This is a genomic window from Arthrobacter terrae (assembly GCF_015708085.1).
GTDB lineage: Bacteria > Actinomycetota > Actinomycetes > Actinomycetales > Micrococcaceae > Arthrobacter_M > Arthrobacter_M terrae.
This window is the reverse complement of record NZ_JADNYM010000007.1, coordinates 113,205-170,875: the sequence shown is the minus strand read 5'-3', so window position 1 is coordinate 170,875 and position 57,671 is coordinate 113,205. Positions and strand designations below refer to the sequence as shown.

The following is a 57,671-nucleotide window of genomic DNA, read 5'->3' as shown; positions in this document are numbered from 1 at the left end:
CGCAATCCAACGACCGATGGGCCAGCGCTGCGAGGAAAGCGCAGGGCATAGCCGACAACGGTATGGGCAACGCCCTGAGAACGTACTTCGTGCTCTACCTTCCCATTGGTGTCGTGGTCCTGATCACTGTCGGGACCTTGGGCGGGATTCTGGCCTTCGGAAGCGGGGCGGACCAGTGGCCGTCCAATCTGTGGTTTGGTTGTTTCTTTGCAGCGCTCGGCGTCATGGTCGGTGGGCTGGTCTACAACGCGAAGAAAGTCGCTCCGGCGGCTGAGCTGGGCAGAATTGACCTGCTGATGTCGCTGGAGAACGTGGAGCGAAAGCGGATCCGCCGTCAAATTTATGGTCGGGCATCCATAGAACCCGAGCACCTTGCCGTCACCCGGGGCGCCGCGGTGCAGCTGCGGAAAGGGCTTGCCACGCAGCTCCTCTTGGTACCGTTTTTCCCGCTCGCCTTCATTCCCCAGGCCGTGCCAGGTCACAGTCCCTTCTGGTGGTTCATGGCAATTGCTGTAGTTGCCCAAGCGGTCGCCGTCGTATTTCTGGTGCGCGAATTCCAGCAAACCGGACGGTTTCTGGCACACACCGCCGGGTACACTGCCGGACACACGGCGGGTTGACGCAACAATCCGACGAAAACGGTCCGCTATTCGGGAATGGTTGGCGCACTGTCGGATGGCAGTCATAGACTCAGCGTATGAGCGTGGAGACTAATTCAAAGACCCTTCCGGCCGGGCAGGCCGACGGAAAACCAGACATTAAGCCACGGAGCCGGGTGGTCACGGACGGCATTGCTGCCGCCCCGTCGCGCGGAATGCTCCGGGCCGTGGGCATGGGCGACGACGATTTTGCTAAGCCGCAGATTGGGGTTGCCAGCTCGTGGAATGAAATCACCCCCTGCAACCTGTCATTGAACAGGCTGGCCCAGGGCGCCAAGGAAGGCGTGTTCACCGCCGGCGGATTCCCGATGCAGTTCGGCACCATCTCCGTCTCCGATGGGATCTCCATGGGCCACGAAGGGATGCACTTTTCGCTGGTTTCCCGCGAGGTCATTGCGGACTCGGTGGAAACCGTCATGATGGCCGAGCGGATTGACGGCTCTGTGCTGTTGGCCGGCTGTGACAAGTCCCTGCCTGGCATGCTGATGGCTGCTGCACGGCTGGACCTTGCCGCCGTCTTCCTTTATGCCGGCTCCATTATGCCGGGCTTTGTGAAGCTGGAGGATGGCCAGGAAAAGGAAGTCACCCTGATTGACGCCTTCGAGGCGGTTGGGGCGTGCGAGGCCGGCAGGATGAGCGAGGAAGATCTGGGCCGGATCGAACGCGCCATTTGTCCCGGCGAAGGGGCCTGCGGTGGCATGTACACCGCGAACACGATGGCCTGCATCGGTGAGGCCCTCGGAATGTCCCTGCCGGGCTCAGCCGCCCCGCCATCGGCGGACCGCCGTAGGGATGTTTTTGCGCACAAGTCCGGTGAAGCGGTGGTCAACCTGCTTCGTTTGGGTATCACCGCCCGGGACATCATGACCAAGAAGGCCTTCGAAAACGCCATCGCAGTCACCATGGCGTTTGGTGGATCCACCAACGCGGTGCTGCATCTGCTGGCCATTGCCCGCGAGGCCGAGGTGGACTTGACCTTGGATGACTTTAACCGGATCGGGGACAAAATCCCGCATCTGGGGGACCTGAAGCCGTTCGGGCGCTACGTCATGTTCGATGTGGATAAGATCGGCGGCGTGCCGGTCATCATGAAGGCCCTGCTGGATGCCGGTCTGCTGCACGGCGACTGCCTCACGGTTACCGGCAAGACTCTCGCGGAGAACCTCGCGGAGATCAATCCGCCGGACGTGGACGGGAAGATCCTGCGGGCGTTGGATAACCCGATCCACAAGACCGGCGGTATCACCATTCTGCACGGCTCGATGGCTCCGGAGGGCGCCGTCGTCAAGAGCGCCGGGTTCGATGCCGATGTCTTTAAAGGGCCCGCCCGGGTGTTCGAGCGCGAGCAGGGTGCTTTGGAGGCGCTCAAGTCCGGCTCGATCAAGGCCGGCGACGTCGTCGTCATCCGTTACGAGGGCCCCAAGGGCGGCCCTGGCATGCGGGAAATGCTGGCCATCACCGGGGCCATTAAGGGTGCCGGGCTGGGCAAAGACGTTTTGCTGCTCACGGACGGGCGCTTTTCCGGCGGCACTACCGGTCTGTGCATCGGGCACGTAGCGCCGGAAGCGGTCGACGGCGGACCCATCGCCTTTGTGCGCGACGGCGACACTATCCGCGTGGATATTGCCGCCCGGACGTTCGACCTGTTGGTTGATGACGCGGAACTGGCGTCCCGCAAAATCGGCTGGGAGCCGATCCCGGGTAAGTTCACCAAGGGTGTGCTCGCTAAGTACGCCAAGCTGGTGCATTCGGCCAGCACCGGCGCCTACTGCGGCTAACGGATAGCTCTCCACGCGGCCGCGCCGCGGGTACGGCGCCGACCAACGGCGCCCGACCAGCGCCGGCCGCGGCCGCGTGGAGATCCGTCCAAAAGATGGATATAACGTCCATATACTGAGATGGGACAGTATCCGTTTGACACCGCACAGTGGACAACGGAACACTACTTATATGCAGTTCATATCCGCAGTCGTCCTTATTTAGCGCGTGACTGGTTAGCTTTACAAAAGCTACAGTCCAGCTGATTTCAGCTCGGATAACCACCATGCGCAAACCCCTCGCAGAGCCTGACCGGCTGAGGGGTTTTTCTGTTTCCACCACCAGCGGCAAACTCATACCGACGCCAGCAAAAATCGTCACCCCGCATTCCACTAAGGAAGAGTCCGATGAGTAAAGGATCGCCCGTCAGCCCGTCTCTGATGGCCACCAAAGCGCACCATCACGGCAGCGCCTCAGCGTCCAACGGTGCCGCCGGGTCCAAAGCTGCGGCCACCACCGCTGTGTACGGCCCGAACAACACAGTCGGACCCACGCAGATGACCGGCTCGGAGGCCATTGTCCGCTCGCTTGAGGAGCTGGGCGTGAAGGATATCTTCGGTCTTCCCGGCGGCGCTATTCTGCCAACCTATGATCCGCTTATGGCCTCCGGGATGAACCATGTGCTGGTTCGACATGAGCAGGGTGCCGGGCACGCGGCGCAGGGTTATGCCATGGTGACCGGCCAGGTCGGTGTGTGCATCGCCACCTCCGGCCCCGGTGCCACGAACCTGGTCACGGCCATCATGGACGCACATATGGATTCGGTTCCGATCGTTGCCATTACGGGTCAGGTTTCCAGTGGCGTCATCGGTACGGATGCCTTCCAGGAGGCGGACATCGTGGGCATTACAATGCCGATCACCAAGCATTCCTATCTGGTAACGGATGCCCAGGAGATTCCGCGCGTACTGGCGGAGGCATTCCATCTCGCCTCCACCGGCCGGCCCGGACCGGTGCTGGTCGATGTTGCCAAGGATGCCCAACAGGCGAAGATGACGTTTTCCTGGCCCCCGGTCATCGAACTGCCCGGCTACCGGCCGGTGGTCCGCGGGCACGCCAAGCAACTGCGTGAAGCCGCCCGGCTGATCGCCGCGTCCAAGAAGCCGGTGCTCTACGTCGGCGGCGGCGTCATCAAGGGCCACGCCTCCGTGGAACTGCTCGAGCTCGCTGAGTTGACAGGTATTCCGGTTGTCACCACGCTGATGGCCCGTGGTGCATTCCCTGACTCGCACCCGCTGCATGTAGGAATGCCGGGCATGCACGGTGCCGTGTCGGCGGTGACGGCGCTCCAGCAGGCGGATCTGCTGATCACCCTCGGTGCCCGCTTTGACGACCGTGTCACCGGTGTGCTGAGCACCTTTGCTCCGCTGGCGAAAGTTATTCACGCGGATGTGGATCCGGCGGAGATTTCCAAAAACCGGGTGGCGGATGTGCCCATTGTGGGTTCCGTGAAAGAAATCATCCCGGATCTCACTGCGGCACTAAAAGCGGAATTTGCCGATAAAGGGGCTCCGGATCTCACCGACTGGTGGGCCTTCCTGGGCAATCTTCGCGACACATATCCGCTGGGATGGACCGAACCGGAGGACGGGCTGACCTCCCCGCAGCGGGTCATTGAGCGGATCGGAGCTCTGACAGGTCCCGAAGGGGTCTATGTTGCCGGAGTGGGGCAGCACCAGATGTGGGCCTCTCAGTTCGTGAAGTACGAGCGCCCGCATTCCTGGCTGAACTCCGGTGGTGCCGGGACCATGGGCTACGCCGTTCCGGCGGCAATGGGCGCCAAGGTCGGAAACCCGGATCGGGTGGTCTGGGCGATCGACGGCGACGGCTGCTTCCAGATGACGAATCAGGAACTGGCCACCTGCGCGATCAATAAGATCCCCATCAAGGTCGCGGTCATCAACAATTCGTCCCTTGGCATGGTCCGGCAGTGGCAGACACTTTTCTATGAGGGCCGGTATTCCCATACGGACCTGAACACCGGCCACAACACGGTGCGGATCCCGGACTTCGTCAAGCTCGCCGATGCCTACGGCTGCGTCGGGCTGCGCTGCGAACGGACCGAGGACATCGATGCCACCATTGAGGCCGCGCTGGCCATCAACGACCGGCCCGTCGTCATCGACTTTGTTGTCAGCCCCAATTCCATGGTCTGGCCCATGGTTCCGTCCGGTGTCAGTAACAGCCAGATCCAGGTTGCCCGAAACCTGACTCCGGTGTGGGAAGAAGAGGACTAAAAATGACGACGCGACATACACTTTCCGTTTTGGTGGAAGACAAACCCGGCGTACTGACCCGGGTGGCGAGCCTCTTCGCCCGGCGCGCTTTCAACATAAATTCTTTGGCAGTCGGGCCCACCGAGGTATCCGGGATATCCCGGATGACCGTAGTGGTCGACGCCGAAGGTGACCTGATCGAACAGGTCACCAAGCAGCTGAACAAGTTGATCAACGTGATCAAGATCGTTGAGTTGCTGCCGGACAATTCCGTGCAGCGGGACCATATTCTGGTCAAGGTGCGCGCGGACGCCGCCACGAGGCTGCAGGTCACCCAAGCCGCAGACCTCTTCCGGGCCTCGGTTGTGGACGTTTCCACCGATTCGCTGACCATCGAAGCCACCGGCACCGCTGACAAACTTGCAGCCTTGCTGAACGTGCTGGAACCCTTTGGGGTCCGGGAAATTGTGCAGTCCGGGACACTGGCCGTGGGACGGGGATCCCGTTCCATGAGCGACCGCGCGCTGCGCACTGCATAGCAGGCGTGGAAGAAACCGCTTTTTGACGTATTTGCAGGTTCTTAGATTTGCACCGAATAAACTACTGAGGGAGTAACAAGTGACCGACATGTTTTACGACGACGATGCAGACCTGTCCATCATCCAGGGCCGCACCGTTGCCGTTATCGGCTATGGCAGCCAGGGCCACGCACACGCACTGAGCCTGCGCGATTCCGGCGTCGACGTCCGCATCGGTCTCAAGGACGGTTCAAAATCCCGGGCCAAGGCCGAGGCGGAGGGCCTGCGTGTCCTCAGCGTTGCCGATGCGGTTGCCGAAGCTGACCTGATTATGATCCTGACCCCGGACCAGGTCCAGCGCAGCGTCTACGCGGAGGACATTGCCCCGAACCTGCAGGCCGGCGATGCCCTGTTCTTTGCGCACGGCTTCAACATTCGTTACGGCTACATCAAACCGCCGGCCGATGTTGACGTAGCCTTGGTCGCGCCAAAGGGACCCGGACACGTGGTCCGCCGTGAATTCGAGGCCGGCCGCGGCGTGCCGGACCTGATCGCCGTCGAACAGAACGCTTCCGGCAAGGCCAAGGAATTGGCGCTTTCCTATGCGAAGGCGATCGGCGGAACCCGCGCCGGCGTCATTGAAACCACCTTCACCGAGGAAACCGAAACGGACCTCTTTGGCGAGCAGGCCGTGCTGTGCGGAGGTGCCTCACAGCTGATTCAGTATGGTTTCGAGACGCTGACAGAAGCCGGTTACCAGCCGCAGATTGCGTACTTCGAGGTCCTGCACGAGCTCAAGCTGATCGTTGACCTGATGGTTGAGGGCGGCATTGCCAAGCAGCGCTGGAGCGTTTCCGACACAGCGGAGTACGGCGACTACGTCTCCGGTCCCCGGGTCATTGACGAGCACGTGAAGGAGAACATGAAGGCTGTCCTTAAAGATATCCAGGACGGTACCTTCGCCAAGCGCTTCATCGATGACCAGGATGCCGGCGCACCGGAGTTCAAGGCGCTGCGCAAGAAGGGCGAAGATCACCCGATCGAGTCCACGGGCCGCGAACTGCGCAAGCTGTTCTCCTGGATCAAGAACGAGGACGACTACAAGGAAGGTTCAGTCGCCCGCTAGTCCTCACGCCCACCGGCGGGGCAGACATCGGCACCCGCGAGGGGCCGTCGTCGTCGGCCCCTAACATTCGGCAAGGAAGCCGGACTCCTTCACTTGATGGAGTCCGGCTTCTTTGTCTGCAGCACCGTCCTGCCGCCAATTCCACCCGAATACCACGAGAGCTAAAGAGGTTACCGGTGACAGCCACCAAGCCAGTTGTACTCCTTGCAGAGGAACTTTCGCCTGCCACTATCGACGCCCTGGGACCGGATTTTGAAATCCGTCACTGCGACGGAGCCGATCGATCCCAGCTCCTTGCCGCCATCGCGGATGTGGACGCCGTTTTGGTCCGTTCCGCCACGCAAATGGACGCCGAGGCGATCGGAGCGGCTCGGAGCCTGAAGGTCATCGCCCGGGCGGGAGTGGGTCTGGACAACGTGGATATCAAGGCCGCGACCCAGGCCGGCGTTATGGTCGTCAATGCGCCGACGTCGAACATTGTTTCAGCCGCGGAGCTGACCGTCGGGCACATTCTCAGTCTTGCCCGGCACATCCCGGCGGCCAGTGTGGCGCTGAAGAATGGCGAGTGGAAGCGCTCCAAATATACCGGCACCGAACTCTACGAGAAGAAGCTGGGCATCATTGGCCTGGGGAGGATAGGTGCCCTGATTACTGCCCGGGCGCAGGGTTTCGACATGGAGGTCCTGGCCTACGATCCCTATGTCACGTCCGCACGTGCCGCTCAGCTGGGGGTTCAGCTCGTCAGCCTGGACGAGCTGCTGGCGCAGAGCGACTTCATCACCATCCACATGCCAAAGACCCCCGAAACGGTAGGCATGATTGGTGCGGACGCGTTTGCCCGGATGAAGAAGACTGCCTATGTCATCAACGTGGCCCGTGGCGGCCTGGTGGACGAGGCCGCCCTGTATACCGCGCTGACCACCGGCGAAATCGCCGGGGCCGGGATTGACGTGTTCGTCAAGGAACCGGCGACGGATCTGCCGTTCCTGGCCCTGGACAATGTGGTCGTGACCCCGCATCTGGGTGCTTCGACCGACGAGGCGCAGGAAAAGGCCGGAGTTTCGGTGGCGAAGTCCGTGCGCCTTGCCCTGGCCGGCGAATTGGTCCCGGACGCGGTCAATGTTGCAGGCGGAGTCATTGCCACGCAGGTGCGCCCCGGGATTCCGCTGATGGAAAAGCTCGGACGCATTTTTACTGCGCTCACGCACGATTCGGTGACACAGATCGATATCGAAGTGGCCGGAGAGATTGCCGTCCATGATGTGAAGGCGCTGGAACTGGCGGCATTGAAGGGTGTCTTCAAGGATGTGGTTTCAGAGCAGGTGTCCTACGTCAACGCTCCCATTCTCGCCGAACAGCGGGGCATTAATACCCGCCTGATCAAGACCACGGAATCCCGGGACTACCGCAACGTGCTGACGATCCGCGGAGCCCTATCCGACGGCTCGCAGGTCTCCGTTTCCGGAACCCTGACCGGGCCCAAGCAGGTGGAGAAGCTAGTGGGCGTAAACGGCTATGACATCGAGATTCCCGTCAGTGACCATCTCGTTGTCATTTCCTACGCGGACCGGCCCGGCGTCATCGGCAGCCTGGGCGGGCTGCTGGGGGAGAACGGCATCAACATTGCGGGCATGCAGGTTGCCCGCAATACGGAGGGCGGCCAGGCGCTGTCTCTGCTCACCGTGGACAGTTCCGTCCCGCAGGACGTGTTGGATGCCATCAAGGCCGCAATTGGCGCCACGATGGCGCGCGAAGTGGACCTCGAGGACTGACCTGCCGCGATTGCCAGTGAATTGGACGGATGCCGGGGAAATTTCCCCGGCATCCGTCCAATTCATACTCCACGCAACTTCGGTGAGCGCGTGAGAGTCGTAGACGCCGCGGACCGCATGGACGTCTACCGTCTGCTCCGCTAACCGCTGATATTAGTCGGGGCCGCTGAGCACGAGGATTTCGTCGTCCCTTCCCCGGTTGGTCAAGACCCACAGCAGCGGAGGGGAAGCGGGCTCTGCAGAAGCGGCGGTGCCGGATGCAGCGGTGCCAGGTCCCGTGGGGCCGGGTCCAGCGGAGCCGGCCAGAGCGACGGCCACGACATCGCGGAGCCGGCCGTATTCACCGCGGAAAAACTCCTCCGGCGTCCCCGGATCCGTTCCATTCAACGGCACCTGCCAGATCCGTTGGCCGCGCAGCGCACTGAGATAGGCAACGTCGCCGACAATTGCCAGACCACTCGGGGAAGCATCGGCCGTCGACGGCCACACCACTTTGGCGTCAATAAAGCCCGCACGTCCCGGTGCCCCGGTGACCAGCGGCCACCCGTAATTCCCCCCGGGCTGGATCAGGTTCAGCTCGTCATTGACATCGGGGCCGAACTCGCTGATCCATAGCCGGCCCGCCGAATCCCAGGCAATGCCCTGCACATTCCGGTGCCCGTAGCTGTAGACCGGGCTGTTGCCGAACGGGTTCCCCGGCGCGGGCTTGCCCTCCGCGGTGATCCGCAGCACCTTGCCATTGAGCGAGCCCCGGTCCTGCGCGCGGTCCTGCTGCAGGGCATCGCCGGTTCCCACGTAAAGGAAACCATCCGGGCCAAACTTGATCCGGCCGCCGTCGTGGTTGCTCGCCTTGGCAATGCCTGTGAGCAGCACCTCCTGCGGGCCCAGCTGGCCGTTCTGATATGTCATCCGAACCACCCGATTGTCCGTCGCGGAGGTGTAGTAGGCGTACAGGAAGTGGTCGGTGGCGAAACTGCCGGACACGGCCAGCCCCAACAGGCCGCCCTCTCCGCCGGGCACCACATTGTCCACTTTCCCCACCGCTGATTTTTCCGCCCCGGGTGATGCGCTGATCCGCTGCACCATAGCGGTGGCCCGTTCGGAGACCAGTGCGGTCCCGTCCGGCAGTATCGCGATGGACCAGGGGAGCTGCAGACCCTTGCCGAGTTCGTCGCTCACTCTCAGCTGCGCCGTCGTCGGATCCGGAGCCGGGGGAGACGCGACGCAGGCCGAAAGCAGCCCGGCGCACGCGGCGAGGACGCACGCCGCACGCCCTATTCGAGTCCGCCCGCCGCCCCGCCAGGATCCCATCGTCATTTGCTCCACCCCGTCGCCGCCGGAATTGCTATAACGGTCTCATATACGGGCCAAAGGAGCCATCGTTACAGGGAAGGGAGGGGAAGGGGAGGGGAAGGGGAGGGGGAAGGGGAATCCGCGTCAAAGCTGCGCAGCGCAAGGAGCTATGGCTGCGCAGGGATGAACATGCGCAGCGGCCCGGCCAAAGTCTGCGCAGGTTTATCCGCCGCTCCCCGCCCGCCGCCGCTCCGTGCCCGGGCCCGGTTTCGACAAGCCGAACCACCGGCGGGTAACTTCATAGTGTGAGTTCACCTGCGCAGGCCAAGACCCCCTTTTACATCACCACCGCCATTTCCTACCCCAATGGCGTGCCGCACATCGGCCACGCCTACGAGGTAATCGCCACGGACGCGATGGCGCGCTTCAAGCGGTTGGACGGCTACGACGTTTTCTTCATGACCGGTACGGATGAGCACGGGCTGAAAATGCAGCAGACCGCGCACAAGCTTGGACTCACCGCCAAGCAGCTGGCTGATGAGAACTCCTCCGCCTTCCAGCAGATGAGCCGGGATCTGGGGATTTCGCATAACCGCTTCATCCGCACCACGGACGCGGATCATTACGCGGCCGCCACCGCGATTTGGCAGCGGATGGAAGCCAATGGCGACATCTACCTCTCGCAGTACGCCGGCTGGTACTCGGTCCGCGATGAGCGTTACTTTGTGGAGGACGAGACGGAGGTTCACGAGGACGGCCTCCGTTATGCGACGGAAACCGGCACGGAAGTGACCTGGACGGAGGAGGAGAGCTACTTCTTCAAACTGGCCTCCTATCAGGACCGGCTGCTGAAGCACTACGCTGACCATCCGCATTTCGGCGCCCCGCACAACCGTTTCAATGAGGTCGTCAGCTTCGTCAGGGGCGGCTTGGAAGATCTGTCCATCAGCCGCACGTCCTTTGACTGGGGCGTCCCGGTGCCGGGAAATCCGGATCACGTGATGTACGTCTGGGTGGATGCGCTCACCAATTACCTCACCGGCGTCGGCTTCCCGGACACGGAATCGGAGAGCTATCTGAAGTACTGGCCCGCGGACGTGCACGTGATCGGCAAGGACATCTCCCGCTTCCACGCCGTCTACTGGCCCGCGTTCCTGATGTCCGCCCAGCTGGAGCTGCCCAAGCGCGTCATGATCCACGGGTTCCTGCACAACAATGGCGTCAAAATGTCCAAGTCGCTCGGTAATGTGGTGGCCCCGGCGGATTGGGTGGCGCAGTACGGCCTGGACCAGGTGCGTTTCTTCCTGCTCCGTGAGGTCCCGTTCGGCGCCGACGGTTCCTACAGCCACGATTCGGTGGTCGGCCGGATGAACTCGGATCTGGCCAATAATCTGGGCAACCTGGCGCAGCGGTCGCTGTCCATGGTCGCCAAGAACTGCGCGGCGCAGGTCCCCGTGCCACAGGCTTTCACAGCAGCGGACCAGGACATTCTGGCGCAGGCCGGCGTGCTGCTGGACCTGTGCCGCGAGGCCTACGAAGTGCAGGACTTCCACCGCGCGCTGGAGGAAATCTGGACCGTGCTGGGAGACACCAACGCCTACTTCGCCGAGCAGCAGCCGTGGGTCCTGCGCAAAACGGACATTGAGCGCATGAACACGGTGCTTTATGTGACGCTGGAGGTGCTGCGCATCGTGTCGATTCTGGTCCAGCCCGTGATGCCGGACTCCGCGGCGAAGCTGCTGGCGGCGTTGGGGCAGGCAACGGCGCACGACGACGGCGGCGGGCACCCGTTTGCCGCGATCGGAACGCCGCTGGTCGCCGGCACGCCGCTACCAGCCCCGACGCCGATATTCCCGAAGTACGAAGATCCCGCTGACGCCTGACCCGCCGCACCGGCGGGTCGCGGGGCGGGTCGCGCGGCCACCGGCTCGGGTGGCCGAGGACCCGCTGTGCCGGCACAGCGGGCTTACTCCATGGCTATTCCATGGCGAGGCCTTCGACGGGGGAGAGCCGGGCTGCTCTGCGGGCCGGCAGGACGGATGCTGCCAGCCCGGCGGCCGCGGCGGCGGCAATCACCAGCAGCACCTGGCCCCAGGGAATCGTGGCGGTGACCGCGGCGAAGGATCCGAGCGCCGACTGCGCGCCCAGCCATCCATAGAGCACTCCCAACACGGAGCCAAGCAGGGCCGCGACCCCGGCGATCAGCACCGCTTCCACGGCCAACATGCCGCGAAGCTGTCCCCGGGTCAGGCCCAGAGCCCGCAGCAGGGAATTTTCCCGGGTGCGTTCCAGCACGGAGAGCGAAAGCGTGTTGGCAACCCCGATCAGGGCAATCACCACGGCGACGCCGAGCAGCCCCGTGACGATCAGCAGCATCAGGTCGATCACCTGGTTGAAAGTCGCCTTTTCCAGTGCCCCGCCTTCAACTTGGAAGTCCTGCACGCCCAAGGTCTGTGCCAGGCTGGTGCGCAGGTCCAGCAGCTGCTGCTGGCTGAGGTTACTGTCCACCTTCAGCCAGACCAGGGCGGATCCGCTCGCGCTGGCATCCGTCCCGCCCACGGCGCCCGTCCCTGAACCCGAACCGGCTCCGGAGACGATGCCCGAATCCGGCACCGGCACCGTCGAGGTGCTGACCAACGCCGGGACGTCCCTTGACGTTGCCGTCCGCACCGGAAGCTGTTGCACATTCTTCCCCTCTGGCCCGGACGTTACCGCGGCAACGGAGAGTTTGGTCCCCTTGGGCAGCAGGACCTCGCCGGGCCCAACACGGTTGTCAGCTGTCCGCAGCACGGCCGCGGCATCAGCGTCGGAGATCCCGTAGACCGGCTGGTTGCCATCGCCGGCGCTAGACCCCGCGCCAGCGCCGTTGCCGGCAACGGCGCCGGACCCCGCTCCGGTTCCCGCACCGGCCCCGAGACTGACAGTGCCGACCACGGGCAGGAGCGCGGCGGCCTGTACGCCGGGAAGTTTGCTGGCGGCGGCCACCTGGGCCGCGCTGATGGCCGATGGGCCGCCGGCGCCAAGCGCCGGGCCGGAGACCGAAATGTCCACCGGGTATCTGAAATTGAGCGAACCATCGAATGCCGTTCTGGCGGTGGCCGCTCCCGTCATCATCATGGACACCAGCGTGACGCCGATCAGCAGCGCCGACGCGGTCGCCGTCGTCCTTCCCGGATTGCGCACGGCGTTGACGGCCGCGAGCCTGCCCGGAACGCCGAGCGGGGATGCCGCCTTGCCAAAGCCGGCGACCACGGCCGGGATGAAGAGGCCGGCGCACAGCATGATGCCAATGAAGGATGCGGCGCCACCGGGCAGGGCTATCAGCAGCTCGGAATTTGCGGAGCCGTAAACCAGCGCCGCGGCCCCGGCAAGGACCAACAGCACCCCAACAGCCATCCGGACCACCCCGCGCCGATTCCGGACGGAGGTAACATCCTGCGGGCGCAGGGCCGCCAGCGGAGCAACGGCGGTGGCCGCGCGGGCCGGCAGCAGCGCTGCGGCAACGGTCAGCGCGGTCCCGACCAGCAGGCCTGCGATGATGGCGGCCGGGGTGACCGCCAGCGTGGCGAATGCGTAGTCCGGGTTGCCGCGCAGCACGCCGATCAGCGCGGCCATCAGACCCACCGCAGCCACTACACCAAGCGCCGAGGACACGATGCCCACAACGAGCGCCTCCAGCAGCACGGAACGCCGGATCTGGCTGCGTCCGGCGCCGATGCACCGCAGCAAAGCCAGCTCCCGGGTCCGCTGGGCAATCAGCACCGAGAAGGTATTGGCCACGACCAGCGCGGAGACCACAAGTGCGATGCCGGTAAACGCCAGCAAAATGATGGTCAGCTGATCGCTGCCGCCGGTGAAATCAGCCACCGCGGCAGTGGTCTGCCCATCCGACGTTAAGACTCTGGCACCCGGGACGCCCGCAGCGGCCAGTGCCTGCTGGACGGTATCGATCGCGTGCCCATTGGCCGGGCCGGTGAGTTTGAGCTGGATATTCTGAATCGACTGTGCCGGCTGCTGGTCGGACGCCTGCTGTTCGGTCGTCTGCTGGTCGGACGACGGCGGCACGGCGGGTGCGAGGGCCGCCAGAGTTGACGCGTCGGCGACCAATTGGGTCTGACCGGACATTAGCGGGTCATGGCTGGGTTCGGTGATCCCGACGACGGTCGCCATCAGGACAGCGGATCCGCCAGTCACGCCGCCGGTGCTCCCAGCGGAGACGGTGTTCCCCGCGGATCCGGCGTCCCCTACGGATCCGGCATCCGCTGCGGAGCCGATTCCGCTCAGCGTGACGGTACTGCCGGGTTTAAGCCCCTGCCGAGCGGCGGTGGCCGAATCCACGGCGACCTCACCCGTGGCCCTCGGCAGCGTCCCGGAACTGAGGACTGCGGATTCCAGCGCGGGATCGGCGCTGGTGTTCTGCAGGACACCCGCCACGGTGGTCTTGCCGGTTGTGATCGTCACCGGATCCACCGTCCCGGCGTAACTGGCCTTGACAATATCGAGTTTCGCGACGGCATCAACGGCCCGCTTGTCCAGCGCGCTGCCGGCTGGAGCTGTGATCACCAGATCTGCTTTCGCGAAGGCCTGGCCGATGCTGGCCTTCAGACTGGCCTGGCTCGAGGAACCGACCATCAGTGTTGCGGACAGGAAGGCGACGGCGAGTATGACGGCGAGCGCTATGGCAGCGAAGCGGCGTGAGTGGATTTTCAGCTGGGCGAGGGCAACGAGGAGCATCGCAGCTATGCCCCCAGCTTCGACAGCGCGGCGAGGACCGTCTGGACTGTGGGGTCGAGCAGCTCGCCGACCAGTTCGCCGTCGCTCATCAGGACCACCCGGTCCGCGTATGCGGCGGCAACCGGATCGTGCGTCACCATAATGATGCTCTGGCCCATTTCGCGGGAGCTGCGCCGCAGCATGCCCAGTACCTCGGCGCCGGCGTGCGAATCCAGGTTTCCGGTTGGTTCGTCGGCGAAGATCACGTCTGGACTGGTCAGCAGCGCCCGGGCGACGGCGACGCGCTGCTGCTGTCCGCCGGAAAGCTCATGCGGCCGGTGCTTGAGCCGGTCAGTCAGGCCGAGCGCGTTCGTGACGTAGGCGAATCTTTCACGGTCCGGTTTGCCGCCGGCCAGGGAAACCGGCAGGGTGATGTTCTGTTCGGCCGTGAGTGTGGGGACCAGGTTGAATGCCTGGAAGACAAAGCCGATCCGCTCCCGGCGCAGCTTGGTCAGCTCCTTGTCGCGCAGCACCGTGATGTCCGTTCCGCCGATGCGGATGGTGCCGCCATTGACGCTGTCCAAGCCGGCCAGGCAGTGCATCAGGGTGGATTTTCCGGAACCCGATGGCCCCATAATGGCGGTGAATTTGCCGGCCTCGAATGCGACGTCGATGCCCTTCAGCGCGGTGACTTTGGTGTCGCCGCGGCCGTAGGTTTTGCTCAGGTTCAGGGCCGCGACGGCGGAGGTGTGCGTACTGGGATGGTGCGTGGCGGTGGTCATGATTCCACCGTATTTGCGCGGCTGCGTCCGGCGGATCGGCCCCAGGACGGATTTGGCGCGGCCTATGTGGGCCGAATGTCCTACCGCGGTAGGAGCTGCGTTCAGCCGACGGAGACGATGCCTGTCTCATACGCGATCAAAACCAGTTGCACCCTGTCCCTGGCACCGAGTTTGCTCAGCACATGCCCCACATGCGTTTTGACGGTGGCCTCGGAGACGAACAGATTGAGGGCGATTTCCGGGTTGGACAGGCCCTCGGCAATGAGTCCGAAAACCTCACGTTCACGGGCGGTGAGATTTTCGACGTCGGCATGGTGCCGGTCCGTGGTGGGACCGGGCGCGCTCAGCAAAGGCGCCACGTGGTCTAGCAGCCGCTTGGTGGTGGACGGGGCAATAACGGCGTCCCCGCGGTAGACGGTGCGAATGGCCGCGAGCAGCTCCTCCGGCCGGGTGTCCTTGAGCAGGAAACCGCTCGCTCCGGCCTGGATCGCGGCCAGTGCGTACTCGTCCAGGTCAAAGGTGGTCAGGACGACGATTTTCAGCTCCGAAAGCGGCGATCCCGCAGCGGCATTGCGGGAGCGTTCCATCAGTTTCCGGGTGGTCTCGATCCCGTCCATCGCCGGCATCCGGACGTCCATCAGGACAACATCGGCGGCAGTGCCGGACAGCGCGGAAAGCGCTTCAATTCCGTTGCCGGCCTGGATCACTACCTGAAGATCCGGCTGGCTGTTAATCAGCATGGTGAACCCGGAGCGGACCAGCTGCTGGTCATCCACCAGGGCCACCCGGATAGGTGAAGAGCCGCCGTCCGGCAGTAGTGAAGTCACGGTTATGCCTCCGTATAGGGGATGAATGCGCTGATCCGGAATCCGCCGCCGGGCTCAGGCTTTGCGGACAGTGTTCCATCGTAAAGCCTGACGCGCTCGCGCATGCCGCGGATGCCGTTGCCGATGCCGGATTCACTGCCCTGGCCGCTGCCGTACCCGAGGCCCTGGCCGCTGCCGGAACCGGAGCCCGAAACGGACGCGTCGGACGCAGCTCCCCGTCCGTCGTCGAGCACGTCAATCTGCAGCCCCCGGCCAAGCCACTGCAGGCTGGCGGTGGCGCTGGACAGCGGGCCGGCGTGTTTGAGGACATTGGTCAGGCCCTCCTGGACAATGCGGTACGCGGTCAGTTCCGCGCCGGCCGGCAGGGCGCGTCTGGCGTTGCCGCTCTGCTCAAAAGCAAGCACCAGGCCCGCTGCACGGAACCCGAGCAGGAGTTCATCGAGGTCGCTCAGAGTCGGAAGCGGACGGGTGGAGGCACCCTCATCCCCGCGCAGCACACCCAGCAGCCGGCGCATTTCCTGCAGCGATGTCCGTCCCGTCTCGGCAATGGTTTCCAAGGTCTGCGCCGCAACGGCCGGATCCGCAGCGGCGGCGTACCTGCCGCCGTCGGCCTGCGTGATGATCACCGAGAGCGAATGCGCCACGATGTCGTGCATTTCGCGCGCAATGTGCGACCGCTCATCGGACGCGGCCAGGGCCCGTTCCTGCTGCTGCTCCACCTCCAGGCGCCGGGCGCGGCCTTCCAGCGCCTCCTCACGAAGCCTGCGGGTCCGGGTTAGATCCCCCAAGGTCCAGCTGAAGAGAACCAGCAGCCACACCACCACCAGCAGGAACGCCGTGCTGGAAATTGTGGAAACGGTCCTGGCGGCCGGATCAACGTAATAGCGGGTGATGAACATGACGGCACCGACCAGCGCCAGAATCAGAGCGCCGATGCTGGCCCACCGCGGACCATAGGCCGCCACGGCGTAGAGAACAAGGACGACCGCAATATCCGCCGGTACCTGAGGCAGCGACAGGGCCCACTGAACAAGGGCGACGGCGGCAATCACCGCCGTCGCGGCTACCGGCCGGCTGCGGCGCCAAACCAGCGGGACAATCAGCCCCGTGGCGATGATGAGGGATGCCGCCGCATCGGAACCGAACAGCATGGTGGCGCCCAACAGCAACCACAGCACCGCCGTGAGGGTGACGTCCACGGCAAACCGATGGCCGCGGAACCAGGTGTAAATACGGTGCATAACCATCAGTGACGACTCTAGATGATGACGCCGGGCGGAACATCAGGCCAAGGGTGGACATTCGGCTGGTAGGCAGTCAGGTACCGGAGACGGAAAGGGTATTCTGCGGCGAGTCCGGAATGTGAGATGGTTTGCCCATCATATGAGTCCGCTGACTACGCTGGCACTCATGAGCACACCGATGAACATTGCTGTCATTCCCGGCGACGGGATAGGTCCCGAAGTTGTCGCCGAAGCCGTCAAGGTCCTGGAAAAGGCCGTCTCCGCCGAGGACATTGAACTCCAGTTGACCGAGTACAAGCTCGGCGCGGAACACTGGCTGGAGAGCGGGGAGACATTGCCCGATGCGACGCTGCAGGCATTGCGCGGCCACGACGCCATACTTTTTGGCGCGGTCGGCGCCGCTCCGGGGGACACCAGGATTCCCTCCGGGCTGATTGAACGCGAAATGCTGCTCAAGCTCCGTTTCAGCCTGGATCACTACGTCAATTTGCGTCCGTCCAGGCTGTACCAGGGCGTTGCATCGCCGTTGGCAAACCCCGGCCCCATCGACTTTGTGGTGGTCCGTGAAGGTACCGAGGGCCCGTACGTGGGCAACGGCGGCGCACTGCGGGTAGGAACGGCACAGGAAGTCGCCACCGAGGTCTCCGTGAATACTGCCTACGGCGTGGAGCGCGTGGTACGCGACGGGTTCCGCCGGGCCAGTGCCCGGCCGCGGAAAAAGCTCACCTATGTCCACAAACATAATGTTCTGGTATATGCCGGACACCTGTGGAAGCGGACCGTGGAGGCTGTCGCTGCCGAATTCCCCGACGTCGCCGTCGACTACCTCCATGTGGATGCGGCGATGATCTTCCTGGTCACTGACCCGGCCCGCTTCGACGTGATTGTCACGGATAACCTCTTTGGAGACATCATCACCGACCTGGCCGCTGCCGTCACCGGGGGCATTGGCCTCGCGGCGTCCGGCAATATCAACATGGACCGCACAGCACCTTCCATGTTCGAGCCGGTTCACGGCTCCGCGCCGGACATTGCCGGCCAGCAAAAGGCCGATCCGACTGCAGCCATCCTCTCCGCGGCACTTTTACTGGAGCACCTCGGATACGATGCCGCTGCCCGGCGGGTGGAGCACGCTGTCATCGCGGACATATCCCAGCGCAGCCCCGACGCCGCCCGCAGCACTGCGGCCATTGGTGACGCGATCTGCGCTGCCGTGTAAGGCAGCCTTGGCTGCCGCTTAATGCAGCCCCAAGGCCCGGTGGAAGCCAAATCCGGGCGCTCGCGGGAGTAGGCTGATTAGTGCAAACCGGGTGCACATTGGAGTGCACAACTACGTGGAGGAACCATGACCCAGACAGTAAGTGAACTGGAGTTTACGCAGAACCTTTCGGAACACCGAAAGACTGCCCAAGAGCGCGCCGCCATCCTGGCCAACCCGGGGTTCGGAGACTACTTCACGGACCACACAGCCATTGTCGATTACCGCACCGACACGGAAGGGAACGGGACGTGGAGCAACGCCCGGATTGAGCCCTACGGACCGATCTCCCTGGACCCGGCCGCCGCCGTACTTCACTACGGTCAGGAGATCTTTGAGGGCCTGAAGGCATACAAACATGCCGACGGCTCAGTCTGGACGTTCCGCCCCGAGGCCAACGCCGCCCGGCTGAACCGCTCCGCTGAACGGCTCGCCTTGCCGCAATTGCCGGAGCAGGTTTTCCTTGATGCCATCCGTGGCATCGTCGCAGCGGACCGGGAATGGATCCCCAGCCGTGATGGCGAGAGCCTGTACCTGCGGCCCTTCATGATCGCCACCGAGGCATTCCTGGGCGTGCGTCCCGCCCGTGAAGTGTCCTTCCGCGTAATTGCCTCGCCCGCCGGCAACTACTTCGGCGGCGAGCTCAAGCCGGTTTCCATCTGGATCTCCCACAACTACGCCCGTGCCGGCCGTGGCGGAACTGGTGCCGCCAAGTGCGGGGGTAACTACGCGGCTTCGCTGGCAGCACAGATGGAGGCCGAGGCCCACGGCTGCAAGCAGGTCCTGTTCCTGGACCCGTTCAATGACGATGCCGTTGAGGAACTCGGCGGCATGAACGTCTTCTTCGTATTCAAGGACGGGCGTCTGGTGACCCCGGCGTTAACCGGGACAATCCTGGAAGGCGTTACCCGGATGTCGGTCATTGCGTTGGCCAAAGACCGTGGGCTGGACGTCCAGGAACGGAAGATCACGCTGACCGAATGGCGCGACGGAATCGCATCGGGCGAGATCACCGAAGTTTTTGCCTGTGGTACGGCAGCCGTCATCACTCCCATCGGCCTGCTCAAGGACGAGACGGAAAGCATCGGTTCCGCCGATGCAAAGGCCGGTGACGTAGCCATGGGCATCCGGGAACAGCTGCTCGGCATCCAGACCGGTGTCCTCGAGGATACGCACGGCTGGTTGACCCGCCTGGCCTGACGCCTCCGGCGACACCTGCAGTAAGGCTTCTCGGACACGTCCCCCTATTCCGTACGACGGCGGGTGCCGCACCTTTGCCGGTGCCGCAGCCGCCGTTGTCGGTTCTCCTCCCGGACGGCGCCACTGGCGCCACCGGCGCTCCAAGCACCTCAGGCGCTCCTTCACGACCACCTTGCTCCTTCATGGCTGTCAGGTTTTCCTCCACAGCGGTTCGCGTCCACGTTCAATGCACAACCAGGCGAACACGGGTTGCTCCGAGACCTTGCCTGCAGTGCAATCAGTGCATGCAGTGGTTGTAGTGCAGGCAAAATGTGGGAGGAACTATGCCAACGTTTACGGTCAGATACCTGGAGCCGGAGGTTCTTGGGCAACTTCGTATTCTCGCAGCGCGGAACGGCAGGTCGATGCAGGCCGAACTCAAGATCATGATCCTGCGCCATTTGGATTCTCCGGGGGCGCAGGCGGACGATCCTGCACGTATTCCGATTGCGCTGCTCAAGGCCCCGAAATGGTACGACGAGCTGTTTGAAGTCTGGGGACTGGCATTCGCCCTTCGTCAGGCCGAACTTCCCCGCTGGACCTCGACTCTGCACGGCAGCCTTCCGGATGTCGATCGCAACGGACGGGCTTTCGATCGGATCGGACGGACGAACAATGATGCTCCTGGACGCTGATGTTCTGCTGGAGCTGATTTCCGGCAGCAGCTACGAGCGCCAAGCCGAATGGTTCAAGCTGCACCCGGAGCGTCCGCATACCACTGCGCTCGCCGTGGCGGAGATTCTTGCCGCGATCGGGTCTATGACGGCGCTGGAGCGGATGTCTTCGGGCAATGCTGTTGCGAAATTCCTGGCCACGGTGATGGACAGGAGAGTGGTGCCCTTTGATCTGGATTGCGCCGAACATCTGGCACGGCTGGCCCAGCTTTCCAGGTCTGACGGCAGCAACTATCCGTTGGCGTACCTGCTGACCGCTGCGATGGCTCTGCGCTTCGGTGCAGAGCTGGTGACTGCGCGGCCGGAAGAATATGCCGGCCTTGGTGTACCCACTGTGACGCCGTGAATGAAAATCCGGAAGTCATAAGGATTAGAGTATGAGCCATGCGTATTGCTCGGTTTGTCGTAGATTCTGATCCTCTATACGGCGTTGTTGAGGGGGAGCCCGGTAGCGAGGAAGTCACTGTCATCAAGGGGGACCCGTTCTTCAATGGCGTTGAACGGACTTCGGTCCGGCACCAGCTGATCGATGTGCGGTTGCTGGCGCCGATTATTCCGCGCAGCAAGATCATCGGCATCGGCCGCAACTTTGTGGAGCACGCCCACGAACTGGGTAATGAAGTGCCGAAGCAGCCGCTGATGTTCCTGAAGCCGAACACCTCGGTAGTCGGTCCAAATGACCCGATTGTGCTGCCCGAGTTTTCGGACGAGGTCTCCTATGAGGCCGAATTGTGTGTCGTTATCGGACGGATCTGCAAGGACGTCCCGACGGAACGTGTGGACGAGGTGATCTTCGGCTACACCTGCGGCAACGACCTCACCGCGAGGGACGTGCAGAAGGAAGACCAGCAGTGGGCCCGGGCCAAGGGCTTTGATACGTCGGCACCGCTGGGACCGTGGATCCAGACGGAGCTCGATACCGAGGATTTGTCCATCAAGGGCTGGCTGAACGGCGAGCTGCGCCAGGACGGTACCACTGCCCACATGGTCTGGGGCGTGCGGGACCTGGTTGCTACCGTATCCCGCGCCTTCACGCTGCTGCCCGGAGACGTGATTATGACCGGCACACCGTCCGGCGTCGGTCTGGTCAAGGATGGGGACAGGTACGACATCGAAATTGAGGGAATTGGTCGGCTGTCCAACCCGATTGTCCGCCGCTGATCAAGTCAGCTGGCGGTACGCGGTAAAGTTGAAAACACTATGACTACTGCCGCCAATTTCCCCCTTGTCACCGCCGAAACCCCCGTCCGTGTGCGGTTTTGTCCATCTCCCACCGGCACCCCGCATGTGGGTCTGATCAGGACTGCCCTGTTCAACTGGGCCTATGCACGGCACACCGGCGGGAAGCTGATTTTCCGGATCGAGGACACCGACGCCGCACGGGACAGCGAGGAGAGCTATCACCAGCTCCTGGAAGCCCTCAAATGGCTAGGCCTTGACTGGGATGAGGGCGTCGAGGTGGGGGGTCCGCACTCTCCCTACCGGCAGTCGCAGCGCAGCGACATCTACCAGGCGGCAATCGAGAAGCTAATGGCCGGCGGCTTCGTCTACGACTCCTATTCGTCTCCGGATGAGGTTGAGGCACGCCATCGGGCAGCGGGACGTGACCCCAAACTCGGGTATGACAATTACGACCGCGACCTGACTGTTGAGCAGATCGCAGCCTTCAAGGCCGAGGGCCGGCTGCCGGCGCTGCGGCTGCGGATGCCGGACGAGGATCTGACCTTCACGGACCTGGTCCGCGGCGAGATCACTTTTAAGGCCGGATCCATCCCGGACTACGTGCTGGTCCGGCCCAACGGAGCTCCGCTGTACACCCTCGTGAACCCGGTGGATGACGCTTTGATGGGCGTCACCCACGTGCTCCGGGGGGAGGACCTGCTCAGTTCAACGCCGCGCCAGCTCGCGCTCTACCGTGCGCTGATCGCCGTCGGCATTGCCGAGTACATGCCGCTCTTTGGCCACCTGCCCTATGTGATGGGGGCCGGGAACAAGAAGCTCTCCAAGCGGGATCCGGAGAGCAATCTCTTCCTGCACCGGGAACGCGGCTTCATCCCCGAGGGCCTGCTGAATTACCTCTCCTTGCTGGGCTGGTCGCTCTCCGCCGACGAGGACATCTTCAGCGTCCAGCAGCTGATTGAGCACTTTGACATCCACGATGTGTTGGGCAACCCGGCTCGCTTCGACGTCAAGAAGGCCGAGGCCATCAACGGTACGCACGTGCGCCTGCTCGGCGCCGAGGATTTCCGGAACCGCCTGGTGCCGTACCTGCAGACGGCCGGTCTCCTTGGGGAGAAGCTGACAGACCGTGAGGAGCAGATCCTCACCGAAGCTGCGCCGCTGGTGCAGGAACGGATCACGCTGCTGGGCGAGGCTCCGGAGATGCTCGGCTTCCTGCTCAAGGCGGACGACGGCGTTGATGTCGCTGATGATGCACGCAAGGGCCTGCCGGAGAACCTCGCTGAGGTCCTGACCGCAGCGACGGCTGCTCTGGAGCCGGTGCAGGACTGGACTGCGGAGAACATTCAGGCGGCGCTGCGGCAGGCGCTGGTCGAGGAGCTGGGGCTCAAGCCCCGGCTGGCCTTCGGCCCGGTGCGCACAGCCGTCTCGGGGCGGCGGATTTCACCACCGCTCTTCGAATCCATGGTGATCCTGGGCAAGGAATCTTCAATGGCAAGGCTGCAGGCGTTCCGCGGCTAGCTTTATCGGGGGACCCATACCGACCTGCGGCGGCCCGCAAAGCCTTGATGCCGTAGGTCGGTGCGGGGCCCTCGTTTTGTTCTCTCCGGCAGAATCGGGTACAGTTTATTTCCGGCGCTTGAGCCGCTTGACCGGTTGTGAGAACAGACGGAGCAGGCAAAAAGTGCCATTGGGATATGGTGTAATTGGCAACACAACGGTTTCTGGTACCGTTATTCTAGGTTCGAGTCCTGGTATCCCAGCGCTCGGAAATCCGATGTATCGCAGTCTATCTGCAGGGATTTTCGGCAGTAGTAATCGAATGTATTAGGGCCCCATCGTATAGCGGCCTAGTACGCTGCCCTCTCACGGCGGTAACGCGGGTTCGAATCCCGCTGGGGTCACAACAGGAAGCTCTCATCCGGCATATTGCCTGGATGGGGGCTTTTTTCGTGCGCAAACCCCATAGCGTGGTCACGTTTCAAAGCCGGGCCAGGGCGTCCCGGACTTTCACCAGCGTGCGGAGGTTTCTCGTCGTCGTACTGGATTTGTATCTGGACTTCGCTGACAGTTTGCTGAACGGGCTCTCCAGCGTCCCGCCCACGGGTGCCAGCCAGGCGGTTGCCTCCGGTCCAAGGCGGCACTGTTCCACGCTCGGAAGCTGTTCAGCGAGGCCGTAGAGCTCGGTCAGGATTTCGGAATCCGAGCCGAGAGTGATGTAGCAGTGGTCCTTGGCGGAGTCCGCAGGGTACGGGCAGGCCGCGATGAGTGCCGCGATCCGGGACACAGTGAGCACAACTACCCAGGCATCATAGCCGAAGGTGTCCCGTAGGCATGTCTCGACGGCGGACTTGAGCTCGGCGGGTCCCATGGCGGTTTGACAGATGATATTTCCGCTGGCCAGCAGGGTAGCGACGCTGTACAGGGGGAGTTGCGTGAGCGCGCGCTTGAGGTCGGTCATCTTGATATTGATGCCGCCGACGTTCACCCCGCGCAGGAAGATGGCGTAGTGGCCGTCGGGAGACGGGTCGGGGCCGGGACTGGTGGTCATCGGATCAGAATAGCGCCCGACGGCAACGTCCGCAGTTGAGTTCGACGGCGGCAGGTTGCGTTGCCGGACGAGGAGCGGCGGGGGCGGTTTGCGCTGCCGGTTAGTCGGTGGTCTTGCGCAGCGCGTCGGTCAGCGTGCGGGCCGCACTACAGACGATCTCCGCGTGCAACCGGCCCGGTTGACGTGTGAGGCGTTCGATCGGTCCGGAAATCGAGACGGCGGCAATGACGCGCCCGGAGGGCCCGCGCACGGGAGCCGAGACGGAGGCCACGCCCATTTCCCGCTCGCCCAGGCTCTGCCCCCAGCCGCGCCGGCGGACTCCGGCCAGGACGGTGGGTGTGAAGCGGGCGTTCTGCAGACCGTCCAACAGTCGCTCGTTGTCCTCCCAGGCGAGCAGTACCTGAGCGGCGGAACCGGCCTTCATGCTGAGCTGAGTACCCACCGGGATGGTGTCGCGCAGGCCGATGGGCCGTTCGGCGGACGCCACGCAGACGCGCGAGTCACTCTGTCGGCGGAAAATCTGCGCACTTTCGCCCGTGACGTCGCGCAGTTGAAGCAGCACAGGCCCGGCTGCAGCGATCAACCTGTCCTCGCCGGCGGCGGAGGCCAGTTCCACCAGGCGGCTGCCAAGGACGAATCGGCCCTGAATGTCGCGGCTAACCAATCGATGATGAACCAGTGCCAGAGCGAGCCGGTGGACGGTGGGCCGGGCGAGCCCGGTGGCGGCGACAAGCTGAGCCAGGGTGGTCGGTCCGGCCTCTAAAGCGTTGAGGACCTGGGCCGCTTTATCTATGACGCCAACACCGCTAGAATTGTCCATGTATTGATATTGCCGTCTCAGCATATGAGATGCAAATCGATTGGCTGGCGTGGTGCGTTGCGTTGCTGGTTCAGTTGCTGAATACGACGCACACGGCCACGGAATGTTGATGTGGCCATTCTTTACGGGGATAGCCGGCATCCGGACGCAGCCTAACGGCGATGCACGCCAGATGCCATTGATGAAGGGAACTGGCCGTGACCGAAGCACGGATTGCCGGACGCCGCTCAGCCGGGGCGAAGACGCTGGCAGAAAAGGTCTGGGAGGACCACATTGTCCGCAAGGGCGAGGGTACGGGCGACGCTGCCCAGCCGGATCTGCTCTACATCGATCTTCATCTAATCCACGAGGTCACCTCCCCGCAGGCCTTCGAGGGGCTGCGCCTGGCCGGCCGCCCGCTGCGACGCCCGGATCTGACCATTGCGACGGAGGATCACAACACCCCGACGCTGGCGATCGACAAGCCGATTGCGGACCTGACCAGCCGGACGCAGATCGAAAAGCTGCGCGAAAACTGCCGTGAATTCGGTGTCCGGCTGCACTCCCTCGGGGATGCCAACCAGGGCATTGTGCACATCATCGGCCCGCAGCTCGGGCTCACGCAGCCGGGCATGACGGTGGTCTGTGGTGACTCGCACACCTCCACGCACGGGGCGTTTGGCGCCCTCGCGATGGGCATCGGCACTTCCGAGGTAGAGCATGTGATGGCCACCCAGACGCTGCCGCTGAAGCCGTTCAAAACCATGTCCATCAACGTCGAAGGCACGCTGCGCCCGGGCGTGAGCTCCAAGGACATCATTTTGGCCGTAATCGCCAAAATCGGCACCGGCGGCGGTCAGGGATACGTGCTGGAATACCGTGGCTCGGCCATCCGGGCGCTTTCCATGGAAGCCCGGATGACCATCTGCAATATGTCCATCGAAGCGGGCGCGCGCGCCGGCATGGTAGCCCCGGACGAGACGACGTTTGAGTTCCTCAAGGGCCGCCCGCACGCGCCGCAGGACGCGGACTGGGATGCCGCCGTCGACTATTGGAAAACGCTGGGGACGGACGACGGTGCCACTTTCGACGCCGCTGTTGACCTCGACGCCGACACGTTGGAGCCATTCGTCACGTGGGGGACCAACCCGGGACAGGGCGTTTCGCTCAGCGGCAGTGTGCCGTCGCCGGAGGACTTTGGTGACGAGAACGCAAAGGCTGCGGCGGAGCGGGCGCTGGCGTACATGGATCTGGCCGCCGGCACGCCGATGAAGGACATCCGGGTCGACACCGTCTTCCTGGGCTCCTGCACCAACTCCCGCGTCGAGGACCTGCGTGCCGCGGCGGACATCATCCGCGGACGCACCAAAGACCCGAAGATCCGCATGTTAGTGGTGCCCGGCTCCGCCCGCGTCCGGTTGGATGCCGAGGCCGAGGGGCTGGACAAGGTGTTCATGGACTTCGGGGCGGAATGGCGCTTTGCCGGCTGCTCGATGTGCCTGGGCATGAACCCGGACCAGTTGGCACCGGGAGAGCGCTGCGCCTCCACCTCGAACCGCAACTTCGAGGGCCGGCAGGGCAAGGGCGGGCGGACCCACTTGGTGTCCCCGGTTGTTGCCGCGGCCACCGCGGTGCGCGGAACGCTCAGTTCGCCGTCGGACTTGCCCCCGCGCAGCGAGCCGGACACCGGCAGCCCGCTGGCCGATCCCGCCTTGCTCGGTCAGCCCGCCGAATCCCCGTACGCCGAGTCCACGGTCAGCTAGGAGACAGTCATGGAGAAATTCACCACGCACACCGGAATCGGCGTCCCGCTGCGGCAGAGCAACGTCGACACGGACCAGATCATTCCCGCCGTGTACCTCAAGCGCATCACGCGCACCGGCTTCGAGGATGCGCTGTTTTCCAGCTGGCGCAAGAATCCGGAGTTTATTCTCAACCAGAAGCCCTTTGACGCCGGCTCCGTGCTGGTCGCCGGCGCTGACTTCGGCACCGGGTCCTCGCGGGAGCACGCCGTGTGGGCGCTGAAGGACTACGGGTTCAAGGCCGTACTCTCCTCCCGGTTTGCGGACATCTTCCGCGGGAACTCGGGCAAGCAGGGACTGCTGGCCGCCGAATTGGCCCAGGATGACATCGAGCTCATCTGGAAGGTGCTGGAGAACGCGCCGGGCACCGAAATCACCGTGGATCTGGACAGTAAAACGGTGCACTGCGGCTCCGTTGTGGCGCCGTTTTCCATCGATGACTACACCCGGTGGCGGCTCCTGGAAGGGCTGGATGACATCGGCCTGACCCTGCGCCACGAAGAGGACATCACCGCGTTCGAAGCCACCCGCCCGGCGTTCAAACCGACCACCCTCCCGGCGCGGACGTAGCCGCAGGATCGGGTACGCCCTGCTGGGACGTCATTCCCCGCTGAGATGCCGGTCAGATGGACGGATGCCATGGAAATTTCCACGGCATCCGTCCACTTGCATGGCCAAACACGGCGGTACGGAGTGAATGACGCCGCGGAACTGCACCATCCCGAGTTCATTGCGGCCGCAGCCCGGCGCCCAGCAGCCGTTGACGCAATAGGTCGGGGTTGCTGACCTCGGGCCACATCCAGCGGATTACCCGCAGCCCCGTAGCCCTGATCCGGTCCTCGCGGATCTTTTCCTTCCACAGCGCCTCCGCCGGTAAATCGCCAGCGAGGTATTCGCCACGCGAGTACTTGACCCAACCATCAAATTCGCCGACTAATCCGAGCTCATTCCAGTAAAAGTCCGTGTAACCGATCCGGCCCTGCCCATCCCGAACCTCGTGTTGTAGCTCCGGTGCAAGGAACCCGAACTGCTTCATGTAAGCGCGGCTTAGCGATTCGCCTGGTGAGCCTGAGAGCCCGTCAGCGAATGACAGCACCCGTTCAACCCGCCTGATGTGGTTTGCATGCGGTAGGAGCTTCATGGAGATTTCCATTTGGCTCTTCTGGATCGGGCCGGATCTCCTTTCTCCCACTAACAGCCGCGGGGACAGGATCCTATCCATTGCCGCAACGGCCTCTGGAAAGGGCAGAACCACCGCGAGATCACGTGCCGTCTGTAGCTTGGACGTCACGATCAGCCCGTCTACCCGCGCCGTGCAGACTTTCGCCAGATCTGCCCGGTGCCGGTGAACGCCCGCCCCTGAATGCCCTCCGCCCGACCGGCCCTCATAGGTGTCCACAGTTGCCGGAATGGTTATGACGGGGATTCCCCACATTTGCGCGGCTGCACGATGGCAGAAAATCGGAGCCGAACGCGCTGTGCGGTGAACGGCCTCGATCCGCATCCGATACTGTTCCCAGGGCTTGAGGTTATGCCAGACCGTGGTCGGCCGGAACAACCCTTGCCGGACCCGCGTGAGCTCGCCGGACTTGGCGCGGCGGGACAGCCTGCGCGAGAAATATTCGTCGTCCGGGTCGTCCGCCGAGGTGATCCAGAGTGGTGGTGTGAAGTTCCTCATTCTGAGCAGACTGCCGGTTTGCAGCTGACTAAGCCATCGGTCTGTACTGATTGTGAACAGCGAGACCCCGCTATGCCCGTGTGGTGGACAAGTGACGTGGGAATTTCACGGGCGTTCGTCCATCTTCACGGCAGAACAGGATCGACGGCGGTGGCACAGCGGGGAATATAGTGCTCCGGCGCGGCGACACGGGAGTATTTCAGTCTGCTTAGCGGAGAAACTATGCTTAGTCGAGGCCCTCGCCGTATCCGCGGGCCAGCAAAGTGTGAGGAAACTGGTTATTGATGAGTAGCGTTCTGACGGTTCGTGGCGGTGTGCCCCTGACAGGGCGGGTAAAGGTTCGGGGAGCCAAAAATCTGGTCCCGAAGGCCATGGTCGCAGCCCTACTGGGTAATGAGCCCTCGGTTCTGCGCAACGTTCCGGAGATCAAGGACGTGGAGGTGGTCACCTCCCTGCTGCAGATCCACGGCGTGACCGTCCTCAAGGATCCGGTCACCGGAGACCTCACGCTGGATCCGCAAAACGCCAAAACGGCACCCAGCACGGCCATCGACGCCCACGCGGGGGACTCGCGTATCCCGATTCTGTTTTGCGGCCCGCTCATCCATGCGATCGGCGAAGCCTTCATCCCGGATCTGGGCGGCTGCAAAATCGGCGACCGTCCCATCGACTACCACCTGAACGTGCTCCGGCAGTTTGGCGCCGTCGTCGAAAAGCGTCCGGGTGGCATCCATATTTCTGCGCCGAAGGGCCTGCATGGAACCAAGATTTCCCTGCCCTACCCCAGTGTCGGCGCCACCGAGCAGGTGCTGCTCGCCGCTACCCGCGCGGACGGCATCACGGAGCTGACCGGCGCTGCCACCGAGCCGGAAATCGTGGATTTGATCTCCGTCCTGCAGAAAATGGGCGCCATCATCAGCGTCCAGACGGACCGCACCATCCGCATTGAAGGCGTCAAGGAACTCCGTGGCTACTCGCACCGGGCCCTGCCGGACCGTAACGAGGCCGCGTCCTGGGCTTCGGCGGCGCTGGTCACCCGAGGTGACATCTACGTGGCAGGCGCGTCGCAGCGGGACATGATGACCTTCCTGAACACGTACCGGAAGATGGGCGGCGGGATGGACATCAATGACGACGGCATCCGGTTCTACCATCAGGGCGGGAAATTAAACCCGCTGGTGTTGGAGACGGATGTGCATCCCGGTTTCATGACGGACTGGCAGCAGCCGCTGGTCGTGGCGTTGACGCAGGCGGAGGGCGTGTCCATTGTGCATGAAACCGTTTATGAGAACCGTTTCGGCTTCACCGAGGCGCTGGTGCGGATGGGCGCCAATATCCAGGTCCACCGAGAGTGCCTTGGCAGCGTTCCGTGCCGCTTTGGGCAGCGGAATTTCCTGCATTCGGCCGTCGTCTCCGGGTCCACCCAGCTCAAGGGCACGGACATTGATATTCCGGATCTGCGCGGCGGTTTCAGCCACCTGATCGCAGCCCTCGCCGCCACCGGAACGTCCCGAGTCACGGGCATCGACGTGATTAACCGCGGCTATGAGCGTTTCACCTCTAAGCTGGAGGGTCTGGGAGCCGATTTCGACGTCCAGAACAGCCGCAAATCCACACCGGCTGCACAGATCAGCCGCTAGGAGCACATCGTGGTGACCGTACCTAAGCGCCTGCCCAAACGCGCCCGGATCTGGATCGGGGTGGCTGCCTGGGCCCTGCGCCCGTTGGCGAACATCCTGATGCGCAAGCAGTGGCTGGGGCTGGAGAAGCTGCCCAAGGGCCAGGGCTTCATTATGTGCCCCACGCACTGCACCGAGATCGATCCGATCGTTGTCGGCCACATGCTGTACAACCAGGACATCATGCCGCACTTCATGGCCAAGGACGGGCTTTTCCGCACCCCGGTGGTGGGTACGGTGCTTCGCGGTGCCCGGCAGATACCGGTGCAGCGCGCGGGCACTACCGCCGGGAAGTCGCTGGAGCTGGCCCGCGAGGTGCTGGGCGAGGGCGGTGCCATCATCGTCTACCCGGAGGGAACCCTTACCAGAGATCCGGACCTGTGGCCGATGCGCGGGCACACCGGCGCGGCCAGGCTGGCGCTGATGACCGGCGCCCCGGTTGTTCCGGTGGCGCATTGGGGCGCGCAGGAGGCGTTTCCCCGCTATGCCAAGCGGGTGCACATCTTTCCCCGCAAAACCGTCCGCGTACTGGTCGGCGATCCGGTGGATCTGAGCCGCTTCAAGGACGCTCCGCTGGACCGGGCAACTCTGGACGCGGCCACCACGGTGATTTTGGATGACATGACGGCTCTGCTGGCCCAGCTTCGCGGCGAGCAGCCGCCGGCGGTGCGCTGGGATCCCAAGGTCCACGCGCAAACGTCGCACGGCCGCGACGTGGAGCGCCGGAATGGCGGCCCCGCTGCGGGCGGTGCGGGTAGTAAGTCCGCCGGTGGAGAGGCGTCCGACGGCGGAACTTCCGCGGGCACGCAGCCCACCGGAGACGCCTCGTGACCCTCCAGCCCGACACCGCGCACCGTCCCGCGCCCATGAAGATTGCTGTCTTGGGCGCCGGCAGCTGGGGGACAACCTTCGCCAAGGTCCTTGGCGACGCAGCCACCGGGACCGATCGCGCCATTATGGTCTGGGGCCGCCGCGCCGAAGTGGTGCAGGAAATCAACTCCAGCCACCGCAACAGCCGGTACCTTGCGGATGTTGCGCTGCCGGAAAGCATCACCGCGTCCACGGATGTCACCGAGGTGCTCCATGGCGCAGAACTGGTAGTCCTTGCCGTTCCGGCCCAGTCGCTTCGGGCACAGCTGCACACGTGGGCGCCGCACGTAGCGCCTGCCGCCGTGGTTGTTTCCCTGATGAAGGGGCTGGAAGTGGGCACGGACGCCCGGATGAGCCAGGTCATCGCGGAGGAACTCACACTGCCCGCGGAGCAGATCGGCGTTATCTCCGGGCCCAACCTAGCGCTGGAAATTGCACGGCAGGAGCCCACCGCGTCCGTGGTGGCCTGCGCGCATGCGCAGACCGCGGCGTGGATTGCCGCGGTCTGCACGCCGCCATACTTCCGCCCCTACACCAACACCGACGTAGTGGGCGTGGAGATCGGCGGCATCGTCAAAAACATCATTGCGCTGGCCGTGGGTATCTGCGACGGCAAGCGCATGGGGGATAATACCAAGGCCTCGGTGATCACCCGCGGACTGGCCGAAACCACGCGGCTGGCTTTGGCGCTCGGGGGCGAGGCGGAGACCATGGCCGGGCTCGCCGGGCTGGGCGACCTCGTGGCCACCTGTTCATCCCCGCTGAGCCGCAACCGCACAGCGGGCCGGCTGTTGGGCGAGGGGCTGACACTGGCACAGGTGGGTGAGCGCATGACACAGACTGCCGAGGGGATCAAATCCGGCCAGGCCGTGCATGATCTGGCGCGCCAGCTGGGCATTGAGATGCCCATTACCGAAGCAGTGGTTGCTGTGCTGGCTGGAAAGCTCTCCATTGACGAACTTGGCCCCCTGCTGATGAGCCGGGACCTGAAATCCGAAGGTGAAATCCAAGCGTGAGTACCCGCAGCAACCAAGCGTCCGCCTCCGGTTCCGAATCCGTCCGCCGGCCCCGGGTTGCAGTCCTCTTCGGCGGCCGTTCCAGCGAACACGCCGTCAGCTGCGTCACCGCAGCCGGCGTCCTGGGCGCCATTGACAACGAAAAATACGACGTCATTCCCATCGGCATCACCAAGACCGGGCAGTGGGTGCTCGCCTCGGGGGACCCGACCACCTGGTCACTGAGTTCGGGGCAGCTGCCGGAAGTTCCGCCGTCGGACGCCACCGTTTCGCTGACCGGAACCGGCGGCACACCACAGCTCATCGTGACCGCGCCCAACCAGGTCCCCCAGGAACTGGGCGAAGTGGACGTGGTCTTCCCAGTCCTGCACGGCCCATTCGGCGAAGACGGGACCGTCCAGGGACTGCTGGAACTCGCCGACACCCGCTACGTTGGCGCCGGTGTGCTGGCCTCTGCCGTCGGGATGGACAAGCACTTCATGAAGGTGGTTTTTGCCGCCGCCGGGCTGGACGTGGGGCCATACATTGCCGTCACGGACCGGCAGTGGACCAATGATCCGCAGACCGTGCGGGACAGCGTCGCTGCACTGGGCTTCCCCGTCTTCGTCAAACCGGCCCGCGCCGGCTCCTCAATGGGCATCTCCAAGGTGGACTGTCTGGCGGAACTGCCCGCGGCCATCGAAGAGGCCCGGCGGCACGATCTGAAGCTGGTGATCGAAGCCGGAATCTCGGGCCGCGAAATCGAGTGTGCCGTGCTGGAAGGCCGGGGGAGCAACGTACCGCGGACGTCCATGCCCGGAGAAATAGTGGTGGCCGACGCGAGCCACGCGTTCTATGACTTCACCGCCAAGTACGTCCAGGATAACGCCGCTGTTCTCAGCTGCCCCGCGGACCTCCCGGCCGAGGTCGTGACGAAGATCCGCGACCTCGCCGCCGTCGCCTTCGACGCCGTTTCAGCCGAAGGCCTTTCCCGGGTGGACTTCTTCTACACGGACGAAGGCGAAATCATCATCAATGAAATCAACACCATGCCCGGGTTCACGCCCAAATCCATGTACCCGCAAATGTGGGCCGCCACAGGGCTGGCCTACCCAGACCTGATCGACGAGCTGCTCCAGCTGGGGCTGAACCGGAAAACCGGGCTGCGGTAGCGCCTGCGCGCAGCGGCGCCGGCCGTTGAATCGAGCTTCGCCAACACCTACTTCGTCGGTACCGCGGTCTCATCGGCGGGGCCCAGGCACTTGCGCTGCGCAGGAATCTTCGCCGCCGCGCTGGAGAGCTGGGCCAGCACCGTGCTGGACGGGATCTTGTCCGGATCCAAGACCACTTCCGTGGCGGGCGTGCGCCCGTACGTGGTCAGCGTCCAAGCGGATGCTTCCTGCTTAATAATCCAGTCCACGCCATTGACGCCCACGCAACGGTCCGTCGTCGGGCCCGGGACACTAACGCCGCAGCGCAGAATTACCAGCGAGGGGTCCCCCCAAGCAGCGGTGGCCTGTGTCGTGGTCGGGCGAAGAGCGGCGTCGCCCAACACATCCGGCAGCGCAACCATCATTGGCGCGCAGGCCGGGTTCGCCGAGTCATGTGCAGCCGACACTTCCACAGCCGGTGTGCAGCCGGACAGCGCGACGACGGCGCCCGCGGCCATTACTGTCAGCGTCAGCAGCCTGGGGAGACGGAGGGGCGGAAAAAAAGAGGCGTGGCGGTGACCGGTACGGACGAGCGGGAGCATCCTTCAAGGCTACCGCCCGCCGGGCAGTCCAAAATGCGGGATTGAAAGGTCATGAGCGCTGTTCATGCTGTACCATGGAGAAGTTGTTGCGCTAAGTTACGAAACTCCGCGATTCACACCGCTAAAGTTTTTGAGTCCGTCGCGCAGTGCGTGTCTACCCGGTCGTCTCAGCCGGTCCACGCAGATTCATAACTTCCAAGTCGCAATTTTAATTCCTCAGGGGGGCCATTGGTTAGCAGATCCGGCAGCAGAACGGGCGGCACGCGAGCCGCCCTCTGCTTTGTCCTGGTTGCCTTACTGCTGGCTTTTTTCAGTTCCCCGGCAATGGCTGTCAGCGACGGCGACCCGGCTTCGACTACAGCGGTTGCGCTTTCAGACGATGTGATTCATACGCCGTTGACCCCTGCGCCGACCCCCAGCCCTGCGCCGACCCCTAGCCCTACGCCGACGACTCCTGCGCCGGATCCTAGCCCTGCTCCGGAGATTCCTGCGCCGGATCCTAGCCCTGCTCCGGAGATTCCTGCGCCGGATCCTAGCCCCGCGCCGGAGCCTCCTGCGCCGATAGTTTCTCCGGAGCAGCCCGTCGAGACGGTGCCCTACGTTGCACCCTATGTTGCTCCGGCCGTACCCTACGTTGCTCCGGCTGAGCCTGACGTCGCTCCCGCCGTACCGTACGTTGCTCCCGAGGATGTCCCCGCGGCAGAAGATACCCCTCAGGTAGACCCTGATACGGCGGCCGAGCCAACTGCGGAGGCGGCAGCGACGCAGGAGGCCACCGCCAGTCCCACCGCAAAAGCCAAGTCGAAGCCCTCCGCCACGAAGAAACCCGTCTCAGCAGCGGGTGGAAAATCCGGCGGCACACCCAAAATTGACGCCAGCCTGGCCGCAGACACCGGTAGCCCATTGCCGGTGCAGCTGCTGACCATCGCGATCCTGCTGGGTCTGGGCTTCTTCTACTTCAGGGTGTTGCGCAGCAACGGCCGCCGCGGTCCGCCCGCGTCCGCGAAGTAGGTCACAGTGGCCATCGCGAAGCAGTTCACACAGCAGTCAAGAAAACAGCAGTCATGCACCCAGCAATCAAGACCAGTCTGGTCAGGTACCGCGGGGTCTAGCACAAGGCAGGAGGAGCAAGAGCGGGAAACCGCCGATGTCTCCGGGAACCCTCCTTTGAAAGTTCTGCTGCTGGCTCATTCGTATTGGCCCGAGCACAGCCCCCCGCAGCGCCGTTGGAGCGCTTTTATCAGAAATTTCCGCGATGCCGGCTGGGACGTCGACGTTGTAACCCCGGTGGCCCATTTCCCGGTTGGCCGCCGCGAACTGCCCCGCAGCGAAGCGGGCGTACCTTTCCGCAGTCAGAGCGGCCGCTTCGGCGAACGCGTGATGCGCGTTCCTTTCATCCCCCACGGTAATTCCCAACTGGCCCGCTTGATTGATCAGTGCTTCTCGGCCGCCATGTCCATCCCCGCCAGCCTGCTGCGGAACCGCCCGGACGTCGTCGTCGCCACCGCCCCCAGCCTGCCCATCCTCGCCGCCGGGTTCATTGTTTCGCGCATCCGCAGGGTGCCACTGATCGTGGAAATGCGTGACGCGTGGCCGGATCTGGCCCGCGATGCGCGGATGGTCCAAGGCAGCGTGAAGTCCGTGGTGGAACATGCGGTGGAATTCATTCAGAACCGCGCGGAGCTGGTGGTCACGGTCACCGAAGGCTTCGCCGCGACCCTGCGCTCGCGCGGCGTACGGAACGTTGCCACCGTCAGTAATGGGTTGGATGTGGACAAAATTCCCGTCCTCCCGGCCCCGGACCTGGCTAAAGAAACTTTTACCGCCCTGTACCTGGGGAATCACGGCGCCAGCCAGCGGCTGGACGTGATAATCCGGGCTAGTGCCCTGGTGGGCCACTCCATGCATCTGACGCTGGTGGGCCATGGCACGCAGCGCAAAGAGCTGGTCAAGCTCGCCCGTGAACTCGATGCGCCGGTGACCTTTTTGCCTTCCCTGCACGGGCCCAAGGTGCTGGAGCAGTACGCTAAGGCGGACACCTGCGTGGTTTCACTGCGGGATGACTGGAAATCCTTCGAAACCACCGTCCCTTCCAAAACGTACGAGGTGCTCGCCATCGGGCGGCACGTCACGGCGGTGGTCTTGGGCGAAGCGGAGCGGATTGTCCGCGATTCGGGCGCTGGAGACGTAGTGAAGGCCAGCCCGGAAGCGATCGCCGCGCTGTGGCGCACATTGGCGGCGGACCGCGGCAACTTGATCCGCAGCGAAGGCAGCCGTCAATGGGTCAAGGAACACGCAGACTATACCCAGCTTTCCGGCCGCTACATGGAACTCATCTCCGAGCTGTCCGGCAGATCCGCAGACGCATTTTGAGCCAGCAGTTCCGCAATATTAGCCTTGCCGCACGCACTGTGGCAGAGCATCTCACGGATGACCCAATCCTGCTGTGCCTGCAGATTCTGCGCCGGCTCCCGGCCCGACTGGTACGGCGCCCCGCTCTGCTCATCTGTCGACTCGCCCGCACGAACTCCACCTCCGCGACGGTCCTGCTGGCCTGCATTGCTGCCGGGGATACCGCAGGGCTGCAGCGCCGCTTTGCCGCCGCAGTCGCCCGTGGTTTGTCCGGACAGCAGGCGCGCCGGGCCGCGGACGTGGCCCTCGTTGCCAATCTTCCGCAATGGGCAGACCAGTTACTGGCGAATGTCCTTCCGGGCACGTCACGGCTTGCGGCTACTGAGGCGCGACGGCGTTGGTACGGCGGCGCAATGAGCCAAGCCGTCGCTGTGCTGGGGGGAGAGACGGGCGCGCTGGCGCGTCAGCATGCCCGCTTGGCCGCCGAGCTCGCCGTCTTCTCCGGCGCCGCTGCGCCAAAGCTGAGGAGCCCGAAACGGAGTGCAGCGGGCGCTGCGGTTTCAAACGCTTCAGCGCCGATTCCGTCTGAAAAACGTGTCCTGCATCTACTCACTAACTCGCTCCCGCACACCAACAGTGGCTACGCCCAGCGCACGCACTCCATCCTCGTGGCGCAGCAGGCCGCTGGCTGGGGTGTCCGCGCCGTCACCCGGCTGGGCTACCCCGTCCAGGTCGGCAAGATCCTGGCTAAGGGGACCGACGTGGTGGACGGGGTGCCGTATCAGCGGATGCTTCCGGGTCGGCTGGCAGCCGGAATGGATTCGCGGCTGCAGCAGCAGACCGAGGAGCTATTGCGGGTCGCCCGAGGCTTCCGCCCCGATGTGCTGCACACCACCACGCATTTTGTGAACGGTCTGGTAGTCCGTGAGGTTGCTAAAGCGTTGGATATCCCCTGGGTTTACGAGGTCCGCGGCCAGCTGGCGGACACCTGGGCTGCCCGCCGCGGACCCGAAGCAAAGGACAGCGAACGCTACCGGCTTTTCCAGGAACGCGAAGCCGAGGTCATGCAGAGCGCGGACCTGGTTGTGACTCTAGGGGAGACGATGAAAGAAGCGATTGTTGCCGCCGGTGTCTCCGCGGACAAAATCATCCTCGCGCCGAATGCAGTCGGCGGCGACTTCCTCAAAGAACCCATGAATCCGCAGGCAGCACGACGGGCACTTGGCCTGCCGGTGGACGCGCAGTACATCGGAACCGTCAGCAGCCTGGTGGACTATGAAGGCCTGGACGATTTGGTCTCTGCGTTCGCTCTATTGGCGCCGGAGCACCCGGACCTGCGCCTGCTCATAGTCGGCGACGGCGCGGAGTTCGCGGCCCTGCAGACACAGGTCCGCGGCCTAGGCCTGACAGAGCGTGCCATATTTACCGGTAGAGTACCTAGAGATCAAACCGTGCTTTACCATCAGGCGCTAGATATTTTTGTTGTCCCACGCAAGGATCTGGACGTTACCCGAGCCGTTACTCCGCTGAAACCAGTGGAAGCACTCGCTAGCGCTCGCCCCGTGGTGGCAAGCAATTTGCCGGCGTTGCGGGAAATAGTGAACGATGGCGTCAACGGAACATTGGTGCCGTCCGAAACACCCGCGGCGCTGGCCGCTGCGATTCGCCGGCTGCTGGAGGATGAGGCCCTGCGGCGAGATTTCGGCGTTCGTGGCAGGACTGCCATGTTGCGGACCCGCACTTGGGCCGCCGACGCAGCCACTTATGGAAGGGCATATCAGCAGTTGAGGAAGGTCAGTTAGTGTCCACAAAACAAACAGCCCTGCCGGAACCGGCAGCTGTGGTTCACCTTTCCGTGGATATGGGCAAGCTGACTCGTGTTGGTGCGCGCCCAGGATTTTTGGACTACCTGGTACAGCTGTGGGATTTCCGGCAGTTCATCTTCTACGACGCTCGTGCCCGTGTGCAAAGCGGAACCCGACGTGACAAGCTCGGCAGCGCGTGGCTGTTGCTGAACCCGGTTTTCAATGGGCTTACTTACTACCTGATTTTTGGATTGCTGCTGCATACAAGCGGCGGTATCACGAACTTCATTGGTTACTTGGTTATTGGTATCTTCATGTTCCAGCTCAGCGCAGGCTCCATCACTAATGGTGCTCGATCCATCCAACAAAGCAAGTCAATCATTCAAGCCTTTAACTTTCCCAGGGCGGCGCTACCAATTGGTGTGAATCTGCGTGAGCTGATGGCCAACGTGCCACTGCTCATTGCCATGCTCCTAATCGTGCTCGTAGCACCGCCTGCGGAAACGATTTCATGGCTGTGGTTGTTGTTGATTCCTGTGGTGGTCCTGCAATTCGTCTTCAATCTTGGCATCGGTCTGATTTTGGCCCGGGTGATTGCCAAGGTCCATGACGTCACCCATTTGCTGCCATTAGCACTGCGGGCTGTTATGTATGGTTCTGCGGTGTTCTATTCCTATGAGAGGTTCATCGACCATCCGTTCATCCTCACCATGATGAGGATGAACCCGATATTCATCGTGATTGACATCGTCCGTGACTGCGTTCTATACGGTAGGGTCCCGCTGTGGCAGTCGTGGGCTGCTCTGTCGTTGTGGGCGCTGGGTGCCCTAGGCGTAGGGATTGTCTTCTTCTGGAAGGGAGAGGAATCCTATGTCCGTGGATGAGCAAGTGATGTACGCGGAAGGTTCCCCTTGCGTGGCCGTGGATCGAGTGGCCATGCGCTATCGCGTAGCCTCTACGGAACTGCCAGTTCAGACGAACACCCGCGGACATCTGTGGCTGTCGCGCAGGAGGTCACCTCGTTCTAACCTCGTCACGGTCAAAGCTCTCAATGAGCTGTCATTGGTAGTGGGTCGCGGCGAATCCCTAGGCGTGATCGGTCGCAATGGCTCCGGCAAGAGCACCTTGATGAAGCTGGTGAGTGGCCAGATCAGGCCTAGCAGCGGCGCGGTCTACGCCTCGAGCACCCCCATCATGCTCGGGGTCAATGCGGCTTTAGTGCCTGACCTTTCCGGAGACCAGAACGTGGTTTTGGGCTGTCTGGCAATGGGACTGAGTCGTGACGAGATCGACCATAGTTTTGACACCATCGTTGAACTGTCGGGACTAGAGAAATCCATTCACTTGCCGATGAAGTCGTATTCCTCGGGGATGTCCTCACGGCTGCGATTCGCCATTGCAGCAAGTGTGGATCCGGAGATTCTGCTGGTGGACGAGGCGCTAAATACGGGGGACGCACAGTTTGCGGATCGGAGCAAGCGTCGGATGGACGAACTGCGGGAGAAGGCCGGTTGCGTTCTGCTGGTGAGCCACAGCGTGGAGACAATCACAGAAATGTGCACTCGGGCCATCTGGCTGGACAAGGGCGACTTGATTATGGACGGTCCGCCCCAGAAGGTAACCAAGGCCTATAGGGACTTCACCCGACACCTCTCCAAGGGCAACAACGTTTCCGCCTCGAAGATCCTGGAGGAATCGCGGGCAAATCTTGTTGTCACCGAGGTCATGGAACGCGTTCCTGGACTCCGGAAGAGTGAGGCTAACGGACATGCATAAAGTCGCGGAGTTGCGGACTGCCCTGTGGCACCTGCGCAGTGGAGGCCTTGGTCAAGTCAAAATCTGGCGACGAAGACTGAGGGCGGAAGCAGGCTTTCGCACCCCGGATAACATTCGAGGGGCGGAAGCTTGCTGGTCAGGTCGCGGCAAGAAAAAGCGCCTGTCCTTCGCACCGGTCGCATTGCCCGTTCGAATCCCTAGGCGAAAAGACATAACTGCCGCTGTGATTTTGGACGACTTTTCGGACGTAGCTCTTAGATACGAGTGGCAGCAGGTTCGCCTCACCCTCGAGGATTGGCGCAGCCAATTATCGGCACAGTCAGTGGACCTGCTCTTCGTTGAATCCGCCTGGAGCGGAAATGGGGGGGCTTGGAAGTACCAGTTGACAGGGGCCTCGGGTCCAAAAACGCAGTTCTCAGAACTTGTATCTTGGTGCCGTGATAAGGGAATTCCCACAGTTTTTTGGAACAAAGAAGACCCTCCACACTACGGAGATTTCCTGCCTGCCGCTCGCATGTTTGACCACGTGTTTACCTCAGATGTTAACAGACTGGCCGACTATAAGCGGGATCTGGGACACGCCAACATCGGCGTTCTGCCCTTCGCTGCGCAGCCAACCGTTCATAACCCCATCAGGCCTCGGCACGGATGGCACTTCAGGGACGTAGCGTTCGCGGGGATGTACTTTGCTCACAAATACCCCGAACGTAGGGTACAGATGGACATGATCTTAGGGGGAGCCATGATGGCGAGCCCTCGGCTAGCGACGGGTTTGGAGATCTTTTCCCGGGAGCTCGGAGGAGATCCCAACTACCAGTTCCCGGCCCCCCTGAGCTCCGCAGTGGTGGGATCGCTGACCTACTTGCAGATGCTCACCGCCTATAAAGCCTACAAAGTTTTTCTAAACGTCAATTCTGTAGTTGAGTCGCCAAGCATGTGTGCGCGCAGAATCTTTGAGATAACGGCCTCGGGAACTCCCGTAATCACTACCCACAGCGCGGCCGTTTCAACTTTTTTTGCTGACGACGAGGTCATGGTCACGGAAACCGCCGAGCAAACGGGTCACCTCCTTCAGGCGTTGATTAAAAGCCCTGAGTTGAACGATCGCGTAGTGCATAAGGCGCAACGGAGAATTTGGGACGAGAATACTTATGCCCATCGTGCCGAAGCAGTCATTGCCATGGCGTTGCCCGGCCGTTCGCATCCGGTGAGAACACCAACGGTCAGCGCTCTGGTGAGTACCATACGCCCGCACCAGTTGGACTCAATTTTCGCTGCAATCGCTTCTCAGCGCAACGTCGAGGTCGAACTCGTACTACTCACTCACGGTTTTGTTCTGGAGCAGAGCGAGCTAGATCACCTCATGAAGCGGCATGACGTCGACTCAGTATGTCTTTTGAGTGCGGCGGCCTCTACGCCCTTGGGCGAATGCCTCAACTTGTGCGCACGAGCATCGTCTGGCGAAGTGCTTACTAAAATGGATGACGACGACTACTACGGTCCGAGCTACATCCGCGATCAGCTACATGCCTTGAAATTTTCCGATTCAACGATTGTCGGCAAGCAGGCGCACTATATGTATTTGGCTCGTCGCAATATCACGATTTTACGGTTTCCGCATAAAGAGCATCGCTTTACTCGAATGATAATGGGTCCGACGATCATGGGAAATAGGCAGGTATTTCTAGATGTTCCGTTTCGCTCTCTGGGAAGTGGTGAAGATAGCGCCTTCCTCGAAGATATCATCAGCGCCGCAGGTACTATCTATTCGGCTGACCGTTTCAACTATTTTCAAGAAAGAAGCGGATTGGATCACACATGGAAAATTTCGGATGATGAACTAGTCGCATCTGGGCAAGTAAGGTTCTTTGGTAGACCTGAGGAACACGTAACAATATGACAGGGTGTAAGGAAATGCGGAATATCTCGACGGTAGCCGTTGTGGGGCTCGGGTACATCGGGTTGCCGACAGCTGCAATTTTGGCTACAAATGGGCTCCAGGTAATCGGAGTTGACGTGAACCAACGCACAGTTGATGCTGTCAACGAGGGGAGGGTCCCTTTCGTCGAGCCGGATCTCGGCATACATGTTGCAGGCGCAGTTAGCAACGGAAGCCTGAAAGCGTCGACGGCGACACCGGCAGCCGACGCTTTCATCGTGGCAGTACCTACGCCGTTCAAGGAAGACCACACGGCAGACCTGAGCTACATCGAGGCAGCCGCGCGTGGGATTGCTCCTGTATTACAGGGAGGTGAGTTGATCATTCTCGAATCCACCTCCCCACCGCGTGCTACGCATCATTTGGCGGATTACCTGATTCATCTCCGCCCAGATTTAAGCCTGGATGGTTCAGGAGGTAAACCGGCGATTATGTTGGCGCACTGTCCGGAACGCGTACTTCCCGGCAAAGTCATGATCGAGTTGGTTACCAACGACAGGATTGTCGGCGGAATTACTCCAGAGGCTGCAGAAATGGCCCGAGACCTGTACGCCACCTTCTGCCAGGGCCAAATCCTTATCACAGACGCTGTCACAGCAGAGATGGCAAAGCTGGTGGAAAATTCCTATCGGGATGTCAACATTGCTTTCGCCAATGAACTGTCCGTGATCAGCGACAAGCTCAACATCGACGTCTGGGAGTTGATAAGGCTTGCAAACCATCATCCACGGGTCAATATATTGCAGCCCGGTCCCGGCGTGGGAGGGCATTGTATCGCGGTGGACCCGTGGTTCATTGTCGCCGCTGCTCCCGATGAAGCCCGGCTCATCCGGACCGCACGCGAAGTGAACGATGCCAAGCCGGGCTGGGTTTACAACAAGGTTATTAAGGAATTGGCGACGCTGCCCATAAATATCGAGCTGTCCGTGCTCGGGCTCGCGTTTAAGGCGAACATTGACGATCTGCGGGAATCCCCAGCCATCGAGATTGCAGCCCGGTTAGCTAATGGTCTCCCTGGACGAAGGATTAACATAGCAGAACCGCACGTTGACCAGTTACCCGCCCAGTTGGCGGAATATAGCAACGTGGCTTTGACAAGTATTGAAGACTCTGTCTGCCGCTCTGGAGTGGTGGTGGTGCTAGTGGACCATGATCAGGTTAAAGCATTGCCGGCGGAACTGCTTAGTGGCAAGTGCATAATTGATACTCGGGGAGCAGTCGACGCATGACTTCATATATTGCCCAGGAGCAAGGAACTGTCGGGTTCAGCCGTTCGGTGGAAGTCCTCGCAGACATGGAATTGGGCAAAACTATTATTGCCATCGTCGGTGCGTCCGTCTCGCGGGCCGAGCTACAGACCCTGGATTCAGATCTGATTCTCGTCCACAGCGCAGAAGAGTTCCTCGCGTCAGGATTTGTGGCTGCTGATGCCTGCCTTGTAGTTCCGTCTGGTCTGAATTTAGCTAGGAAGCTAGTCGCTGATGGTCTTATAAATTTCAATTGCCACCTCATCTGGGCTTTCGGCCTGCCAGTTATTCAATCACTAGATGTCCTACAGACCGTCGACCTGCCTGAGGGGAGTCTTGTCTGTGGGTTCGGTGGTCTAAGAGAGGCCGCACTTTTAGTCACTGCTCGGAACAATCATGGCACTGAGGGAAACCAGTTCCTTGACGAGGGGTATGACGCGGAAAGCTTCCGTGCAGGCATACGGGTAGGAGTGCACAGTGCGGCTCTCTCCGCTGTCCATGAGCAGGGCGCAGCCGAGTGCCCCTCCCACGGGGACCTTAGCTCCGCCAGCCGTCTTCTAAATGAGCTTAGATTAAGACACCTGAATTTGCTTCAAACGCTGGGACCAACTATGGATGCAGTCCCGCATTCATCTGAGTTGCCGGGCCCTCCAGAGGCAGTGCAACTAGAGAACGAACTTATTTTACTGAAGCGCCGCCACGACGCCCTTGAGCGAAAGTACAATTCGCTCGCTGGATCGAGACTCGGCCGGCTAACGCTGAAGCTGTGGGACCGTAAGCGCTTTGACGCGCCCGCCAGCAACGAGCTAAAGGAGCCAAAATCATGACGCACATCTCCAACGAGGTCAATCTTCCTGGGCGACTGCCGGTCAATCCGACGGAGGACATAGACTACGGTTCGCGAATGTTTACAAATTCGGCAGCGCGGGCCGCGGAGATTGCACTGCTTGTCCGTCATACCGCCCCGACGCAAACTAAGCCCGTAGACGTTGATCCGGACGGATTGCTCGCAGGTGTAACTGTAGTTATACCGAGCTTCCAGGGGGTCGACCGAATTGAGACCTGTCTTGGCTCGCTGATGGACCAGGAGTTGGACCCCAAGCGCTTCGAAATCATCTTGGTCATCAACGGCCCAGATGATGGGACTTTTGAGCTTGCTCAAGTACTAAAAGCTCGACATTTGGAACATTCACTTCGTGTTCTGTTTCAGGCTGAAGCCGGAGCCGGCGCAGCCCGCAACCTCGGTATCGCAGCTGCGCGCTACAGCTACCTCACATTCGTGGACGACGACGATTATGTCGGACCTCTTTTCCTCTCTGCGCTTTTAAACAGTGCCGGACCAAATTGTGTTGCAATTGCACCTATATACAACGTGGATGTGGAAGGGCTTGAAGATGCCGAAAATTCGTTGAACAAGCAGATCTTGGCCCGCGCGGGTAATCCGTTCAAGTTGACCGCTGCCAGTAGCCTAGTTGGCTTTAACGCCTGTAAGCTGTTCCCTACGGCTGCCATACTCCATACGCGATACTCGGAAGGGCTGCGTAGCGGGGAAGACATTTGTTTCATGGCATCCGTCGCGACTGCACACGCTTTCGATGCGGTGGTAAGCAGCAAAGATCGAACGGGTGCTTATTTTCGGACACTCCGTGATGATTCTATTTCCCGGCATCCGCTCGATTTCGATTTTGCAGTGCAGCAGCGTTTGGACGTGATTGCAGACTTGGAAAGCCTTCGACCTTGGGATGGCTCCAACAATGATGCGTTGTTAACCACATTAATCAGGTCACAGGCGGGTTTCATACAGCGGTATCTCAGCGATCACACAAATGAGCGCGAACGAATTATTGGGACGATCGACGCGAGTGGGATTCGAAACTTTCCTTGGCCAAAAATAAACGATAATCTTGCGCAAGATCTTGTGGTTAGTTATTGTTTTGCCCCGTATTCCGATACAAGCGCCACTGTTGCATCAAAAGCAATTGTTGAGCGAGGGAAAATAGTCGACGTAATTTATAACAATATGAATAAAGTACGCCGGGTTGACTCTAATATCGAGACCATTGCGGGTCGTTTCATAGATAAGTCCTTCGAGATCGATGCCCCCGCTTCCTTTGCTGGTTGGAAGCAAATTTCGGAGTTTGTTGCCAAAGGCATAAGCGTGGCCGATCGGCAGGACGCTCGGAACGGTGGCTACAAAAGTCTCTACAGCCGCGTTTTGTGGACCGGCTCACATTTTCTGGCTGCCTTATTCAAGCTGAGGCATCCGGCTGTGAAATGGACTGCTGAGTTCTCCGATCCTCTCAGCCATGATGCTAAAGGAGAACGTCGCAAGGGCGATCTCGTGCGAGATGAGATGTTTGAGGCATTTAACCGAGGCATAGTCTCGAAAGGCTATGCTTCGCTGGCGACCGACAACCTTTTCACCTGGTGTGAGCACATCACTTACGTACTGGCCGACGAAATCATCTTCACGAATGCAAACCAGTTGGAGTACATGCTGAGCAATATTTCTGACAAGAGGCTCCGCCGGTTGGTCGGGGAGAAAGCGATAGTGCGAGTACATCCCACGCCGCCTCCGCGCAGCTACCACGTTATGCAATCGGACTATCAACTTTCCAGCTCAGTAGTGAATGTTGGATATTTTGGAGCTTTCTATGACAATCGCGGTCTCATGGATGTGCTGACAGCCTTGGTCAATGCTCCTGTCCAAGTACGACAGGAGCTGCGGTTGCACGTCTTTACAAATAAGGCCAAAGATCTTTCCGAGACGGTTCAGCGGCTAGGCCTGACCGGAATTGTAAAAGCACAAGGTTACAGGCCCTATTTGGAGTTTCTGAATCTCTCTACGCGCTTTGATGTGCTGCTCGTCAATGATGTTGAGCGAACAGGGGAACTTCCTATTAATCCGTTCCTGCCGTCTAAATATTCGGACTATTTGGGGTCGGGGCGACCAATTTGGGGCCTCGTGGACGAAGGCAGTCCGCTCAGTTCCCGCCAGCTGGAGTATCGATCGATGGTGGGAGACTCAGTATCAGCACTCCGGACTATAAAATCCATCCATTCGGATTGGTACGTGGAACGGTCGAGTTTAGGACAACTCGGATGTGAGGCGGGCTGATGGCAGATATTCGGTTTGATCGTGTGGAGATTAAAGACTGGCGCAAACTTATTATCCGCGCAACTATTAATGAAAGGGGGGCGCGGGACACCTCTTATGATTTATGGTTTGAGTTCAGTGAACCCATCTTTGTATCAAATGAATCAATTGGCGTGGCGATGTCCACGCTATGTGGAAGAAGTTACGATAATATTTTTTTTGATTTACCAATGGACCCTGAGACTGTGCTTGAGATTGCGCACTTCACGAGCGCTAGTGTGTCGTCGTCGGAAGTACAGTGCAAAATTCCGGGAAAGCGGAGTGGGCATTTACTTAGCTTTAGTGGTGGCTTTGATTCATTAGCTGCCAAGGCTCTAATGCCGGTAGATACGAAATTGGTGTCAATGGATTTTGGTGGGCGATTTGCAAGAGAATCGAGATTTTTTAATACTTTTGACACGCTAACTGTGACGACAAATGTTGTGGATACTCCATTGCGTTACAATTCATGGTCGTTCATGGGGATTGGTGCCATACTCGCTTCTGACCACTTCCGTGCCGAATATCATACTTTTGGCAGCATCTTGGAAGCCGGAGCGGATAATCTGCGGCTTGCGCCAGAGGCAGCAAAAAATAATACGTTTGCTCCCTTCGCTGCTGCAGGTTATTTGAATGCACCATTTGTACTGGGGCTGACGGAAGTCGGTACGCTCGTCGTGCTTGCTCGTCATTACCCTCAAATATTGGGGGACTCCTTGGAGTCTCTCGCTACAGCTGGGGAAGAAAAGCGCTACCGGAAGCAAGTTCTAACAGAGTTGGTCAGTAACCGACTCGGACTGCAAATCGACTATCCCAAGGTGGCTAAGCGATCCACTCCGCACTTTTCTTTCGGCACGAACTTTGCGCTTGATTTTCTGTCTCTCTACGTAATTAAGCACGGTAGTCCAGAATTGGCTGCGGAGCTAGTTTCAGGCATTCCCTCTGAGGTGGTCGACCGTGCCAACGAACTGGAGATGTCTTTCTATGAAAATGCTAACCCTACCCTCTACCAGAATTTTCCGCGTTCCCAGTTCGGAGGACTGGCCGGTCGTCTCGCAGAGTCTGGTATTTCCTTCTACACTGAGAGGGACTGGTCTGATTTCGCCGCGGTTAGGGCGTTGTTGTCCAAATATCATCAGATCGTGCTAGCGTGAGCGTCAGATCCTGGAAAGGATTTTAAACTTAGGTCCAAGGTATTGCCTCTGTAGCGCTTCGCGTTTGGGAGTGGTTAGGAGGTCTAATGCGTATAGGCGTCGGCCTTCACTTGAGAGCGAGCATAACGATCCTCTATCTCATACTGGGAGGAATTTCGACTCTGCATCTGTTACTGGCGCCTGCCTGGTCCGCGGCCCCGGCAGCGTTGAGTCTCTGGTCCGATCTGCCTTCCTTGGCTTGGGTACGGGGTGACGGCAGCGCCATGAGGCGGCAGGTCTCTAGCGCTCCGCGGCCGACGGCAGCCGGATGGCGGCGTGTCTTAGGTTGTTATAGCGGATCACTCCGGTCAGCGGAGGGCTGGTGGTCGAAGTTGAACTCTTCGAGGTCCTTGTGGGCCGGGAACCGCACGGCTTTGATCCGTGTCGCCGCTCCGGAGGCTTCGCGTTCGGAGACTTCCCGGGAAAGGACCGCGGCCAGGTACTCCTCATGGGACCAGCCGGCGCCCCGGGTCTGGTCCCCGAGCCGGCGGAACCCGTCGCTGATCCGCGGTGCACGCAGGGCCCTGGCGTAGTACTCGATCTATGACGGGGCCCCGGTCATGATGCCCCTCCGGGACCAGGTTCGGCTGCTGGCCGAGGTCGATGCCGAAAATCTCGTCGTAGGCGGCCAGATCCCGCACCTGCACCGCTCCCTCGGGTTCGGGGTGACGGATCCGCTGGGTCCGGAAATCCCGGCGCATGAGCGCCGCGCCGGCCACATGGGCCGGATCGGTCAGGACCAGGTGCCGGGCCCATGCCCGGACATGGGTGGCGATGATGACGCCGTCATGGGTGACCCAGACGGTGTCCAAATCAGCGGTGACATCCACGATCCTCCCAATGAACGAAGGGTCCACGGAATAATCGTCGGAGAACACCCGCACGTAGTAATACCGCGGCAGCCGCACCGCGTTACGAAACACCGCGTCCGGGGTCACCGGCGGCAGTTCCCTCATCCTCTCCCGGACCAGGACGATCAGCTCATCAGGGCGGCCGTGGCGGGACCGCGAGTACCGGTGATTGGTCTTGGGCAGCCAATCCTCGAGCTGGCCGTTGAAATCAGCCGGCGAGCGAAAATCCCGGCCCGGCATGAATCGCTGCCGGAAGAACCTGTTCATCCGTTCGACCATGCCCTTGGACTCCGGATCCCGCGGCGGAAGAAGTTTGATCTCCACTCCCAGGGACCCGGCGAACGCGGCCACCGGTTCCGTGGGCCGGCGCCTGCCGATGCCGGACTCGTTGTCCCCGAGCAGCCTGGACGGAACGGCCTGCGCATCCTGAAGCAGAGTCCACATCCCACCCAGAAGGTCCGGCGTCGTCCGCGACGGCAGCATCCGTGCCTGGATGAAACCGGAGAACGCCGAGGGATTCCCCTGCACCGGGGGCATGCCGGTCTGGCCCGCACCGACGGGCAACGGCTCGTGCGGGAACCAGAGGTCGCACTGGACCTGGAACCGCGGCTCATGGACCAGACGGTCAGCTGGGTCAGGCGGCGCGTATTCAGGCCGGATCGCGGCGACCTTCGCCCGGAACAGCGACGCGGAACCGGACCAGCCCACCCGCTCCGCGAGCGTCGCGGCCGGCATCGTCGGCGTCTTCACCAACAACTCCCGCACCCTAGGGACAAACGCATCAAAACTCGACACTCCCGCCGACCGCTGATACTTTGGCGCCCGGTCCGACCCCAGCGCCCGGTCAACCGTTCCGCGGGAAACCCCCACGATCCTGCCGATCTCACGCTTCGAGTGCTTGCCCGTCGAAAACAGGTGGCGTATCTCCGCCCAATCACCCAAATTGATCACCTTCCATAATGGTCGGTGGCCCTACTTTAAGTTGGCGTTCCTGGCCCTATTTTCGGTTGGCGGCAACATACGAGCCACCGACGTTCATGGACACGAAATTGGATTTCACCACGAACCACGAACCACGAAGAGCCGGTTTCACCAGCAACCGCCAAGAGTCTGCCAGACGGCGGCGATGAAGGAAACTGACCGGCTGCAAGCGACCAGGACCAAATAGTGGGCAGAAATGCAAAATCATTTGGTCAACCAGGTAACAACGGCGAAGGTCAAGGCCGCGAATCGCCACGATCAAAAGCGTCAAGCGCACCGCCCGCGGGTTTCGCGACACGACCAACTACCATTCCGTAACCTGTTGAGAAGCGTGGCCCGGACGGTGGCGTGAATTCATCTCGGTGTACTGGTCTTCGCCACGGGACGGAAAGAGCTCCCAAAGGAAGTATGCTATGGCCGCTATCAATTCCCCCGACGCCCACCGGTCACGGTGTTCGCAATGCGTACATCCATCCTATGATCCCTTCTGTTCAGCTACCTTTGAGGATTCGACAATGCCCCCAGCGCGGCAATTATTTGGGCAAACTCAGAGAAATCCCTCGACTCATAAGGTCCTATTCCCATCGCGGAGAGCCGTTCGTATAGCCGTCCTTGCAAGCCCCTCGGAAGGTTGCCGTAGAAGTTGCTGTTCGCCTTAGCATAAAAAGTGAGACGTAGCTTCTCACTGAGTCTCAGTATCGCCTCAGGTATTGGATCTCTGTAGCTCATTTGGACGGCTTCGAGACCCACGAATTTGATTAGGTACACAGCTAAAAAGTCTAAGGATGTATTCGTACCCCATACAATGGGAATCTCTGGCGGACTTGCCGCATCGAGTTGCAATGCAGATTCCGTGCGGTATGCGGCTGCGCGAAGCAAAAGGCTCTTGCGGTAGGACTTCTCCTCCCCCGGATTAGCAACAGAACGGAATATCTTCGGTATCAGATGGGGGAACCGTTCCAGAGCGTATTGTGCAGTTGCCACTTCTGTTAATCCGAGAACAGGATTAAATACCGGCATGCCGGTTAGTTCAGACATAGTCGATGGCCCAGGCTGAACCTGCTCCGCAAAACGAAAGTACTTAGGTCTAGCCTCGGTCACCGTGCCGAAGCTTATGTTATCAGCTTTTAGGCTGTCTCGAAGTAGAAGGTTGCCTATCGCCATGAAGCTCCATGAAGCGCGGTTGAGACCAATTTCTACCAGATTGGTGCAGATTACGTTCGAGCCGAATATTTCAAACATGGGTCGTTCTCTGGCAAATCTTCCTCCAAAATCTAGAGACACAAGAGGGGTATCTGGCGGTAAGATATCACGAGCGGTGAGAGAATCGAACCCCCCAGAGAAAGCGAGACTAAATTTATTGGTTAGGACGGTGGGTGATTTAGACTGGCTGGGTAATAGTTGAACTTTGGAGCCAGTCAGTCCTTCGCGATTACAGTGCATGTCTACTCGCTCGAGCACGTCTGAAGAAACGGGAAAGTCAAATTCAATGCTGGCACCGCGACCTATAAGTAATGCTGCAGCCGCGGCGACCGCATCATTTTTTGGAAACACGTTGGGGGGAAGGTCAAAGTATGGAGATTTGAACCCATTGGATGACTCAATTTTGAAGGTAAGACGTCCGTCTGAGCTCACGTCTAATGCCGAGACCTTGTATCGGCCCGGGATAGTATCTCTGTTCACGACACTTCTTTCGCTACGTCGGCGGGTCTCCAAATTTTTTGCGAGTCTGTGGACAACGAGTGCACATCGGCTTCGGTTTGGCTTGAAGTTTGCCATCCGAGGATGGGAGTTGCCTAAATTAAATATTCGACGAAATACGCGGTCTTAGGCCGTTTAGTCTCGGTATTTTTTAAGACATGAGATTTGACGCGTAATTATGTTGATTCAGAATCATGTCAAAAAGGCAGATCGACTGCCAATGGCTGAGCCGGCTTCATGGACGAAATTGGATTACCGGTTTGTCGTTGTTCGGTTGTTGTTGAAGTCCGGGAGTCGGGTGCCTACGTTGAGGAGTTGGGCGATGGCCGCGATGCAGCGGGCTGCGGCGTGGCCGTCGCCGTAGGGGTTCACGGCGTTGGCCATCGCCGAATAGGCTGTCGGGTCATTGAGCAAGGTGGTGACCTCCTGGACGATGACGGATTCATCCGTGCCGATCAGTTTTACGGTGCCGGCGGAGACCGCTTCGGGGCGTTCGGTGTTGTTCCGCATTACCAGCACGGGTTTGCCGAGGCTGGGGGCTTCTTCCTGGACGCCGCCGGAATCGGTGAGAACCACGTGGGCCAGGGACAGCAGCCGGGTGAATTCACCATAGCCAAGGGGTTCGGTGATGACTACGTTCGGCTTGCCGGTGATGGCCGGGAGGACGGCTTCGCGGACGGCTGGGTTCTTATGCACCGGCAGGACGATGGTCACCTCCGGGTGAGCGTCGGCGATGCGGGCCAGGGCGCGGCCGATCCCGTCCATGGTGTTGCCCTGATTTTCCCGCCGATGCGTGGTCACCAGCAGGATTTCCTTGCCGGCCTCGGCCAGATCCTGCAGGGCCCGGTCCTGGAAGGGTACGTTCTTCTCGACGGTTTCCAGCAGTGCGTCGATGACGGTGTTCCCGGTGACGGCGATGTCCTCGGGGTTGATGTTCTCCCGGAGCAGGTTGGCTTTACTGACCGATGTCGGGGCCAGATGGAGGCTGGAAATGTGGCTGGAGATTTTCCGGTTGCCCTCTTCAGGGAACGGGGAGAAGAGGTCCCCGCTGCGCAGTCCCGCTTCGACATGGACGACCGGGATACCGCGGTAGAACGCGGCGATGGCCGCCGCCGTGGAGGTGGTGGTGTCACCTTGGACAATGACGGCGTCGGGTGCATCGGCTTCAAACAAGGCGTCCAGCCCAGTGATGGTTTTGGCCATGATGGAGTTCAGGGTCTGCCGGGGCGCGATGATGTTCAGGTCGTGGTCCGGGGCGATGCCGAAGAGTTCGTTGACCTGGTCCAGCATTTCCCGGTGCTGGCCGGTCACCGTGACCACGCAGTCGAACTGTGTGGACGCCTGGATGGCTTTAATGATCGGAGCCATTTTGATGGCTTCCGGACGCGTGCCATAGATCGGCATCAGCTTAAGCATGTAGTTCCCCCGGGAAATTGGCGTGCGATTCCATATCAAGTACTGGACTAGTGTAATGGATGACGTGGCAGCCCAGTGCAGCAGGAATCCGTCTCTGTGTCGCTGACCGGTCAGCCGACGAAGACCAGCGCGGCTACCAGAGTGGGCACCGCTATACACACCAGGACAACCAGCACCGCAGCCACTCGGCGCTTGACGCGCAATTGTTTGGATCGGACAGTGAATGACGTTTCGCATGGCTCGACGTCCGACGTCGCCTGCGGGGGCTCCTTTATAGAGCGGCGACTCGATACTTTTGCGAACCGACGTTTCTGGTACCAGGAGATATGCAGGTGCCGGGCAGCCGGAAGGCCATTTGCTGGCAGCTTGGGCACGTGCCCCTCCTGTTCTTTTGCTCGTAGTCTGCCGCTGGCGGCACCATTTCTTCGGTTGTTCATTCTTACATGGGGAGCCAGTGCGAACCTGAGTGGAAGGTCGATTTCTAGTCCGCCGCTGCGCATTCCGGCCGCAAATTCGCATCAATCAGGCCACCGGACTCGACAACGAATCGGCGCAACCAGCCGAACGGCGAGAGGTCAGGCTCGGAAACGACCATCTGCACGTCGGCGGTGGTGCACTGGGTGATCAGGGCCTTGGCGCGCGAGGCATGGTAGCGGGACGTCACGACGATGATGGAGTGCCAGCCTTTCTCGCTGACCAGTTTTCCTATGGCGGCGGCTTCGCCCCTGGTATCCAGTGAAGCGGGCTGGAAGCACACCAGCGTAAAGGGGATCACACCCGGGTACTCGCAGACGCCGTCGGCCTGTACATTACCGGCGCTGTGCGTATGCGAGATGGCCAGGACGGGCGCAACTCCGGCTTCCACCAGGTCGCGGGCTACGGGGAGGCGTTCGGCGCTGGCGCCGCCGAGCATGATGACGGCGTCGGCCTTGCGGGGTTTGGTCTGTTCCGGATTGGCGAAGAGCTGGTATGCGACCAGGAACCAGACCAGTACGACTATGCCCACAATGATGATCCCGCCGGCGGCGAGACGCCGGGCGGGGGAGTTGGGGACGGGCACCAGCTAATATTACCGGCCGTAAGTCGCGGAGGAGCTCCGCCGGCTGCGGGTTCGTCGCTTTACCCGCGTGACCAGCCACGCGATGACCGCTCCGATCGCTGCTCCCAAGGTGTTGACGGCAACGTCGGCGAGGGTGGACGTGCGGCCGCTGAGGAAAAGCAGCTGGGCCAGTTCAATGCAGCATGGCGCCGCGCATCCGATGATGACGGCGGCCCACCAGCGGCGCGGCGGGAGCATCAACGCGACCAGGAACCCAAACGGAATGAACAACAGGACGTTTGCCGCCGACTCCACGAAGGTGTAATCGACCCAGCCGGGGACGCCGTGCCCATGCAGGAACTGCAGCGTGTCCGCGAGCAGGCCGTCGATGGGTTTGTCCACATGACTGGGCCAAAAGACAATCAACGCCAGGACAAGCAGGTATACCCCGAGGACCAGCTGAGGGACACGGGTGTGCGCGGGACGGGTTGGCTTAGGCACAAGGTTAAATGTAGTGCTCAGGAGGTTGTCAGTGGCCCGTTATACGGTTGCTCCATGACGTTACGAGTAGGGGAGCTCTCCGAATCCGGGCTGCTGGCGCGCATTTTTCCACTCCTGGACGGCAGTGCTTCGGTGCTGTTGGGGCCGGGGGATGATGCGGCAGTGGTGGCGGCACCGGACGGGCGCATGGTGGTCTCAATCGACACGCAGGTCCAGGACCGGGATTTCCGGTTGCAGTGGGCCAATGGGTACGCCTCCACCGGGTATGACGTGGGCTGGAAGGCCGCGGCGCAGAACCTCAGTGACATTAATGCGATGGGTGCGGTTGCCAGTTCCTTGGTGGTCAGCCTGACCCTGCCGGAGACCACGCCGGTGTCCTGGGCGGAAGGGCTCACGGAGGGGCTCAATGCCGCGATCCGGGAGCTGGGAGCCGCGGATTGTTCGGTGGCCGGCGGGGACCTTTCCGGGGGGAGCGAAATTGTGGTGACGGTGGCGGTCATGGGCTCGCTGCAGGGCAGGAAGCCGGTACTGCGATCCGGGGCGCAGGACGGCGATACGGTTGCGCTGGCCGGGACCGTGGGGCATGCGGCGGCGGGTTGGGCCGTGCTGGAAAGCGAGGACGACGGCGGCGGCGGCCAGCTTGGCGACAGCGGGCGGTTCCACGACGGCAGGCCCGACGACGGCGGCGACCGGCCCGACGTCGTCGCCCTCTTTTGCCGTCCCCGGCCGCCACTGGCCGCCGGCCCGGCGGCAGCGATCGCCGGAGCTACCGCCATGCTGGACATTTCCGACGGGCTAATCCGCGATGCCGGACGGCTGGCCCGGGCAAGCGGCGTGTCGCTGGACCTGGACCGGGCGGCTTTGGCCCAGCTGGCGCGCCCGTTGGCCGGGACCGCGGCGCTGCTCGGTGCGGATCCGATGGACTGGGTGCTCGGCGGCGGGGAAGACCACGGACTTTTAGCGACATTTCCGCCCGGTCTACCACTCCCGGACGGCTTCACTGCGATAGGCTCGATAGTGCCCGGCGGGCGAAAAATCGAATCAGTACCGCCGGTAACAATCGCAGGGATAGCTGCGGATACCGTGGGATGGGATCATTTTGCAGTCTAAAATTGCCGCCAACGCGCCTGCCGTCCGGCGCTGGCTGGCCAAGGCCGAAGAGACGCTGGGCAACCATAGCGACCGGCTGAACGCGATTAATATTTTCCCGGTGGCCGATGGGGACACCGGGACAAACCTCTACCTGACCGTGCGGGCTGCGTCGGCCGCGATCCATGATTCGGAGCTGGCGGATGTGGGCGAGGTGCTCGCCGTGGCCGGGCGGGCAGCAATGGAGCACGCCCGCGGCAACTCCGGGACGTTGTTCTCCGTGTTCCTTGCAGCCCTGGCGGAGCCGCTGATTGGATCCACCCGGCTCAGCGCGCCGCTGCTGGCGGCCGGCCTGCAGCGCGCACAAATCAGGGCGTGGTCCGCGCTGAGCGAACCATTGCCGGGCACTTTGCTCTCGGTTTTGGAGGCCAGTGCAGAGGCCGCGGCAGCGGTGGACGCAGCGCAGCACGGCGATGACAGCAACCATGCCCTGTCCGTGGCCCTCGACGCTGCGGTACAGGCCGCGTTGGAAGCGGTAGTGCAGACCGAAAGCCAGCTGGGTGCGCTGCGGGAAGCAAAAGTGGTCGACGCCGGTGGAGTAGGCCTGCTGCTGGTGCTGGACTGCCTTCGCTCAGCGGTGCTGGGACAGGAACTGGACGCCGAGCTGGTGGACGGGCTCTCCGGTTATGACGTGCAGGATCCACACATCCACGCGGATATGCCCGAAATCCGGGGCGTGGAAATTATGTGCACCATTAATCTTTCGCCGTTGGCGGCGGCCGGGTTGCGGATACAGCTCGACGAGCTGGGGGATTCGGTGATCATGAGCGCCGTGTCACCTTTGGATGAGCCCGACGGCGGCTACCGCTGGCGGCTGCACGTCCATGTGCCCGAATCCGGACCTGCGCTGGAACTGATCCACGCGGCCGGGGACCCGACCAACGTCTCCGTGATACAGCTCAGCGCGATTGACCGGGACGCCGAGGAAGCAGCCCGGAGTTCCACCCAGGCCGAAGGAAACCCGGGACTGCCAGCAAGCGCGGCGGGTCCGGAAAGCCGGGACGTTCCCGAATTCACGGGCGCCACAAGTGCATTGCTGCCGGAATCTGCACTGTTGCCGGAATCCGTTTTGAGCCCCGATACCCATGAGCTCGGCTAACCCGCTGCCGCCGTCGTCCTCCTCCGGAGCACAGCCGTCCGGCCCGGCCGAGTTCGCGCTGCCGCTGGACCGGCTGATCGGGAAAGCTTCCGCCACCAGCCTGGAGAAGCACCTGGGGCTGACCACCGTAGGGGAGCTGCTGAACTACTTCCCGCGGCGCTACCTCAACCGCGGCGAGCTGACCCCGATCGACAAGATCCCCGTGAATGAGGACGTCACCATCATGGCCCGGGTGCTGTCTGTGACGAAGCGCAGAATGCGCGAGCGCAAAGGCTTCATCACAGATGTGGTGGTTACCGACGACACGGGTGCGCTGGCCGGACTGAAAATCAGCTTCTTCAATGGTTTCAAGGCCGAAAAGGAGCTGCAGCCGCGCGCCCTGGCGCTGTTTTCCGGCAAGGTCACCCTTTACAACCACGCGCGCACGCTCACTAATCCGCTGTTCGAGCTGCTCCCCGATGATGAGCTGGCCGGGCACGAGGCGGAATTCCATGCCCAGCGGCCCCTACCCGTCTATTCCGCCACGGCGAAGCTGCCGAGCTGGAAAATTCAGCGGGTGGTGGAGACTGTGCTGGCCGCGGTGGATTTCAGCCGGCTGCGCGACCCGTTGCCCTTGGGAATTGTGCGCCGGGAAAAGTTCGTGGACCTGGAGGAAGCGTACCGCCAGATTCACGCGCCGTCCGAGCCTGCGGACTGGCAGCGCGCCCGGGACAGGTTCCGCTATCAGGAAGCACTGGTGCTGCAGACCGCCCTGGTGCGGCGGCGGGCGCAGACGGCCGCGGAGGAGGCTACCGCACGCCGGGGCACGGCGGACGGGCTGCTTGCAGCCTTTGACGCCGCGCTGCCCTTCACACTGACCCCGGGGCAGCAATCCGTGGGTGATGTGCTGGCTGCGGAACTGTCCGTGGACCATCCGATGAACCGCCTGCTGCAGGGCGAAGTGGGTTCCGGCAAGACGGTGGTGGCACTGCGCGCCATGCTTCAGGTCATCGATTCCGGCGGCCAGGCGGCACTGCTGGCCCCCACCGAGGTCCTCGCCGCACAGCATTACCAATCCATCCGTGCCATTTTGGGTCCGCTGGCCGCGGACGGCATCCTCGGCGGTCTGCTGAGCGGAGCCGGCGGGGATGCCCCAGGAGGTGTCAACGGAGATGTTCCAGCCAGTACGCAGGTTACGCTGCTGACCGGATCGATGCCCGCCGCTGCGCGCAAACGGGCCCTGCTGGATGCAGCGTCCGGCACCGCGGGAATCATCATTGGCACGCATGCCCTGCTGTCGGACAATGTTCGGTTCTTTGACCTCGGCCTGATCGTGGTGGACGAGCAGCATCGCTTCGGTGTGGAGCAGCGCGATGTGCTGCGCAACAAGGCACACAAGCCCCCGCACCTTTTGGTCATGACCGCCACACCGATCCCGCGCACCGTTGCCATGACCGTCTTCGGAGACCTGGAAATGTCCGTCCTGCGCGAACTCCCGGCCGGCCGCGCCCCGATTTCCACCCATCAGGTGGGGCTGGTGGAAAATCCCGGCTGGGTGCGCCGGATCTGGAGCCGCGCGCGGGAGGAGATCGACGCCGGCCACCAGGTGTACGTGGTCTGTCCCAAAATCGGTGACGACAGCGACGACAGCGACGACAGCGACGGCGATGATGGCGGCTACGATGGCTCCGTCGGTGATGGCTCCGGTTATGGCTCCGGTGGCGTCGGCGGTGCGGGACCGCTGTTGAGCGCGGCCTCAACAGGGCAGCAGGGGGCCTCCGCGGACCAGGGGAACCCGGCGGGCCGCCCGGCCGGCGCGTCCAGACCGGACCTCGCGGAGGTGAACACCGTCGTCGAGCAGCTCCGCACCGAGCCTGCTCTGGCCGGTGCCCGGATCGAAGCCCTGCACGGCCGGCTGGACACCGAGGACAAGGCCGACACCATGGCCGCATTCGTTGCCGGCGACGTGGATGTCCTGGTCTCCACCACCGTGATCGAGGTGGGCGTGGACGTGCACAACGCGACGATGATGGTCATTTTGGACGCGGACCGGTTCGGCATT

General features: G+C 61.9%; 49 protein-coding genes and 2 tRNA genes (2 of these 51 cut by a window edge). 34 read left to right on the top strand and 17 right to left on the bottom strand.

Annotation, left to right across the window (positions count from 1 at the left end; genetic code table 11):
- From IV500_RS07310 to serA, 6 genes are all read left to right on the top strand, one after another.
- A protein-coding gene (locus tag IV500_RS07310; RefSeq protein WP_196396134.1) for a hypothetical protein crosses the window boundary here: on the top strand, window positions 1–620 show its 3' portion. Its footprint begins 25 nt before the window's first position; only the last 620 of its 645 coding nucleotides appear in the window; its start codon lies off the left edge, out of view; the stop codon is at window positions 618–620.
- A gap of 77 nt (window positions 621–697) precedes the next feature.
- Window positions 698–2,437, top strand: coding sequence for a dihydroxy-acid dehydratase (gene ilvD / locus IV500_RS07305; RefSeq protein ID WP_196396133.1), 1,740 nt, complete (start codon window positions 698–700; stop codon window positions 2,435–2,437).
- A 387-nt stretch (window positions 2,438–2,824) separates the two neighbouring features.
- A complete protein-coding gene (locus IV500_RS07300) occupies window positions 2,825–4,714 on the top strand; it encodes an acetolactate synthase large subunit (RefSeq protein WP_196396132.1) in 1,890 nt (629 codons plus the stop codon).
- A gap of 2 nt (window positions 4,715–4,716) precedes the next feature.
- Window positions 4,717–5,232 (top strand): acetolactate synthase small subunit, encoded by a 516-nt coding sequence (gene ilvN / locus IV500_RS07295; protein WP_196396131.1) that lies wholly within the window; start codon window positions 4,717–4,719, stop codon window positions 5,230–5,232.
- A gap of 79 nt (window positions 5,233–5,311) precedes the next feature.
- The gene (gene ilvC / locus IV500_RS07290; protein WP_196396130.1) at window positions 5,312–6,337 is read left to right on the top strand and encodes a ketol-acid reductoisomerase; all 1,026 of its coding nucleotides are present in this window, start codon (window positions 5,312–5,314) and stop codon (window positions 6,335–6,337) included.
- A gap of 176 nt (window positions 6,338–6,513) precedes the next feature.
- On the top strand, window positions 6,514–8,109 hold the full coding sequence (gene serA, locus IV500_RS07285; RefSeq protein WP_196396129.1) for a phosphoglycerate dehydrogenase: 1,596 nt from the start codon (window positions 6,514–6,516) through the stop codon (window positions 8,107–8,109).
- 153 nt (window positions 8,110–8,262) lie between these two features.
- Here the strand turns inward: serA and IV500_RS07280 are convergent, their stop codons facing one another.
- Window positions 8,263–9,426 carry a PQQ-dependent sugar dehydrogenase gene (locus IV500_RS07280; RefSeq protein WP_196396128.1) on the bottom strand — a complete coding sequence of 388 codons (1,164 nt, stop codon included), beginning with the start codon at window positions 9,424–9,426 and terminating at the stop codon, window positions 8,263–8,265.
- Between the two features lie 281 nt (window positions 9,427–9,707).
- Between IV500_RS07280 and metG the strand changes: the two genes are divergently transcribed.
- Window positions 9,708–11,285 carry a methionine--tRNA ligase gene (metG, locus tag IV500_RS07275; protein WP_196396127.1) on the top strand — a complete coding sequence of 526 codons (1,578 nt, stop codon included), beginning with the start codon at window positions 9,708–9,710 and terminating at the stop codon, window positions 11,283–11,285.
- 94 nt (window positions 11,286–11,379) lie between these two features.
- Here metG and IV500_RS07270 read toward each other — a convergent pair whose 3' ends face one another.
- From IV500_RS07270 to IV500_RS07255, 4 genes are all read right to left on the bottom strand, one after another.
- Entirely contained in the window at window positions 11,380–14,136 is a 2,757-nt protein-coding gene (locus IV500_RS07270) for an FtsX-like permease family protein (RefSeq protein WP_196396126.1), read from the bottom strand.
- Between the two features lie 5 nt (window positions 14,137–14,141).
- Window positions 14,142–14,897, bottom strand: a complete 756-nt coding sequence (locus IV500_RS07265) for an ABC transporter ATP-binding protein (RefSeq protein WP_196396125.1) — start codon at window positions 14,895–14,897, stop codon at window positions 14,142–14,144.
- Window positions 14,898–14,998: 101 nt separating this feature from the next.
- A complete protein-coding gene (locus IV500_RS07260) occupies window positions 14,999–15,724 on the bottom strand; it encodes a response regulator (protein ID WP_376770189.1) in 726 nt (241 codons plus the stop codon).
- A gap of 2 nt (window positions 15,725–15,726) precedes the next feature.
- Window positions 15,727–16,971, bottom strand: a complete 1,245-nt coding sequence (locus tag IV500_RS07255; RefSeq protein WP_376770188.1) for a sensor histidine kinase — start codon at window positions 16,969–16,971, stop codon at window positions 15,727–15,729.
- A gap of 163 nt (window positions 16,972–17,134) precedes the next feature.
- Between IV500_RS07255 and IV500_RS07250 the strand changes: the two genes are divergently transcribed.
- The 8 genes from IV500_RS07250 to IV500_RS07215 all read left to right on the top strand — a co-directional run bounded on the left by IV500_RS07250 (window position 17,135) and on the right by IV500_RS07215 (window position 23,222).
- Window positions 17,135–18,187: a 3-isopropylmalate dehydrogenase gene (locus IV500_RS07250; RefSeq protein ID WP_196396124.1), complete on the top strand. Its 1,053-nt coding sequence runs from the start codon at window positions 17,135–17,137 to the stop codon at window positions 18,185–18,187.
- 126 nt (window positions 18,188–18,313) lie between these two features.
- A complete protein-coding gene (locus tag IV500_RS07245; RefSeq protein ID WP_196396123.1) occupies window positions 18,314–19,426 on the top strand; it encodes a branched-chain amino acid aminotransferase in 1,113 nt (370 codons plus the stop codon).
- A gap of 323 nt (window positions 19,427–19,749) precedes the next feature.
- Window positions 19,750–20,100 (top strand): FitA-like ribbon-helix-helix domain-containing protein, encoded by a 351-nt coding sequence (locus IV500_RS07240; RefSeq protein ID WP_196396122.1) that lies wholly within the window; start codon window positions 19,750–19,752, stop codon window positions 20,098–20,100.
- Window positions 20,081–20,485 (top strand): PIN domain-containing protein, encoded by a 405-nt coding sequence (locus IV500_RS07235; RefSeq protein ID WP_196396121.1) that lies wholly within the window; start codon window positions 20,081–20,083, stop codon window positions 20,483–20,485. The genes IV500_RS07240 and IV500_RS07235 overlap by 20 nt, the downstream gene beginning before the upstream one ends.
- Before the next feature lie 38 nt (window positions 20,486–20,523).
- Complete coding sequence (locus IV500_RS07230; protein WP_196396120.1) at window positions 20,524–21,300, top strand: fumarylacetoacetate hydrolase family protein; 777 nt, start codon at window positions 20,524–20,526, stop codon at window positions 21,298–21,300.
- A gap of 39 nt (window positions 21,301–21,339) precedes the next feature.
- Window positions 21,340–22,839 carry a glutamate--tRNA ligase gene (gene gltX, locus IV500_RS07225; RefSeq protein WP_196396119.1) on the top strand — a complete coding sequence of 500 codons (1,500 nt, stop codon included), beginning with the start codon at window positions 21,340–21,342 and terminating at the stop codon, window positions 22,837–22,839.
- Window positions 22,840–23,009: 170 nt separating this feature from the next.
- Window positions 23,010–23,081: transfer RNA gene (locus tag IV500_RS07220), tRNA-Gln, on the top strand.
- Between the two features lie 68 nt (window positions 23,082–23,149).
- Window positions 23,150–23,222 (top strand) — tRNA-Glu (locus IV500_RS07215).
- Between the two features lie 77 nt (window positions 23,223–23,299).
- On the opposite strand, the gene IV500_RS07210 is transcribed toward IV500_RS07215, so the two are convergent.
- Window positions 23,300–23,869, bottom strand: coding sequence for a DUF1697 domain-containing protein (locus IV500_RS07210; protein WP_196396118.1), 570 nt, complete (start codon window positions 23,867–23,869; stop codon window positions 23,300–23,302).
- Between the two features lie 100 nt (window positions 23,870–23,969).
- Window positions 23,970–24,689 carry an IclR family transcriptional regulator gene (locus IV500_RS07205; protein WP_196396117.1) on the bottom strand — a complete coding sequence of 240 codons (720 nt, stop codon included), beginning with the start codon at window positions 24,687–24,689 and terminating at the stop codon, window positions 23,970–23,972.
- 197 nt (window positions 24,690–24,886) lie between these two features.
- On the opposite strand from IV500_RS07205, the gene leuC reads away from it, so the two are divergent.
- Both leuC and leuD read left to right on the top strand, forming a co-directional pair.
- Entirely contained in the window at window positions 24,887–26,431 is a 1,545-nt protein-coding gene (gene leuC, locus IV500_RS07200; protein WP_312875851.1) for a 3-isopropylmalate dehydratase large subunit, read from the top strand.
- Window positions 26,432–26,440: 9 nt separating this feature from the next.
- On the top strand, window positions 26,441–27,040 hold the full coding sequence (leuD, locus tag IV500_RS07195) for a 3-isopropylmalate dehydratase small subunit (RefSeq protein WP_196396116.1): 600 nt from the start codon (window positions 26,441–26,443) through the stop codon (window positions 27,038–27,040).
- A gap of 157 nt (window positions 27,041–27,197) precedes the next feature.
- On the opposite strand, the gene IV500_RS07190 is transcribed toward leuD, so the two are convergent.
- Window positions 27,198–28,148: a hypothetical protein gene (locus tag IV500_RS07190; RefSeq protein ID WP_196396115.1), complete on the bottom strand. Its 951-nt coding sequence runs from the start codon at window positions 28,146–28,148 to the stop codon at window positions 27,198–27,200.
- 284 nt (window positions 28,149–28,432) lie between these two features.
- Between IV500_RS07190 and murA the strand changes: the two genes are divergently transcribed.
- The 4 genes from murA (at window position 28,433) to IV500_RS07170 (ending at window position 32,864) form a co-directional block, all read left to right on the top strand.
- A complete protein-coding gene (gene murA, locus IV500_RS07185; RefSeq protein WP_196396114.1) occupies window positions 28,433–29,788 on the top strand; it encodes a UDP-N-acetylglucosamine 1-carboxyvinyltransferase in 1,356 nt (451 codons plus the stop codon).
- 99 nt (window positions 29,789–29,887) lie between these two features.
- Window positions 29,888–30,658 carry a lysophospholipid acyltransferase family protein gene (locus tag IV500_RS07180; protein WP_196396165.1) on the top strand — a complete coding sequence of 257 codons (771 nt, stop codon included), beginning with the start codon at window positions 29,888–29,890 and terminating at the stop codon, window positions 30,656–30,658.
- Window positions 30,659–30,693: 35 nt separating this feature from the next.
- On the top strand, window positions 30,694–31,713 hold the full coding sequence (locus IV500_RS07175) for an NAD(P)H-dependent glycerol-3-phosphate dehydrogenase (protein ID WP_196396164.1): 1,020 nt from the start codon (window positions 30,694–30,696) through the stop codon (window positions 31,711–31,713).
- Window positions 31,710–32,864, top strand: a complete 1,155-nt coding sequence (locus IV500_RS07170) for a D-alanine--D-alanine ligase family protein (protein ID WP_196396113.1) — start codon at window positions 31,710–31,712, stop codon at window positions 32,862–32,864. The genes IV500_RS07175 and IV500_RS07170 overlap by 4 nt, the downstream gene beginning before the upstream one ends.
- Window positions 32,865–32,911: 47 nt before the next feature.
- Here IV500_RS07170 and IV500_RS07165 read toward each other — a convergent pair whose 3' ends face one another.
- Entirely contained in the window at window positions 32,912–33,445 is a 534-nt protein-coding gene (locus tag IV500_RS07165; RefSeq protein ID WP_196396112.1) for a DUF3515 family protein, read from the bottom strand.
- Between the two features lie 591 nt (window positions 33,446–34,036).
- On the opposite strand from IV500_RS07165, the gene IV500_RS07160 reads away from it, so the two are divergent.
- The 10 genes from IV500_RS07160 to IV500_RS07115 all read left to right on the top strand — a co-directional run bounded on the left by IV500_RS07160 (window position 34,037) and on the right by IV500_RS07115 (window position 46,854).
- On the top strand, window positions 34,037–34,456 hold the full coding sequence (locus tag IV500_RS07160) for a hypothetical protein (protein ID WP_196396111.1): 420 nt from the start codon (window positions 34,037–34,039) through the stop codon (window positions 34,454–34,456).
- Between the two features lie 156 nt (window positions 34,457–34,612).
- On the top strand, window positions 34,613–35,818 hold the full coding sequence (locus tag IV500_RS07155) for a glycosyltransferase family 4 protein (RefSeq protein ID WP_196396110.1): 1,206 nt from the start codon (window positions 34,613–34,615) through the stop codon (window positions 35,816–35,818).
- Window positions 35,815–37,599, top strand: a complete 1,785-nt coding sequence (locus tag IV500_RS07150; protein WP_230854612.1) for a glycosyltransferase family 4 protein — start codon at window positions 35,815–35,817, stop codon at window positions 37,597–37,599. The genes IV500_RS07155 and IV500_RS07150 overlap by 4 nt, the downstream gene beginning before the upstream one ends.
- Window positions 37,599–38,486, top strand: a complete 888-nt coding sequence (locus IV500_RS07145; RefSeq protein ID WP_312875850.1) for an ABC transporter permease — start codon at window positions 37,599–37,601, stop codon at window positions 38,484–38,486. The genes IV500_RS07150 and IV500_RS07145 overlap by 1 nt, the downstream gene beginning before the upstream one ends.
- A 109-nt stretch (window positions 38,487–38,595) precedes the next feature.
- Window positions 38,596–39,378 (top strand): ABC transporter ATP-binding protein, encoded by a 783-nt coding sequence (locus IV500_RS07140; protein WP_376770192.1) that lies wholly within the window; start codon window positions 38,596–38,598, stop codon window positions 39,376–39,378.
- The gene (locus IV500_RS07135; RefSeq protein ID WP_196396108.1) at window positions 39,371–41,278 is read left to right on the top strand and encodes a glycosyltransferase family protein; all 1,908 of its coding nucleotides are present in this window, start codon (window positions 39,371–39,373) and stop codon (window positions 41,276–41,278) included. Before IV500_RS07140 ends, IV500_RS07135 begins: the two co-directional genes overlap by 8 nt.
- A gap of 14 nt (window positions 41,279–41,292) precedes the next feature.
- Complete coding sequence (gene wecC / locus IV500_RS07130) at window positions 41,293–42,546, top strand: UDP-N-acetyl-D-mannosamine dehydrogenase (RefSeq protein WP_196396107.1); 1,254 nt, start codon at window positions 41,293–41,295, stop codon at window positions 42,544–42,546.
- Window positions 42,543–43,391 carry a hypothetical protein gene (locus IV500_RS07125; RefSeq protein ID WP_196396106.1) on the top strand — a complete coding sequence of 283 codons (849 nt, stop codon included), beginning with the start codon at window positions 42,543–42,545 and terminating at the stop codon, window positions 43,389–43,391. The genes wecC and IV500_RS07125 overlap by 4 nt, the downstream gene beginning before the upstream one ends.
- Window positions 43,388–45,682, top strand: coding sequence for a glycosyltransferase (locus IV500_RS07120; RefSeq protein WP_196396105.1), 2,295 nt, complete (start codon window positions 43,388–43,390; stop codon window positions 45,680–45,682). Before IV500_RS07125 ends, IV500_RS07120 begins: the two co-directional genes overlap by 4 nt.
- Entirely contained in the window at window positions 45,682–46,854 is a 1,173-nt protein-coding gene (locus IV500_RS07115; RefSeq protein ID WP_196396104.1) for a hypothetical protein, read from the top strand. Before IV500_RS07120 ends, IV500_RS07115 begins: the two co-directional genes overlap by 1 nt.
- Window positions 46,855–47,182: 328 nt before the next feature.
- Here the strand turns inward: IV500_RS07115 and IV500_RS21380 are convergent, their stop codons facing one another.
- The 8 genes from IV500_RS21380 to IV500_RS07080 form a co-directional block, all read right to left on the bottom strand.
- Window positions 47,183–47,398, bottom strand: a complete 216-nt coding sequence (locus tag IV500_RS21380; RefSeq protein WP_312875853.1) for an ATP-binding protein — start codon at window positions 47,396–47,398, stop codon at window positions 47,183–47,185.
- The gene (locus IV500_RS07110; RefSeq protein ID WP_312875849.1) at window positions 47,340–48,695 is read right to left on the bottom strand and encodes a Mu transposase domain-containing protein; all 1,356 of its coding nucleotides are present in this window, start codon (window positions 48,693–48,695) and stop codon (window positions 47,340–47,342) included. Before IV500_RS07110 ends, IV500_RS21380 begins: the two co-directional genes overlap by 59 nt.
- Before the next feature lie 46 nt (window positions 48,696–48,741).
- Window positions 48,742–48,996 (bottom strand): hypothetical protein, encoded by a 255-nt coding sequence (locus tag IV500_RS07105; protein WP_196396103.1) that lies wholly within the window; start codon window positions 48,994–48,996, stop codon window positions 48,742–48,744.
- Between the two features lie 224 nt (window positions 48,997–49,220).
- Window positions 49,221–50,360 (bottom strand): hypothetical protein, encoded by a 1,140-nt coding sequence (locus IV500_RS07100; RefSeq protein WP_196396102.1) that lies wholly within the window; start codon window positions 50,358–50,360, stop codon window positions 49,221–49,223.
- Between the two features lie 318 nt (window positions 50,361–50,678).
- Entirely contained in the window at window positions 50,679–51,842 is a 1,164-nt protein-coding gene (gene wecB / locus IV500_RS07095) for a non-hydrolyzing UDP-N-acetylglucosamine 2-epimerase (protein WP_196396101.1), read from the bottom strand.
- 110 nt (window positions 51,843–51,952) lie between these two features.
- Complete coding sequence (locus IV500_RS07090) at window positions 51,953–52,216, bottom strand: hypothetical protein (RefSeq protein ID WP_196396100.1); 264 nt, start codon at window positions 52,214–52,216, stop codon at window positions 51,953–51,955.
- A gap of 107 nt (window positions 52,217–52,323) precedes the next feature.
- Window positions 52,324–52,902 (bottom strand): YdcF family protein, encoded by a 579-nt coding sequence (locus IV500_RS07085; protein WP_312875848.1) that lies wholly within the window; start codon window positions 52,900–52,902, stop codon window positions 52,324–52,326.
- A 9-nt stretch (window positions 52,903–52,911) separates the two neighbouring features.
- Entirely contained in the window at window positions 52,912–53,382 is a 471-nt protein-coding gene (locus IV500_RS07080) for a VanZ family protein (RefSeq protein WP_196396099.1), read from the bottom strand.
- 54 nt (window positions 53,383–53,436) lie between these two features.
- Between IV500_RS07080 and IV500_RS07075 the strand changes: the two genes are divergently transcribed.
- The 3 genes in view from IV500_RS07075 to IV500_RS07065 are tightly spaced (each overlapping or abutting the next) and all read left to right on the top strand, a layout consistent with a single transcriptional unit that may run on beyond the window.
- Window positions 53,437–54,492 (top strand): thiamine-phosphate kinase, encoded by a 1,056-nt coding sequence (locus IV500_RS07075; protein WP_196396098.1) that lies wholly within the window; start codon window positions 53,437–53,439, stop codon window positions 54,490–54,492.
- Complete coding sequence (locus IV500_RS07070) at window positions 54,482–55,630, top strand: DAK2 domain-containing protein (protein ID WP_230854610.1); 1,149 nt, start codon at window positions 54,482–54,484, stop codon at window positions 55,628–55,630. Before IV500_RS07075 ends, IV500_RS07070 begins: the two co-directional genes overlap by 11 nt.
- Window positions 55,617–57,671, top strand: the 5' portion of a protein-coding gene (locus tag IV500_RS07065; protein WP_196396097.1) for an ATP-dependent DNA helicase RecG. The gene runs 381 nt beyond the window's last position; 2,055 of the gene's 2,436 nt are visible here — the first part of the coding sequence; its start codon is at window positions 55,617–55,619; its stop codon lies beyond the right edge, outside the window. Before IV500_RS07070 ends, IV500_RS07065 begins: the two co-directional genes overlap by 14 nt.

Excerpts from the sequence above, each read along its gene's own strand:
- ilvD (WP_196396133.1), top strand. The coding sequence starts at position 698 with ATGAGCGTGGAGACTAATTCAAAGACCCTTCCGGCCGGGCAGGCCGAC.
- IV500_RS07300 (WP_196396132.1), top strand. The coding sequence starts at position 2,825 with ATGAGTAAAGGATCGCCCGTCAGCCCGTCTCTGATGGCCACCAAAGCG.
- ilvN (WP_196396131.1), top strand. The coding sequence starts at position 4,717 with ATGACGACGCGACATACACTTTCCGTTTTGGTGGAAGACAAACCCGGC.
- IV500_RS07280 (WP_196396128.1), bottom strand. The coding sequence starts at position 9,426 with ATGACGATGGGATCCTGGCGGGGCGGCGGGCGGACTCGAATAGGGCGT.
- IV500_RS07270 (WP_196396126.1), bottom strand. The coding sequence starts at position 14,136 with ATGCTCCTCGTTGCCCTCGCCCAGCTGAAAATCCACTCACGCCGCTTC.
- IV500_RS07265 (WP_196396125.1), bottom strand. The coding sequence starts at position 14,897 with ATGACCACCGCCACGCACCATCCCAGTACGCACACCTCCGCCGTCGCG.
- IV500_RS07255 (WP_376770188.1), bottom strand. The coding sequence starts at position 16,971 with ATGGTTATGCACCGTATTTACACCTGGTTCCGCGGCCATCGGTTTGCC.
- IV500_RS07250 (WP_196396124.1), top strand. The coding sequence starts at position 17,135 with ATGAGCACACCGATGAACATTGCTGTCATTCCCGGCGACGGGATAGGT.
- IV500_RS07245 (WP_196396123.1), top strand. The coding sequence starts at position 18,314 with ATGACCCAGACAGTAAGTGAACTGGAGTTTACGCAGAACCTTTCGGAA.
- IV500_RS07240 (WP_196396122.1), top strand. The coding sequence starts at position 19,750 with ATGCCAACGTTTACGGTCAGATACCTGGAGCCGGAGGTTCTTGGGCAA.
- IV500_RS07235 (WP_196396121.1), top strand. The coding sequence starts at position 20,081 with ATGATGCTCCTGGACGCTGATGTTCTGCTGGAGCTGATTTCCGGCAGC.
- IV500_RS07230 (WP_196396120.1), top strand. The coding sequence starts at position 20,524 with ATGCGTATTGCTCGGTTTGTCGTAGATTCTGATCCTCTATACGGCGTT.
- gltX (WP_196396119.1), top strand. The coding sequence starts at position 21,340 with ATGACTACTGCCGCCAATTTCCCCCTTGTCACCGCCGAAACCCCCGTC.
- IV500_RS07210 (WP_196396118.1), bottom strand. The coding sequence starts at position 23,869 with ATGACCACCAGTCCCGGCCCCGACCCGTCTCCCGACGGCCACTACGCC.
- IV500_RS07205 (WP_196396117.1), bottom strand. The coding sequence starts at position 24,689 with ATGGACAATTCTAGCGGTGTTGGCGTCATAGATAAAGCGGCCCAGGTC.
- leuD (WP_196396116.1), top strand. The coding sequence starts at position 26,441 with ATGGAGAAATTCACCACGCACACCGGAATCGGCGTCCCGCTGCGGCAG.
- IV500_RS07190 (WP_196396115.1), bottom strand. The coding sequence starts at position 28,148 with ATGAGGAACTTCACACCACCACTCTGGATCACCTCGGCGGACGACCCG.
- murA (WP_196396114.1), top strand. The coding sequence starts at position 28,433 with ATGAGTAGCGTTCTGACGGTTCGTGGCGGTGTGCCCCTGACAGGGCGG.
- IV500_RS07180 (WP_196396165.1), top strand. The coding sequence starts at position 29,888 with ATGCGCAAGCAGTGGCTGGGGCTGGAGAAGCTGCCCAAGGGCCAGGGC.
- IV500_RS07175 (WP_196396164.1), top strand. The coding sequence starts at position 30,694 with ATGAAGATTGCTGTCTTGGGCGCCGGCAGCTGGGGGACAACCTTCGCC.
- IV500_RS07165 (WP_196396112.1), bottom strand. The coding sequence starts at position 33,445 with ATGCTCCCGCTCGTCCGTACCGGTCACCGCCACGCCTCTTTTTTTCCG.
- IV500_RS07135 (WP_196396108.1), top strand. The coding sequence starts at position 39,371 with ATGCATAAAGTCGCGGAGTTGCGGACTGCCCTGTGGCACCTGCGCAGT.
- wecC (WP_196396107.1), top strand. The coding sequence starts at position 41,293 with ATGCGGAATATCTCGACGGTAGCCGTTGTGGGGCTCGGGTACATCGGG.
- IV500_RS07125 (WP_196396106.1), top strand. The coding sequence starts at position 42,543 with ATGACTTCATATATTGCCCAGGAGCAAGGAACTGTCGGGTTCAGCCGT.
- IV500_RS07120 (WP_196396105.1), top strand. The coding sequence starts at position 43,388 with ATGACGCACATCTCCAACGAGGTCAATCTTCCTGGGCGACTGCCGGTC.
- IV500_RS07115 (WP_196396104.1), top strand. The coding sequence starts at position 45,682 with ATGGCAGATATTCGGTTTGATCGTGTGGAGATTAAAGACTGGCGCAAA.
- wecB (WP_196396101.1), bottom strand. The coding sequence starts at position 51,842 with ATGCTTAAGCTGATGCCGATCTATGGCACGCGTCCGGAAGCCATCAAA.
- IV500_RS07075 (WP_196396098.1), top strand. The coding sequence starts at position 53,437 with ATGACGTTACGAGTAGGGGAGCTCTCCGAATCCGGGCTGCTGGCGCGC.